The sequence below is a fragment of the Pelovirga sp. genome (assembly GCF_059864205.1).
In genome coordinates, this window is the sequence record NZ_JCBCBS010000084.1 from 1 (window position 1) to 54630 (window position 54630).

Annotated in this window: 46 protein-coding genes and 1 pseudogene; 27 read left to right on the top strand and 20 right to left on the bottom strand. The window is 53.8% G+C overall.

What is annotated here, in order from left to right:
- A partial coding sequence (locus tag AC6F7T_RS05485; protein ID WP_500716994.1) for an SAM-dependent methyltransferase occupies positions 1-338 on the top strand: 338 nt, incomplete at its 5' end.
- Between the two features lie 56 nt (positions 339-394).
- Here the strand turns inward: AC6F7T_RS05485 and cls are convergent.
- Positions 395-1840: a cardiolipin synthase gene (gene cls, locus AC6F7T_RS05490; protein WP_500716995.1), complete on the bottom strand. Its 1446-nt coding sequence runs from the start codon at positions 1838-1840 to the stop codon at positions 395-397.
- 78 nt (positions 1841-1918) lie between these two features.
- Entirely contained in the window at positions 1919-2695 is a 777-nt protein-coding gene (locus AC6F7T_RS05495) for a DUF305 domain-containing protein (RefSeq protein ID WP_500716996.1), read from the bottom strand.
- A gap of 321 nt (positions 2696-3016) precedes the next feature.
- Here AC6F7T_RS05495 and AC6F7T_RS05500 point away from each other — a divergent pair, with 321 nt between their 5' ends.
- From AC6F7T_RS05500 to ablB, 11 genes are all read left to right on the top strand, one after another.
- Positions 3017-4393, top strand: a complete 1377-nt coding sequence (locus tag AC6F7T_RS05500; RefSeq protein ID WP_500716997.1) for a sigma 54-interacting transcriptional regulator — start codon at positions 3017-3019, stop codon at positions 4391-4393.
- A 172-nt stretch (positions 4394-4565) separates the two neighbouring features.
- Positions 4566-5831: a TolC family protein gene (locus AC6F7T_RS05505; protein ID WP_500716998.1), complete on the top strand. Its 1266-nt coding sequence runs from the start codon at positions 4566-4568 to the stop codon at positions 5829-5831.
- A gap of 307 nt (positions 5832-6138) precedes the next feature.
- Positions 6139-7380, top strand: coding sequence for an efflux RND transporter periplasmic adaptor subunit (locus tag AC6F7T_RS05510; protein ID WP_500716999.1), 1242 nt, complete (start codon positions 6139-6141; stop codon positions 7378-7380).
- Between the two features lie 27 nt (positions 7381-7407).
- Positions 7408-10686 carry a CusA/CzcA family heavy metal efflux RND transporter gene (locus AC6F7T_RS05515; protein ID WP_500717000.1) on the top strand — a complete coding sequence of 1093 codons (3279 nt, stop codon included), beginning with the start codon at positions 7408-7410 and terminating at the stop codon, positions 10684-10686.
- On the top strand, positions 10683-11231 hold the full coding sequence (locus AC6F7T_RS05520) for a hypothetical protein (protein ID WP_500717001.1): 549 nt from the start codon (positions 10683-10685) through the stop codon (positions 11229-11231). The genes AC6F7T_RS05515 and AC6F7T_RS05520 overlap by 4 nt, the downstream gene beginning before the upstream one ends.
- Before the next feature lie 174 nt (positions 11232-11405).
- Positions 11406-11600 (top strand): SlyX family protein, encoded by a 195-nt coding sequence (locus AC6F7T_RS05525; RefSeq protein ID WP_500717002.1) that lies wholly within the window; start codon positions 11406-11408, stop codon positions 11598-11600.
- A gap of 156 nt (positions 11601-11756) precedes the next feature.
- Complete coding sequence (locus AC6F7T_RS05530; protein WP_500717003.1) at positions 11757-12797, top strand: KamA family radical SAM protein; 1041 nt, start codon at positions 11757-11759, stop codon at positions 12795-12797.
- A gap of 21 nt (positions 12798-12818) precedes the next feature.
- On the top strand, positions 12819-12944 hold the full coding sequence (locus tag AC6F7T_RS05535; RefSeq protein WP_500717004.1) for a hypothetical protein: 126 nt from the start codon (positions 12819-12821) through the stop codon (positions 12942-12944).
- Positions 12945-13176: 232 nt separating this feature from the next.
- Positions 13177-14490 (top strand): DEAD/DEAH box helicase, encoded by a 1314-nt coding sequence (locus AC6F7T_RS05540; protein ID WP_500717005.1) that lies wholly within the window; start codon positions 13177-13179, stop codon positions 14488-14490.
- 684 nt (positions 14491-15174) lie between these two features.
- Complete coding sequence (gene kamA, locus AC6F7T_RS05545; RefSeq protein ID WP_500717006.1) at positions 15175-16494, top strand: lysine 2,3-aminomutase; 1320 nt, start codon at positions 15175-15177, stop codon at positions 16492-16494.
- Entirely contained in the window at positions 16484-17329 is an 846-nt protein-coding gene (gene ablB / locus AC6F7T_RS05550) for a putative beta-lysine N-acetyltransferase (protein ID WP_500717007.1), read from the top strand. The genes kamA and ablB overlap by 11 nt, the downstream gene beginning before the upstream one ends.
- Positions 17330-17340: 11 nt before the next feature.
- Here ablB and AC6F7T_RS05555 read toward each other — a convergent pair whose 3' ends face one another.
- Positions 17341-18165: a DUF169 domain-containing protein gene (locus AC6F7T_RS05555; RefSeq protein WP_500717008.1), complete on the bottom strand. Its 825-nt coding sequence runs from the start codon at positions 18163-18165 to the stop codon at positions 17341-17343.
- On the bottom strand, positions 18162-18326 hold the full coding sequence (locus tag AC6F7T_RS05560; protein WP_500717009.1) for a hypothetical protein: 165 nt from the start codon (positions 18324-18326) through the stop codon (positions 18162-18164). The genes AC6F7T_RS05555 and AC6F7T_RS05560 overlap by 4 nt, the downstream gene beginning before the upstream one ends.
- A gap of 163 nt (positions 18327-18489) precedes the next feature.
- Between AC6F7T_RS05560 and AC6F7T_RS05565 the strand changes: the two genes are divergently transcribed.
- Entirely contained in the window at positions 18490-19098 is a 609-nt protein-coding gene (locus AC6F7T_RS05565) for a DUF3617 family protein (protein WP_500717010.1), read from the top strand.
- A 186-nt stretch (positions 19099-19284) separates the two neighbouring features.
- Here the strand turns inward: AC6F7T_RS05565 and ccsB (AC6F7T_RS05570) are convergent, their stop codons facing one another.
- The 4 genes from ccsB (AC6F7T_RS05570) to AC6F7T_RS05585 form a co-directional block, all read right to left on the bottom strand.
- The gene (gene ccsB / locus AC6F7T_RS05570; protein ID WP_500717011.1) at positions 19285-20154 is read right to left on the bottom strand and encodes a c-type cytochrome biogenesis protein CcsB; all 870 of its coding nucleotides are present in this window, start codon (positions 20152-20154) and stop codon (positions 19285-19287) included.
- A 3-nt stretch (positions 20155-20157) separates the two neighbouring features.
- Entirely contained in the window at positions 20158-21546 is a 1389-nt protein-coding gene (gene resB / locus AC6F7T_RS05575; RefSeq protein ID WP_500717012.1) for a cytochrome c biogenesis ResB family protein, read from the bottom strand.
- Between the two features lie 102 nt (positions 21547-21648).
- Positions 21649-22065: a hypothetical protein gene (locus AC6F7T_RS05580; RefSeq protein ID WP_500717013.1), complete on the bottom strand. Its 417-nt coding sequence runs from the start codon at positions 22063-22065 to the stop codon at positions 21649-21651.
- A 190-nt stretch (positions 22066-22255) separates the two neighbouring features.
- Positions 22256-23122, bottom strand: a complete 867-nt coding sequence (locus tag AC6F7T_RS05585) for a DnaJ C-terminal domain-containing protein (protein WP_500717014.1) — start codon at positions 23120-23122, stop codon at positions 22256-22258.
- 169 nt (positions 23123-23291) lie between these two features.
- Here AC6F7T_RS05585 and hemG point away from each other — a divergent pair, with 169 nt between their 5' ends.
- From hemG to AC6F7T_RS05605, 4 genes are all read left to right on the top strand, one after another.
- Positions 23292-24698 carry a protoporphyrinogen oxidase gene (hemG, locus tag AC6F7T_RS05590; protein ID WP_500717015.1) on the top strand — a complete coding sequence of 469 codons (1407 nt, stop codon included), beginning with the start codon at positions 23292-23294 and terminating at the stop codon, positions 24696-24698.
- 157 nt (positions 24699-24855) lie between these two features.
- The gene (locus AC6F7T_RS05595; RefSeq protein ID WP_500717016.1) at positions 24856-25143 is read left to right on the top strand and encodes a DUF2288 family protein; all 288 of its coding nucleotides are present in this window, start codon (positions 24856-24858) and stop codon (positions 25141-25143) included.
- Between the two features lie 2 nt (positions 25144-25145).
- Positions 25146-25817, top strand: coding sequence for a uracil-DNA glycosylase (locus AC6F7T_RS05600; RefSeq protein WP_500717017.1), 672 nt, complete (start codon positions 25146-25148; stop codon positions 25815-25817).
- A gap of 109 nt (positions 25818-25926) precedes the next feature.
- Positions 25927-27600, top strand: coding sequence for a P-loop NTPase fold protein (locus tag AC6F7T_RS05605; RefSeq protein ID WP_500717018.1), 1674 nt, complete (start codon positions 25927-25929; stop codon positions 27598-27600).
- A 98-nt stretch (positions 27601-27698) separates the two neighbouring features.
- Here the strand turns inward: AC6F7T_RS05605 and trxA are convergent, their stop codons facing one another.
- A complete protein-coding gene (trxA, locus tag AC6F7T_RS05610; RefSeq protein ID WP_500717019.1) occupies positions 27699-28028 on the bottom strand; it encodes a thioredoxin TrxA in 330 nt (109 codons plus the stop codon).
- Positions 28029-28146: 118 nt separating this feature from the next.
- On the opposite strand from trxA, the gene AC6F7T_RS05615 reads away from it, so the two are divergent.
- The 7 genes from AC6F7T_RS05615 (at position 28147) to AC6F7T_RS05645 (ending at position 35379) form a co-directional block, all read left to right on the top strand.
- Positions 28147-28809, top strand: coding sequence for an SIS domain-containing protein (locus AC6F7T_RS05615; protein WP_500717020.1), 663 nt, complete (start codon positions 28147-28149; stop codon positions 28807-28809).
- 70 nt (positions 28810-28879) lie between these two features.
- Positions 28880-29716: a c-type cytochrome biogenesis protein CcsB gene (ccsB, locus tag AC6F7T_RS05620; RefSeq protein WP_500717021.1), complete on the top strand. Its 837-nt coding sequence runs from the start codon at positions 28880-28882 to the stop codon at positions 29714-29716.
- A gap of 22 nt (positions 29717-29738) precedes the next feature.
- Positions 29739-31043, top strand: coding sequence for a glutamyl-tRNA reductase (gene hemA, locus AC6F7T_RS05625; protein ID WP_500717022.1), 1305 nt, complete (start codon positions 29739-29741; stop codon positions 31041-31043).
- A gap of 21 nt (positions 31044-31064) precedes the next feature.
- Entirely contained in the window at positions 31065-32021 is a 957-nt protein-coding gene (gene hemC, locus AC6F7T_RS05630; RefSeq protein ID WP_500717023.1) for a hydroxymethylbilane synthase, read from the top strand.
- 1 nt (position 32022) lies between these two features.
- Positions 32023-32808: a uroporphyrinogen-III synthase gene (locus tag AC6F7T_RS05635; protein ID WP_500717024.1), complete on the top strand. Its 786-nt coding sequence runs from the start codon at positions 32023-32025 to the stop codon at positions 32806-32808.
- 188 nt (positions 32809-32996) lie between these two features.
- Positions 32997-33971 (top strand): porphobilinogen synthase, encoded by a 975-nt coding sequence (gene hemB / locus AC6F7T_RS05640; RefSeq protein ID WP_500717025.1) that lies wholly within the window; start codon positions 32997-32999, stop codon positions 33969-33971.
- 103 nt (positions 33972-34074) lie between these two features.
- Positions 34075-35379: an insulinase family protein gene (locus AC6F7T_RS05645; protein WP_500717026.1), complete on the top strand. Its 1305-nt coding sequence runs from the start codon at positions 34075-34077 to the stop codon at positions 35377-35379.
- Here AC6F7T_RS05645 and AC6F7T_RS05650 read toward each other — a convergent pair.
- Positions 35363-38179: a GPMC system transcriptional regulator gene (locus AC6F7T_RS05650; RefSeq protein ID WP_500717027.1), complete on the bottom strand. Its 2817-nt coding sequence runs from the start codon at positions 38177-38179 to the stop codon at positions 35363-35365. The two genes, AC6F7T_RS05645 and AC6F7T_RS05650, sit on opposite strands and share 17 nt — an antisense overlap.
- Before the next feature lie 1028 nt (positions 38180-39207).
- Between AC6F7T_RS05650 and AC6F7T_RS05655 the strand changes: the two genes are divergently transcribed.
- Both AC6F7T_RS05655 and AC6F7T_RS05660 read left to right on the top strand, forming a co-directional pair.
- A complete protein-coding gene (locus AC6F7T_RS05655; RefSeq protein ID WP_500717028.1) occupies positions 39208-41316 on the top strand; it encodes an ATP-binding protein in 2109 nt (702 codons plus the stop codon).
- A gap of 9 nt (positions 41317-41325) precedes the next feature.
- Complete coding sequence (locus AC6F7T_RS05660) at positions 41326-43497, top strand: EAL domain-containing protein (protein ID WP_500717029.1); 2172 nt, start codon at positions 41326-41328, stop codon at positions 43495-43497.
- A 46-nt stretch (positions 43498-43543) separates the two neighbouring features.
- Here AC6F7T_RS05660 and AC6F7T_RS05665 read toward each other — a convergent pair whose 3' ends face one another.
- From AC6F7T_RS05665 to AC6F7T_RS05675, 3 genes are all read right to left on the bottom strand, one after another.
- On the bottom strand, positions 43544-44845 hold the full coding sequence (locus AC6F7T_RS05665; RefSeq protein ID WP_500717030.1) for a heterodisulfide reductase-related iron-sulfur binding cluster: 1302 nt from the start codon (positions 44843-44845) through the stop codon (positions 43544-43546).
- A 3-nt stretch (positions 44846-44848) separates the two neighbouring features.
- A complete protein-coding gene (locus AC6F7T_RS05670) occupies positions 44849-46240 on the bottom strand; it encodes an FAD-linked oxidase C-terminal domain-containing protein (RefSeq protein WP_500717031.1) in 1392 nt (463 codons plus the stop codon).
- Between the two features lie 266 nt (positions 46241-46506).
- Positions 46507-47016 carry a universal stress protein gene (locus AC6F7T_RS05675; protein ID WP_500717032.1) on the bottom strand — a complete coding sequence of 170 codons (510 nt, stop codon included), beginning with the start codon at positions 47014-47016 and terminating at the stop codon, positions 46507-46509.
- Positions 47017-47046: 30 nt separating this feature from the next.
- Here AC6F7T_RS05675 and AC6F7T_RS05680 point away from each other — a divergent pair, with 30 nt between their 5' ends.
- The gene (locus AC6F7T_RS05680; RefSeq protein WP_500717033.1) at positions 47047-47196 is read left to right on the top strand and encodes a hypothetical protein; all 150 of its coding nucleotides are present in this window, start codon (positions 47047-47049) and stop codon (positions 47194-47196) included.
- Between the two features lie 23 nt (positions 47197-47219).
- On the opposite strand, the gene AC6F7T_RS05685 is transcribed toward AC6F7T_RS05680, so the two are convergent.
- The 7 genes and pseudogenes from AC6F7T_RS05685 to AC6F7T_RS05715 form a co-directional block, all read right to left on the bottom strand.
- On the bottom strand, positions 47220-48560 hold the full coding sequence (locus AC6F7T_RS05685) for a TRAP transporter large permease subunit (RefSeq protein ID WP_500717034.1): 1341 nt from the start codon (positions 48558-48560) through the stop codon (positions 47220-47222).
- Between the two features lie 17 nt (positions 48561-48577).
- Entirely contained in the window at positions 48578-49081 is a 504-nt protein-coding gene (locus tag AC6F7T_RS05690; RefSeq protein WP_500717035.1) for a TRAP transporter small permease subunit, read from the bottom strand.
- A gap of 79 nt (positions 49082-49160) precedes the next feature.
- Positions 49161-50315 carry a TRAP transporter substrate-binding protein DctP gene (locus AC6F7T_RS05695; RefSeq protein ID WP_500717036.1) on the bottom strand — a complete coding sequence of 385 codons (1155 nt, stop codon included), beginning with the start codon at positions 50313-50315 and terminating at the stop codon, positions 49161-49163.
- 225 nt (positions 50316-50540) lie between these two features.
- Positions 50541-51860 carry a sigma 54-interacting transcriptional regulator gene (locus AC6F7T_RS05700; RefSeq protein WP_500717037.1) on the bottom strand — a complete coding sequence of 440 codons (1320 nt, stop codon included), beginning with the start codon at positions 51858-51860 and terminating at the stop codon, positions 50541-50543.
- Positions 51861-52049: 189 nt separating this feature from the next.
- Entirely contained in the window at positions 52050-52808 is a 759-nt protein-coding gene (locus AC6F7T_RS05705) for a 3-hydroxybutyrate dehydrogenase (RefSeq protein WP_500717038.1), read from the bottom strand.
- A 176-nt stretch (positions 52809-52984) separates the two neighbouring features.
- Positions 52985-54343 carry a 3-oxoacid CoA-transferase subunit B gene (locus AC6F7T_RS05710; protein ID WP_500717039.1) on the bottom strand — a complete coding sequence of 453 codons (1359 nt, stop codon included), beginning with the start codon at positions 54341-54343 and terminating at the stop codon, positions 52985-52987.
- A 144-nt stretch (positions 54344-54487) separates the two neighbouring features.
- A pseudogene (locus AC6F7T_RS05715) lies at positions 54488-54630 on the bottom strand (acetyl-CoA C-acetyltransferase); the annotation flags it as partial.

Sequence of the window (54630 nt, forward strand, 5' to 3'; positions counted from 1 at the left end):
CAGGTCCGGCGGCGGTGGGTATTCCCCTGACGGCCCGGGGTTATGCCACCAATCTTTCCGTTGTCTCTGCCCATCTGGCCGGCAGCTTGCTCAATATCGACTGGTTACTATTGTTACGGATTCCGCATCATACTACCGTTGTGCAGATGGGGTTGAGCTTTGCGGCGGAAATCAGGGAACAGGCTCTTAAGGAAGGTTTGCCTGGCGAGATGCCGGTGGCCATTGTGTCCAATGCCACTCGTCCCGGACAGCAGACCATCATCACCACCTCGAGGGCTTGGCTGAGGACAGTAAAGGCGCTAACCGGCCGGCACTACTGGTTTTTGGCGAGGTGGTGAAATTGCATCAACTGTTGCCGCATACGGCTGTTTGCTAGGGGGGTGGAGGTGCAGGTTTACAGCACCGGTGCTGCCAGATAGGCTGCCCTTGATGCCGCTCTGAACCACAGGGGCTTGCTTGCAACTTCTGTTACAGTCATTTCCCGCGACAGGGAGAAATCCTTGTTAAACATCCTTTCTACCTGCCCGGCAAAATCTTCATCGAGAATCCAGGCGGTAATTTCAAAATTGAGGCGGAAGGAGCGATTGTCCAGATTCACGGTACCTACGGCCGCGGCGAGGTCATCGACAAGGATGGTTTTGGCATGGAGGAAACCCGCCTGGTAGCGGTGAATCTGTACTCCGGCTTCGAGCAGGGGGGCAACAAAGGCATAGGCGGCAAAGTAGGTAAGGATGTTGTCCGGCCTCTCCGGGATCAGGATGCGCACATCGACACCCCGCATGGCGGCTAGTTTCAGGGTCGCCAGCACCCCTTCATCGGGAACGAAATAGGGGCTTGAAATCCACAGGCGCTGACGGGCGGCGCTGATGGCGTTCTGTACCATCAGACTCGCGGTTTCAAAACTGTCCGCCGGGCCACTCGGCAGGATCAATACCGGCAGATCCTCAGGCTCCGGTTCCGGAACCCAGTTGAAGCTTAAGGTTTCTTCTGTCGCCCAGTGCCAGTCCTCGACAAAGGACAGTTGCAGACACAGGGTTGCCGGACCTGCGATTTTCAGATGGGTGTCGCGCCAGGCACCGAAGCGCTGGTCACGACCAAGATATTCATCGCCGACATTGAGCCCACCGACCCATCCCTGGTGGCCATCAACAACGACGATTTTACGGTGATTGCGAAAATTGAGCTGAAAACGGTTGCCTGAGCCGCGGGTTGAGTGAAAACGGTGAACCTCAACCCCCGCTGCCGTCATCTCGGAAAGGAAACGCGCAGGCAGACGGTAGCTGCCGATCTCATCGTAGAGAAAGAAAACCCGTACCCCCTGACGGGCTTTTTCCTGCAACAACCCCTGCAGGTGGCGCCCTAGCTCATCATCACGAACGATATAGAATTGTACCAGCACATAATCCCGGGCTGCTGCGATCCCTTCCATAATGCTCGCAAAGGTGCGGTCGCCATCGATGAGCAATTCAACCCGGTTACCGCCGACCATGGGCATCTTGGCCAAGCGTTCGATGGCGGCTACATGGCGTTCACCGGGGGGGAGTTCAACCCGATGCGGGTAAATTTTGGACATTTTGTTGTCCAGTTTGTGATGCAGCAGGGAATCCCCTTGGCGCCGACCGATGACATACCCCTGAAATTTGGTCCGGCCAAAAACCCAGTAAGCCGGCACTGTCACATAGGGGACGGTATTGAGGGTAACGATCCAGGCTACGGTGCCGGGGGCGGTGCGAGTGGACATGAGGGCGTCGAGGGAGGAAACAAAGCCAACCAGATGAGCGCTGATCAGTAACGTAATGATAAAGCGTCGTCGATAACGGGCAAACAAGGATGTTGCCATGGCGGCTCCCGGCTGGTGAATGATGCGGATGAGGTGAGCGGCATCATAGCACCAGCCGGGAGCCCTGTGAACTGTGAACTAATGATGAGCTTCGTGGTCTTCTTCGCCATACCAGCGCTCTTTCCAGGACATCATCAGGTCAATTTCCACCTGTTGGGTTTGGATGATTTCGTCAGCCAATGCCTTTATCTCTGGCCGCTGTGATTTGGCCAGGGCATCATGGGCCATATCAACAGCGCCCTGGTGATGGGGGATCATGGCCTCGATGAAGCGCAAGTCAAAGGCATCATCCCCGGCACCGAGGTCACCACTCATTTTCATCGCGGCAATCTGAGCTGCTGACATGGGAACCACTGAGCCGGTGGCATGGTCGTACATCACCAATTCCTCGCCAATTTGAGGATACCATGTACTCCTCCAGCGGTTCATCAGGTCAATCTCCTCCGCCTGGGCAGCAATGATCGCATCAGCAAGAGCGAGGATTTCTCGCCGTTGCGACTTTAATCGGGCTTCTTCAGCCATCTCCACAGCACCTTGATGATGAACGATCATGCCGTCAATAAAGCGCAGGTCGTAGGTGTCATCGGCCGGGCCTGAATCCATGGTGTGATTCATTCCTTCCTGCCCCATCATGTCGTGATTCATTCCTTGCTTACCCATCATACTGTGGTCCATGCCACCCTGATCCATCGTACTGTGGTCCATACCACCCCGATCCATCATACTGTGGTCCATTGCCCCGGTTTCGTTGTGCATCTGATGCTTCTGGGTGCCGGTACAGGCAACCAGCATTCCTGATACCACTAATGTCAGTAAAATTCCGCCTATTACCAGCAACGTTCTCCAATGTTTCATTGTTGTATCTCCTTTCGGTTCAATGACTTTGCGATATAAGCCAGGTTTTTGGTGATTCCAGACTTTTGCCCCGCAGGGGCTTTGTCGGAACTTGCGATCCTTTGTGTTATTGTAATAGCATAAGTCATGCCAAATTTTTTGCGTTGCTAATATGATGAAAATACAGACAAATACGATGTCCCCAATGGGCAGGAAAGGTGTTGGTTAAATCTTGCTGTAGAATATTCAACAGTAGTTGGCAGAAAGTAGTCTTTGTTTGAGAGAATTGGAACAATCAGTTATTCTTCAGGAAATGAAGTTTTGTATCAGGAGAATTCATAAATGGCTGAAAAGATTCTGGTCGTCGATGACGATGATTCCTTGCGGCGGATGATGGAATATACCCTGCAGCAGGCGGGGTACAAAGTGAGCGTTGCCGGCGATGGTGACGAGGCCCTGGTGGCGGTACGCAAGGAACCACCGCGCTTGATCGTCACCGACCTGAAGATGGAGCGGATGGGCGGGTTTGAACTCTTGACCCATGTGCGACGGGATTACCCCGATATTCTGGTGATCATGGTAACCGCTTTCGGCAGCGTCGAGAGTGCGGTGGAAGCTATGCAGCTTGGCGCTCACGATTATCTGGTCAAGCCCTTTTCCCGTGACGCTCTGCGTCTTGCGGTGGAGCGGGCCTTGTCCTACGGCGGCTTGCAGCGGGAAAACAAAGAACTGCGAAAAAAACTTGCCCAGGGTGAAAGTTTTGACATCATCACTGCTGCCCCTGTGATGCAAAAGCTGATTGCTACCCTGGATCGGGTGGCAACATCTGAGGTTCCGGTCTTGCTGACGGGAGAAAGTGGCTCTGGCAAAGAGCTGCTGGCTCGGCGCGTTCACGACAAAAGTGCACGGGCTGGTCAGCCCTTTGTTGCTCTGAACTGTGCAGCAATTCCGCAAGGGTTGATCGAAAGTGAATTGTTCGGTCATCTGAAAGGATCTTTTACCGGAGCGCTCAAAGATCGTAAGGGGAAATTCGAACAGGCCGATGGCGGCACCCTGTTCCTTGATGAAATCGGTGAATTGCCCATCGATCAACAGCCGAAGCTGCTGAGGGCGTTGCAGCTGGGAGAAATTGAACCGGTCGGCGGGCAGACGCGCTCTGTCGATGTGCGGGTGGTGGCCGCTACCAACCTGAATCTGGAAGATGAGATTCGTCAGGGTAAGTTTCGCGAGGATCTTTACTACCGGCTGGCGGTTATTCCCCTCGAAGTTCCCCCCTTGCGTCAGCGCCGCGAGGAAATCCCGTTGTTGGCCCGTCATTTTCTGCGGCAATATGCTGAAGAACGGCAGCTGGGCATGAAGGATGATGTTATCGCCGCATTGCAACAGTATTCGTGGCCAGGTAACGTCAGAGAGCTGAAGAACTTAATGCAGCGCCTGGCGATTTTGTGCAACGGCGATGCGGTAGAGTTGGCTGACCTGGCGGCAAACCTGCGCGGCAAAGCAGATCAGGAAAAGCGCTCCGGCGATGGTTCTGCTGATGAGGCCGGCTTCGTGCTGCCGGCGACAGGTTATTCTTTGGAGGAGCTGGAAAAATCAGCCATCCGTCAGGCTTTGGAACTCAGCAGCGGCAACCAGACCCGTGCCGCTGAGTTGTTGCAGATCCCGCGTCACGTTTTGCTCTATCGGTTAGAAAAATATGAGATGAAATCCCCCGCCTAATTGCAGACTATTCAACTGCCCACTGTAGAATAGTCTGCAGCCCTCCTTCTTTGCTTCTCTTGAGAAAACTAAACAACTGAAAAATAAGCTAAAATAGTTTTGGCACACAAGTTGTAGGTGTCTTTTCGAAGATAGTTACTGTCGATCCATTCTGCTGGTGTCGGAGGTTCGTGTGAAAATTATTTTTTTTGGTTTTTTTGCCTTGGTGTGGCTGCTGGGAGGCCATGCTGTTGCGGCTGAGGAAAACCTTGAAGCATTGGTTGCCCAGGCGTTGACCAGGAATCCGGAAGTTGCGGTTTCTGATGCTCGCTGGCAGATGCTGCGGCAGCGAGCGGAAGCCGCCGGCTCCCTGGAAGACCCGATGCTGATGCTCGGGATTCAAAATGCCCTGGTAAGCGACCCCTTCAATTTTCGTGAGGATCCCATGACCCAGAAGGTCATCGGCATTTCCCAGATGATTCCTTACCGGGGTAAGCGTGGGGCTAAAACTGCTGCGGCATATAGTGAGGCGCAAGCTGCACGCTGGCTCATCGATGAGCGCAAGCTGGAACTGGCACAAATGGTTCGGGAAACCGGCTATCGTATTTATGCCGTGGATAAGAGCATCGGCCTGACCGAAGAGAATTTGCAGTTACTGGATGATCTGATCGCTCTTGCTGAAACCCGTTATGCCGTGGGGCGAGGATCGATGCAGGAGATTCTGGCGGCCCAGGTGCAGCGCTCAAAAATGCAGGAAATGCTCCTGGTGCAAAAGCAGCAGCGCCAGATCCAGCAGGCACTGCTCAACGAGTTGCTGGCCAGGCCCCAGGTGACAAGCGTCGGCACCATGCCGGAGCTGACCCTGGTTGAGCCCAGTCTCGAACCGGAAGCCCTGCGTCAGCAGGCCCTCTCCCAGCGGCCGCTGCTGCACAGCCTTGCGGCCCAGCACGAAAAGAGTCTGGCTAATCAACGACTGGCAAAGCTCGATTTTTACCCCGATGTCACTATCAGTTTTGAGTACATGCAGCGTGATCGGCTGCGGTCCGGCATGGGAGATGTGGAGGGGGAAGATATGTACGCCCTGACCCTTTCCTTCAATCTGCCGGTTCAGCGCGCTAAGCGTCGTGCCATGGTTCATGAGGCCGCAAGCGAGAGCGCTATGGTGACCAACGAACTGCGCGCTGTGCACAATGCCATCGAGGGGGGGATTACCCAGCGCCTGGCTGAGCTGGAGCTGCGCTCCGGGCAGGTGATCCTTTACCGTGAAGCGATCATCCCTCAGGCCGAACAGTCACTGGAAGCTTCAGTCTCTGCCTATCAGGTGGGAAAACTTGAGTTTCCTATGGTGCTGGATCAACAGATGGGGTTGTTCGGCTATCAAATCGACTATCACAAGATGCTGGCGGATTATCACATGTCTCTGGCGCAATTGCGGACACTGGTTGGTGGGGAGCTGTGATGGTGTGGTCTCGGGAAAATCAGGGAGTCGGAATGCTTTCTCTTGCGGGCAAAACTCGGCTGACGCCTCAAACAGTTCCCCGCTGTGTTCAAGCATCCCGACTCCCTGATAATGAGTTCTTTAACTAGCTGAAACTGTAATTATTCAGCAATATCCTTGCGCAGGGTCGGGTGTCCTGTGGCAAGGGTGTTTGTCGCCATGGACGGCGACAACAAGCGGTCATGGATGACGAAAAGCGTCCCTTGGCATAGGATTCCCGATCCGGTGCTGAACAGATACCTGAAACTTAACATTGATGGATTGGCCGATGAAAAAAATACTTTTGTTACTACTGACGATTTTATTGCTGGGCGCTGCTTATGTGGCTGCTGAAACGCCAAAATATATCAGCCCGATGCACCCCTTTATCACCTCCGATGAGCCGGGGCAGTGCCCGATCTGTGGCATGGATCTGGTGCCCTACGATCAATTCGAGAGCGGCGGTACCGGCAGCACCATCGAAATCGACCCGGTGGTGGTGCAGAACATGGGGGTGCGTCTGGCTCAAGTCACGCGCGGCAATCTGAGTCGCAACATCCGCACCGTTGGTATCGTCGGTTATGAAGAGACTGCTCGGACATCCGTCAACAGCAAGATTTCCGGCTGGGTCGAGGGGTTGCATGTCAATCAGGCCGGCCAGGAGGTCAAAAAAGGGCAGTTGCTGCTGACCATCTATAGTCCAGATCTGGTCAGCGCCCAGGAAGAGTACCTCATGGCGCTGCGAAATTATGAGCGCCTGCAACAGAGCTCCATTGCCGGCGTCGCGGACAGCGCTGAAAAATTACTGGCTGCGGCAGAAACCCGGCTGCGCTATTGGGATATCTCTGCGAAAGATATCGAGGGGTTGCGCCAGTCCAAAAAGGTGCAGCGCACCCTGCCTCTGTATGCACCGTTTAGTGGCGTCGTGACGGAAAAAATGGTCAATCAGGGGATGTTTATCGCTGCCGGGATGGAACTGTACCAGCTTGTCGATCTCTCGCGTATCTGGGTCTATGCCGATATTTACGAGTACGAATTGCCCTGGATTGCTGGAGGGATGGCGGCCGAGGTGGAGATTACCCAATTGGGCAAGACCATCCCCGGCAAGGTCGATCTGATTTATCCCTACGCCGATGGCATGACCCGTACGGTTAAGGCACGTATTGAACTGCCCAACACGGATCGCCAGCTGCGCCCCGACATGTTTGTTACGGTGCGCCTTGAGGGACGCAGCGTCACTGATGCCCTGTTGGTGCCCAGTGAAGCGGTGCTTGATTCCGGTCAGCAGCAGCGGGTGTTTGTTGCCCTCGGCGAGGGCAAGTTTGATCCCCGTCCAGTCCACGTGGGTTTGCGCGGTAGTAACGGGTTGGTTGAGGTTCACGGCCTCAATGAGGGAGAGCAGGTGGTGGTCAGCGCCCAGTTCATGTTTGATTCGGAAAGCCGTTTGCGTGAGGCCATTGACAAGATGCGCGCGGTCACCGGCCAGGATGTTTCCGTTGACGATTTGTTCAACGATCACAGTGGTCATTGACCCTTAAGGTACTGAAAGGTTATTACGATGTTATCCCACATCATTGAATGGTCGTTCCGCAATCGTTTCCTGGTGATCCTGACCACCGCTTTTCTGGTGGCGGGTGGGCTGTTTGCCTTGCGCAACACCCCCATTGATGCCATCCCTGATCTGTCCGATGTCCAGGTGATTGTCTTTACCGAGTACCCCGGGCAGGCCCCCCAGGTGGTGGAAGATCAGGTCACCTACCCCCTGACCACCCAGATGCTGGCGGTCCCGGGAGCCAAGACGGTGCGCGGTTATTCCTTCTTTGGCTATTCCTTTGTCTATGTCATTTTTGAGGATGGAACCGATCTCTACTGGGCGCGTTCGCGCGTGCTGGAATATCTCAACTCGGTTTCGGGCCGCTTGCCTGGAGGAGTCAATCCGACCCTTGGTCCCGATGCCAGCGGCGTTGGTTGGGTTTATCAGTATGCCCTGACCTCCGATCGTCACGATCTCCAAGAGCTGCGCAGTCTGCAGGACTGGTTTTTGCGCTATGAACTGTCTTCGGTGGAAGGGGTCTCAGAGGTTGCCGGCCTCGGTGGTTTCGTCAAGCAATATCAGGTGGCCGTCGATCCCAACCGGCTGCTTGCCTACAATATTCCCGTGACCGAACTGATGATGGCCATCCGCAACGCCAATCTGGATGTCGGCGGCGGCGCCATTGAGATGGGGGAAACGGAATTCATGGTACGCACTACCGGTGGCTATATTCGCTCGGTGGAAGATCTGGCCAACGTGGTGGTGATGGCGACTCCGGGAGGTGCGCCGATCAGGGTGGGGGATGTGGCTCAGGTGCGCATCGGTTCCGAGATGCGCCGCGGCATCGCTGAGCTTGACGGTGAAGGGGAGGTTGCCGGCGGTATTATTGTCATGCGCTCGGGGGAGAATGCCCTGAAAACCATCGAGCGGGTTAAACAGAAACTGGAGGAACTGAAAAAAGGCTTGCCCGAAGGGGTGGAGATTGTTCCGACCTACGATCGCAGTGAACTGATCACCGGAGCGGTCAAGAACCTGCAGCACAAGCTGATCGAAGAGAGCATTGTTGTGGCTCTGGTGATTATTCTTTTCCTGTTCCATCTGCCCAGCGCCTTTGTCGTTATCCTGGCGCTGCCGATAGCGATCCTGATGTCGTTCATCATCATGTATCTGCAGGGGATCAGTTTCAACATCATGAGTCTCGGCGGTATCGCCATTGCCCTTGGAACCATGGTCGATTCGGCCATCATCATGGTGGAAAATGCCCATAAAAAACTGGAATTTGCCCCGGCCAATGCCAATCGAAAATCGATCATTGTGGAGGCGGCCAAAGAGGTCGGCCCGACCATCTTTTTTGCCCTGCTGGTAATTACTGTTTCTTTTGCGCCGGTGTTCACTCTTCAAGAACAGGCCGGACGCATGTTCAAGCCTCTGGCCTATACCAAGACCTACGCCATGGCCGCCGCCGCCCTGCTGTCGATTACCCTGGTGCCGGTACTGATGAGTTTTTTCATTCGTGGCCGGATTCGTGGGGAGACAGCCAACCCCGTCAATCGTGGACTGATCCGCATCTATCATCCCCTGGTGGATGTCGTCCTTAAGCGCCGCAAGACCGTCCTCTTTGTCACGTTGCTGCTGCTGTTGTCGACGGCCTATCCTCTAAGCCGCCTTGGTACTGAATTCATGCCGCCGTTGTATGAGGGGGATCTGCTCTACATGCCTACCACCCTGCCCGGCATCTCGGTGACCAAGGCCAAGGAACTGTTGCAGCAGACGGATAAAATTATCGCCTCTTTCCCTGAGGTGGAGCGGGTTTTCGGCAAGATCGGCCGGGCTGAGACCGCCACCGATCCGGCACCGATGATGATGGTTGAAACCACCATCATGCTCAAACCCCGGGATGAGTGGCGCTATCTGCCGACCGACAGGTTTTACAGCCACTGGCCTGATGCTTTAGCTTTCATCAAAAAACCATTGCGCCGGGTGTTCCCCGAAGCGAAACAGATGACTATCGAGCAACTGACCGACGAGCTTAATCGGGCAGTGCGCTTTCCCGGCTTGACCAACTCCTGGACCATGCCGATCAAAACCCGCATCGATATGCTGTCCACCGGCATCAAGACCCCGGTTGGTATCAAGGTCATGGGGGATGACCTGAATATTTTAAGCCGCCTGGCAGAAGAAATCGAAGCGGTGGTGCGTGATCTGCCCGGAACCAGATCAGCCATTGCTGAACGGGCCGTCGGTGGGTTCTTTCTCGACGTTGATATTGACCGCGCGGCCGCTGCCCGTTACGGCATCAATATCGGCGATATTACCGAGGTGGTGCAGACCGCCATCGGCGGTATGAAGATTGCCGAAACGGTGGAAGGGCTGGAGCGCTATTCCATTAATGTGCGTTACGATCGTGATTTCCGGGATGATGCCGATAGTCTGAAGCGAGTCCTGGTACCCGCTCCGGGGGGGCGCCATATCCCTCTGACGCAGCTTGCCAATCTGGTGGTGCGTCAGGCTCCCGACAGTATCAAGAGCGAGAACGCCCGACGTACGGTCTGGGTTTATGTTGATCTTGCTACCAGTGATATCGGCAACTATGTCGCGGCTGCCCGCAATGCCGTCATCGAACATGTTTCCTTGCCGCCGGGCTACAACGTGGTCTGGAGCGGTCAGTATGAGTATATCGAATCGACGCGCGAGCGACTGCTGGTGATCATCCCCATGACGATTCTGGTGATTTTCGTCCTGATTTATATCAGCACCAAATCCCTGGTGCGCACCGCCATCGTTTTTTCCGCCGTGCCCTTTTCCCTGATCGGTGCCTTCTGGCTGCTCTACCTGCTTGATTACAACCTGTCCATCGGCGTCTGGGTCGGCCTCATCGCCCTGGCGGGGCTGGATGCGGAAACCGGCGTGGTGATGCTGCTCTATCTTGATCTGGCGCATAAACGCTGGAGCGAGGAGGGGCGGATGCGTACCCGCGGTGATTTGATCCAGGCGATTCACTACGGGGCGGTGCGGCGTATCCGTCCCAAGGTGATGACGGTGGTGACTATTATCGCCGGCCTGATGCCGATTATGTGGAGTAGCGGTATCGGTTCCGATGTGATGAAGCGTATCGCCGCGCCGATGATTGGTGGCACGGTGACATCCCTGCTCCTCGAACTATTGCTCTACCCGGTATTCTTTTACCTCTGGCGCTCCCGTTCCCTGGACCCCAGTCCGGTGCCGACGGTTCCGGATGAGGAATTAACAACACCTGTGAAGGTAAATTCACCAGAACCTCTCAACCAAGGAGAAACAACATGAAAAAAATGACAAAAATGACGATTGCCCTGGCTTTGCTGCTGCTGTTCCTCACCGCTGGAATCTCTCTAGCCATGCGCCACAGCGGCCACAGTGGCCACGGCAGCAGCGCTCCGGCGGCATCGGGGCATGACGCCCATCAGATGAAAAAAACATCTGAAGCTGGACACAGTGGTGGCCATATGGGGATGGAGATGACTGATGACATGATCATGCTCGGCACCCAGGCTCGGGATGGGGTCAAGGCCATGGCGCACATCAGTGATACCAGTGAGGCCATGGCTGCCGCCGGAATGAAGCAGACCCATCACCTGATGGTTGCTTTTGAAGACGCTGCTACGATGAAGGCGCTCGACTCCGGTCGGGTCGCTGTGCGCATTGTTGCGCCAGGTGGACAAACCTTGCCGGCCATCTCGCTGTCAGGGATGGATGGAGCTTTTGGTGGTGATGTTGAGTTGCGTGAAAAAGGCACCTATACCCTGCAGGTGGGAACCCAGCTGCAGGATAATAAAGCGCGACAGTTTGAATTTCAGTATGAAGTGAAGTAGCAAAAACGCTGAAAAAGACACTAGCAGCAAACAGCAGTAAACAACGCCGGTACCATTTTTTTCCAATAATTGAAATGGTACCGGCTCTTGTTGTGTGGATAAAAGTGAAGCAGGCTGTTGGCATATTTTGTTCGGAAGGCTATAACAATAACTTTCGTACTCAAGGAGCAAAAGATGCCGCACAATGTCAATGAACGTCTGGATGAACTTGAAGTCCGCTTGAGCTATCAGGATCGGCTGCTGGAAGAACTCAATGCGGTTGTCACCGATTGCAATCTGCGTATTGATCAGTTGACCCGCCAGAATCGCCAGCTGCAGGATATGGTGAAAAATCTTGGCGGGTCGCTGGAAGCATCGCCTGATGAATGATGTTTCAGGTAGGCAGAGTCGAAACTTTCATTCCAGGGGACACTATGCGCCATCCATGGCCGTTCGACTGTCGCCGTCCATGGCGACAGACGCCCTTGACATGAAAGCCCGGACTCTGCCTGAGTGTGCTCGTCATGATCCGATTGGAGCCGTCTGATGGCGCTGGAGTTGTGGCAGCAGCGCCTCAAAGAAAGTGTCACGACGGTCGATGAGCTGGCACAACGGTTCGGGATCGATCCGGAACCGTTGCGGGAGGTGGCGGCGCGCTATCCGCTGAAAATTACCCCCGGGTATTTTGATCTGATCGGTGCGGTTGGAGATCCGCTCTGGAGCCAGTGCGTTCCCGATGTGCGCGAGTTGCAAGCGGGTGGCTATGCTGACCCGCTGGCCGAAGCGCATTATTCTCCCGTGCCGGCCATCATCCACCGCTATCCTGACCGGGTGATTCTGCTGGTGTCCAACAATTGCGCCGGGTACTGCCGCTTCTGCACGCGCAAGCGCAAGGTTGGCAGCAGTGACCATGCCGTCAGTTTTCGTGAGCAGCGTGAAGGGATCGACTATGTTGCCGCTGATGAACGTATACGCGATGTGATTCTCTCCGGTGGTGATCCGCTGATTCTGCCTGACAGCGTCCTTGAAGATCTGCTGGTGCGGATACGTGCTATTTCCCATGTCGAGATCATCCGCATTGGTAGTCGGGTGCCGGTGACCCTGCCCGAGCGTATTACCCCGGCGCTGTGTCAAATCCTCAAGAAATATACCCCGCTTTATCTCAATACCCATTTTAATCACCCGCGCGAGCTGACGCCGGCTTCCGCCGCCGCCTGCGCTCTGCTTGCGGACCAGGGTATTGTTCTCGGTAATCAGACGGTGCTGTTGCACGGGGTGAACGATGACGTCGCAACCATGATCGAACTGCTGCGCGGTCTGCTGAAAATCCGCGTGCGCCCCTACTATCTGCATCAGATGGATCTGGTGGAAGGTACGGCCCATTTTCGTACACCGCTACAGACCGGTCTGGACATTATCCGTGCCCTACGCGGCCCGGTGTCGGGCATGGCGTGCCCTCATTTTGTTGTTGACCTGCCCGGCGGCAAGGGGAAGGTGCCGCTGCTCCCCGATGGACTAAGATATCGGGATGGCAAAACGGTGATTACCACCTCTCCCGGGGAGTTGGTGGAATATCCGGATCTGTAAATTGTTGCGCGGGATTAGCTTATGACAAAAAACAAGCAAGTCGTTTTTTTCCACGGCAAAGAGAGTGGTCCCTGGAATGGCAAGATTGTTGCTACGGCCGATGTTGTTCGTTTTTCTTGCAGGCTTGAAAAAGGGTTAATGGTGTAAATATACCGACAGCAGGTGTGATTGTTGTGGACAGGCGTCGGAGTATCTGCTATTTTAAATGATCCTTGACGCCTTCGGTCCGCGTCATTTTGTGTCCATCGGATAGTTTTTTGCGTTTTACCCTCGCATATCTCCCCCTTAGACCCTCATTTTAGAGATTCCTGCCTGTTGACCGTTCCTTATGCCATAGCGCTTAGGGATGGGCCGGTTCCATTTTTGGAGAAAAATATTTATGTCGTTTGAACAACTCGGTCTGCGGGCCGAACTCCTCCGTGCTGTATCTGAAGCAGGCTACAGCCAACCCTCACCGATTCAGGCCAAGGCGATCCCGGTGGTCCTGCAAGGCGGCGATCTGCTTGCCGGCGCCCAGACCGGAACCGGTAAAACCGCTGGTTTTGCCCTGCCGGTGCTGCACCGCTTGAGTGAAAAAACATCCCAGAGCAGTAGCGCGATTCGTGCTCTGATTCTCACCCCGACCCGCGAACTGGCGGCCCAGGTTGAAGCGAGCTTTCGCTTGTACGGCAAGTATCTGCCGCTGCGCTCGACGGTGGTTTTTGGTGGCGTCAATATTCGTCCGCAGATCAATGCCTTGCGTAAAGGGGTTGATATTGTCGTGGCTACTCCGGGACGTCTGCTTGACCATGTTGGTCAGAAAACCATCGATCTGTCACAGGTTGAAATGTTGGTGCTGGATGAAGCCGATCGCATGCTCGACATGGGCTTTATTCATGATATCCGTAAAATTCTCGGCCTGCTGCCGCGCAATCGCCAGAATATGCTGTTTTCGGCGACCTTTTCCAATGATATCAAGCGCCTGGCTGACGGTTTTTTGAAGGCTCCGGAGATGATTGAGGTGGCGCGGCGGAACACCGCTGCCGAGCAGGTCGATCAGGTGATGTACCGGATTGATAAGGGGTTCAAGCGCGCTCTGCTTTCCCATCTGATTTCCGGCAGTAACTGGCAGCAGGTGTTGGTCTTTACCCGCACCAAGCATGGCGCCAATCGCCTGGCTAGTCAGCTTGACAAGGACGGTATCACGACGACGGCGATCCACGGCAACAAGAGCCAGGGTGCCAGAACCAAAGCGCTGGCCGATTTCAAGCAGGGCAGGGTGCGGGTGCTGGTGGCTACCGACATTGCTGCGCGAGGTCTCGATATTGAGCAACTGCCCTTTGTCGTCAACTATGAAATGCCCAACGTTCCTGAAGATTATGTCCACCGCATCGGTCGCACCGGCCGTGCCGGCAATACCGGCAATGCTATTTCCTTTGTCTGCAGTGAAGAACGCAAGCAGCTGCACGATATTGAAACCCTGTTACAGCGCCGGATTCCCTTGCAGGAGCAGGAGGCCGGTTTGAAGCTGGTCGCTTCGGCCGTTGACTCACCAGCGCGGCGTCCTGTGCGCGGTGGCGGGGCAGCGCCCTCCAGTCGCCAGCCTGCCAAGAGCCAGCGTCGCAGTGGCCGTCCGCTAGCGGGAAAATCGTACACTCCCCAAACCGGTTCTGGTCATGCAACAAAAGCCCACGCCAGTGGTGCTCCGCGTTAACAGGCTTTCCGCAGCGGTAATGCAATACCCCCCCCTCCCCCGAGGGCTGTTATGACAGCTTTCGGGGTTTTTTTATTGCCCTTGTCACCATGGGAGGTAGCCCCAAGCGACTTAAAAGTAAACCGAAGGCAAAGGCAAAACTGATCAGAATAACAGGCATAAAAAACCTCTAAGGATTGGCTGCGGCCAATAAATCAGCTTGGGATTGATCAGGTTGGGTGGGCGCAGATGGGATGTCGCCGTCCATGGCGACAAGCGTCCCTTGACATAGGAGCCCCGATCCGGTGCTGAACAGTTACAATAAAACAATCAGCGCTGACCAGGGTGAGTGCAGGGTGATTTTGCATAAAAATGCCACAGATTGTTCCTTGCCTCGTGAAAGATTCTTTGTTATGGTTTGTTGGTGACTTTAAGAATAGTAAATTCCTTCGATAATAAATCGATGCTTCTAACAAGATCATCGGAAATTATAATAAATGGTTAGTATTTATTTTTTTACATTCGAAACTTTTGAGCAGAACTCAAAAACTCCTGTTTACCCCACTTTATTAGTTTATCTCTGACATCTTAAATAATTATACTTTAATGGTATGACACAGGATCTCACCTTCAGGTGGTGATTCTTTATCCCATTTTTACCAACGTTAGATTCGAACGGAAAAAAAGGAGAAAAAGGCTTTTATTATGGGCATTTACTCGAGTAATCAACAAAAAATCGCAGCAGACTTAAGCGACTATCATGTCAACCAATCCAAATGGACTGACTGGCACTGGCAACTGCGCAATTCCATCAACCGCGTCGACACCTTTGAGAAACTTCTCGGGATTGAGCTTGAAGATGTGGAGCGGCGCAAAATTGGCCTAACTCTGCGAAAATTCCCCCTGTCGATCACGCCTTACTACCTGTCCTTGATTGATGCTGATGATTTTCGCAATGATCCGATTTTTCGCCAGGCGTTCCCTGATCCTAAAGAGTTGGAAATTGAGAAATGCGACATGAGTGATCCGCTGGCGGAAGATCGTGACAGTCCGGCACCGGGCATCACCCATCGTTATCCCGACCGGGTGTTATTCCATGTCAGCAATGTCTGCTCCATGTACTGTCGCCACTGTACGCGCAAACGTAAGGTCGGCGACACTGATTCTATCCCCGATCGGAATCAGGTCCGTGCCGGCCTTGATTATATCCGCGGTGCTACCGAGGTGCGTGATGTGCTGCTCTCCGGCGGCGATCCCCTGATGCTTTCTGATCAGTATCTCGATTGGATTTTGACCGAACTGCGCCAGATCAAGCACGTTCAAGTGATCCGTATTGGTTCACGTATGCCGGTAGTTCTCCCCTATCGGATTACTGACGATCTGGTCGACATGCTAAAAAAACATCACCCCCTGTGGCTCAATACCCACTTTAATCACCCACGAGAGCTTACCAGTTCATCGAAGCAGGCGCTAAGAAGACTGGCTGATGCCGGTATCCCTTTGGGTAATCAGACGGTGCTGCTGGCCGGGGTAAATGACTGCGTGCGGATTGTTAAGTCGCTGGTGCACAAATTGGTGGAGAACCGCGTCCGTCCCTATTATCTCTATCAGTGCGATCTGTCTGAAGGACTGTCCCATTTCCGTACCCCGGTGGGTAAGGGGATCGAGATTATGGAAGGCTTGATTGGCCATACCAGTGGTTTTTCCGTGCCGACCTATGTGGTTGATGCTCCAGGCGGTGGCGGTAAAATTCCCTTGACGCCGAACTACCTGATTTCTTTGTCAACCAATAAGGTCGTGCTGCGCAACTACGAAGGGGTGATCACCACCTATGCCGAACCTGAAAGCTATAAAGCCAAGTTCTGCGATCGTCAGTGCAGGATCTGCGATCTGCAACTGAATCTGGAGGGTGCCGACGATAACTACAATGCCACCGGGATTGAACAGCTGCTGTGTGATTATGATGAAACCATCAGCTTGACTCCGGCCGGTAACGAACGTATGGAGCGACGTGATGACAGTTGATCGTGTTGAATCCTTTAGATCCTCCATATTGCAGCATGGTCCGGAAAATGATCGGGTTTATCTGATGAAACTGCAGCAGGACGATGTGGTTGGAGTGCTTGAGTACATTAATGAGCTGGTCGATCAGCACAACTATTCCAAGGTATTCGCTAAAATTCCTGCAACCAGTAAAGATCCTTTTCTTGAAGCTGGTTATTGTGTTGAAGCACAGGTGCCGGGTTTCTATCAGGGCGAAATTGATGGGTTGTTTCTGGCCAGTTATCCTCAGGCTGAACGTCAACAGGATCCAGACTCCGAACGCGTAGTTAAGGTGTTGAATGCTGCCCGGAGAAAGTCTGGTTCTCTTGCTCCCGTCCATTTGCCGGAAGGCGCAGCCAATCAATGCCGGTTGGCAGACCCTGATGATTGTACCGCCATGGCCGACCTCTATCAGCGGGTTTTTTCCAGCTACCCGTTTCCGATTCATGACCCGGTTTATCTGGCCGAGACAATGGCTGACAATGTGACCTACGCCGGTATCTGGAAGGGAGAGGAACTGATTGCTCTGGCATCAGCCGAGGTTGACAAAGCCGCCTCCCATGCCGAAATGACCGATTTTGCCACCGCTCCCGCCTGCCGGGGAGAGGGACTGGCGCATCTGCTGTTAGCCAAACTGGAAACCCTGATGGCGCAGGCAAGGGTTCAAACCTGTTACACTATTGCCCGTGCCACCTCCTTCGGCATGAATATCGCCTTTGCCAAAAGCGGTTATCGGTACGGCGGCACCCTGGTGCAGAATACCCAGATTTCCGGCGGGCTGGAGAGTATGAACGTCTGGTACAAGCCGGTTGAGTAAGATTCGAGTGTTCAGGCTGTTTTGCTCTGCAGCAGCTTGTTCCAGGTGTGGCGCTCAAGAAAAGACCCGATGACATTCTCCTCCATGGTTTGAAACATGGACCAGGGGATCGACATGCTCATGACATTTTCGCCGAAGTGATTGCGCAGGTAGAGGCGCGCCGACAAGTCCATCAGGCCGGCTACCGCTTTGGGGCGGTCTTTTTCCTCTTCATCATAAGCATAGAGGCCGACCGCCTGACAACCGGCAGCAAAGGGGAAGATGACATTGTCATTGCCTTCAAAGCTGTAGTTGGCCAGCACACCAAGGGCAGAAAACCGGTCGGGATCACAGAAGAACACCACAACAATCGGTTCCTCCTGCTGCGGATCAATCTCACTTAGGGGTTTGAATACGACATATTGGGTGGGAATATCACGCATCGGCAGATCATCGATAAAATCACGCACTGCCTCCGGGTTTTTCAGATAACGTTCCCCCTGCAGGTACTCCTCGATAAAATGTTCATCAGTAAAAGCCTTGAGCGCCCTGGCGACCTCTTCCCCGTCGGGGTGGCCGGCGTTGCCGGAGGAAAGGAAGCGGCAGAATCCTTCTGTCCCGCCGGGGAAATTACGATACTGGTCGCCGAAGCCAAAGCCGGTGCCGCCGCCGAAACAGCCGAAAGCATCGCGACTGCAGGCGGTAACCTTTCCCTTGGCCGCTGCCGCCGTCAGCCACAGGCTGCAGCTCCAGGATTTATCCTTGAACATTTGCGCTCCTTCGGGTTTTTCATCGCTCCAGAGGATGGCAACCGGCTGGTGGGGAAGGGAGATCGCTGTGGCAATCTGACTGTTCATGATAGACTCCTGTCGGCAAAGGGATTACAAAAAAAGCGTATCTGTTCAGCTATGCCCTTGCGCAGGGTCGGGGCGCCTGTGACAAGAGTGTTTGTCGCCATGGATGGCGACAACAAGCGGTCATGGATGACCCAACGGGAAACAATCGCGTCCCTTGACATAGGACCCCCGATCCGGTGCTGAACAGATACAAAAAGCATACATGAATTGGCCATTATATTGATGTTGCAGGTATCTGTCGAGTCTGTTAAAGATGCTCAAGCCTTAGGCTGTCATTAAAGATATTTTGCATGAATCTGTGTCCAATAACTGCCGGAGTCGCTCATGAATCGATCCTTTCCCCATTTTTTCCTGATGCTGCTGTTCGCTATCCTGACGCCGTTCATGGTTCTGGCGCAAAGAGACATTCCATCTCCACAACCGGGTCTGTGGATGATTGAGTCAACAACGACAATAAATGATGTAAACATGCAGGATGCCTTGCGTGCTGCGCAGCAGCAGATGCTGGAAGAGTTGCCGCCGGAATACCGGGCAGCGGTGGAGGCGGCATGGGGGACGATGGCGGACATTCATCGGGATTATCAGTGCATCAGTGCCGACGATATAGCGATTATTACCGATCCGCACGCCTATTTGCAGCGTGTCAATGAGGAAATGCCGGAGTGCCGTTTTGAAATAGTGCGCACGGATGGTTCTATGGTGCGTCTTAACGGGCGTTGTGATGACGCAGAGGGATTCAGTGGTGATTTTGATGGGGAGTTGCGGATCCTCAGTGCAGAGCACATGCGTTCGGTGTTTGTCGGCAAAGGTCGCTATCTTGAAAATGTTGACCTGCCAGGGATTGAATTGCCGGAAGATGGCCGGGTTGAAATGCGCATGGCAGAAACATCGCATTGGATTTCTGCCGATTGTGATGCGCTACCGGTACCTTAGTATATCGCCGAAAACTGTTGCAGATGAGTTTCGATGACAAGGCCACCCACTGGGATGCCGACCCGAAAAAGGTAGATCGGTCCAACATTGTAGCTGCCGCTATCCTTCAGGATGGCAGATAGATAAAAAGGGCGCCCCATGTCGAGGCGCCCTTTCTTGTTGGTCAGTGTATATTCTGCCGGCCGATCAGCCACCGCCGTAGGAATGCAGACCGGACAGTACCAGGTTGACTCCCAGATAGCAGAATACGGTGGCGCCAAAGCCGAAGATCGACAACCAGGCCGCTTTGCGGCCGGCCCAGCCGCGGGTAAAACGGGCATGGAGAAAGGCTGCATAGATAAACCAGACGATCAGGCTCCAGGTCTCCTTCGGGTCCCAGCTCCAGTAGGTTCCCCAGGCATAATAAGCCCAGGCGGCGCCGGTGATGATGCCGAGGGTCAGCATTGGAAAGCCAATCATAATGGCTTTGTAGTTAATGTCGTCCAGCACCCTGGTGGGTGGGAACATGCCAAGAACACCACCCATGGGATCAGGCCCCTGATGTTTCTCTTCCTTGCCGATTTTCAGCAGGTACATGATCGAGATACCAAAAGCGATGGCAAAACCGGCATAACCGATAAAGCAGGTGATAACGTGATAGGTCAGCCAATTGCTCTGCAGTGCCGGTACCAGCGGATCAATCGATTTGTTCAGGCTCATCTGTCCCCAGAGCATGGAAAACAGGGCGATGGGCAGAACAAAGGCGCCAACGGCGCGGTGTTTTTTAAAATACTTCAATTCCATGATCAGATAGACGCCTACGATCGACCAGGCAAAAAAGACCACTGACTCATAGAGGTTGGTTAAGGGTGCACGTCCATGCTCGCTGCCAAGAATCGCGTAGGATTCGTACCAGCGCATTCCCAGCGCAGCGGTCTGGATGATAAAGCCGGCCAGCGCCGCCAGGGTTGCTGTGGTTGCGACCTTGTTGCTTTTGGTGGCAATAAAAGCGATATACAGAACCATTGAGGAAAAATACGCGATGGTCGTCAAATTAAAGAGCAGTCCACTATTCATAGGTTATCCCTCCTTCGTAGGGGATTCGTTTTTAACGGCAATTTCAACTTTTTGCATCAGATCATCAAAAGCCAGGGCAAATCCCGGCTGATTACGATGGGCGTTGCCGGCCAATTGAACCTTGGTGGTGTTGCCGTCCTGTTCAATGCAGGCCCAGATTCGCTTGTGGGACATAAAGAAGGCAATAAAAGGACCAATGATCATCAAAATACAGCCGGCCCAGACAATATTAACACCGGGGTCTTTAGCCACCTGCAGGCCGGTGAAGTAGGGTTGATTGAAGCCGAGCATGGCAAAGCTGAAATTATCACCGCGCCGGACATCAAATTCTGGAAAGTTTTGCCAGACGACGATTGGATTCTGGCGCGCTCCATCCGGGTTGATGACATGCAGACGCATAGCCGGGCCGAAATTACGGTCATCGTCAGTATAGTCAGTGACAATAGCACTAAAGCCGTCAGGTAGTTGAACGCGATTATTCAGAGGAGCGCTAAATTCACGAATTTCACCGCTTCGGTTGTCGGTTACGTTAAATGTGATGATCGCGTCTCCGGCCGGGCCGTAGCTTGACTGATAGAAGATAATGCCATCGAAAAACAGCGGATCGTTGACGACAATTCTTTTTTCGTAGACCTCGATACCATCTCGTAGCACAACCAGATCACTGGCATATTCCATTGGACGTCTGGTGTTGGGGTAGAATTTGACATCAAAATTGTCGCAACGTACCTCAAAGCCGAGATCAATGTTTCGGCTGCCGTCACGGGTGGTGACGTGGGTAATTGAGCCCCCTTCAGGGATGGTGACGTAGGCTTTAAAACCAAACAGATTGCCGATGATGGCACCGACCATCACGATAATGATGGAAATGTGGGTCATGTAGGAACCCAGGCGGGAGTAGATTCCTTTTTGGGCAAACAGGTAGATTTTGCCGTCAGCATCAGTACGGAACGCTTTGGCAAAATTTTTGTCGAGGGTATTTTTGACGCGATCAAGGACAACTTCCGGGCTTTCTTTAATACTGATTTCCAGCTTGTTGCTGGAATTTTTCAACAGTCCGGGGGTGGCAATACGGGCCGGCTCCTTAAAGAACTTCCAGGTGCGGGGAAAATGTTTGATCGAGCAGCAGATAAGGTTAACGCAGAACAGCGCCAGCAAAGCAATAAACCAGGTGGAACTGTACATCTCCGTGAATTGAAGTCTGGTGAAGAGTTCATAGTTTGATTGGCCATAAAGGCGGATGTATTCCGCCGCAGAGGAATTCTGCGGAATAATCGTGCCAATAATTGAGGTTACCGACAGCAGTAGCAGCAGGATAATGGTCAGCTTCAGGGAGCAGAAAAAATCCCATATGCGATCGGTGAAGTCCTGTTTTTTTTCTGTTTCAGTCAAGGTAAATATCTCCCGTTGCAGATTGTCTGCACAATGCAGACAGATTGGGTCATTAGTAATCAACAAGTGAAGTTGTTTATCGTGGTGCGTGCCGGGATAATCTCAATGCAGCAGGACAGTTGTGCGTAAAAACGCTAAAGCATGGCGTGGGGCAAACGAACTGATGGGTTCTTGCCGTGCAATGAGGGAGGGGGCAGCATGCTCCTGTAGATCAGGTGCAGCTTTGGGTTGCGGAACTTGCTGGCGTGATTCAAGGATCAGTGGAAGCAGATCTTTGATCTGATTGGCGTATTCCGGGCTGCCGAAGTGGCGTAGCGGCGATGAGTTGCGATGGCAGGCAGCACTGTCGCAGCAGGGGGCAGCGACAGTGAGGTCGATTTGAAAGTGGCAGGCGTTGACCTGGATTTTCGTTGTGGAGTGTTCCGTTCCCAGCGCAGAGGAGCACCCCATGGCTGATTGTAGACCAAACAGCAGCAGGAGCAACAGGGCTGGTAACAGGGAACGCAGAAGTTTTGTCATTATCGAGTGAGCCACCTTGGTAATGTGTGACGCTTGTGTTCTGTTGGCTCTGAAGATTGACTTGAGCCGCGGTACTATAGCCTGTGAACTGATTGTAAGGCAAGAAAAATAGCCTGAAAGTCAGGCGCTCGCCGGTGACAGTGTCGGTGAATGGCGTCGCTGGTAACGGAAAATCCTCTTTTACAGTTTTTTACAGTCCGACTTCCTTCAATTTTTTCAACAGATCTTTCTGTTCCGTGCTGAGGCTTTTAGGAACAGCGACTTCGATGATGGCGTAAAGATCGCCGGCTTCCCGTTTGCCGGAAGCGGCGACACCAAAGCCGCGTAACCGGATCTTCTGGCCAGGTTGCATGCCGGCTGGGACCTTAACGCGCTTCGGGGTGACCAGCGTCGGCACTTCGATCGTCGTACCGAGGCAGATGCCACTGAAGGGGATTTCCGCCCTGACCAGCAGATCGCTTCCTTCGCGGCTGAAAACCGGATCGGGTTCGATGTCTATATGTAGATACAGGTCACCAGCCGTTCCCCCAGCCGGGTTGATGCCGCCCTTGCCGGCAACCCGGAGCTTTGCTCCTTGCTCGATGCCGGGAGGAATCTTGACCTTGATCTGTTCCACTTTGCCGTCACTGCGGTAATCGATCCGTCGTTCGCCGCCTTGAACCGCCAGACGAAAAGGGATGCTGAGCTGCATGGAGTAATCCTGACCGCGTGGGGGTGGTCGGCGGGTCTGCGTGCGTCCACCAAAGAGTTGGCTGAACAGATCGTCGCCACCAAAGTTGCCGAAGATGTCCCCCATGTTGACATTGCGGAAGATATCTTCCTGGGAGAAACGCTGGTGAAAACCGGCAGCACCGAATTGATCGTACTGGCGTTTTTTTTCCGGGTCTGAGAGCACCGCATATGCCTCTGTCAGCTGTTTGAACTGATCCTCAGCGTCCTTGTCGCCGGGGTTTTTGTCAGGATGATACTTCTGCGCGAGTTTACGATAGGCTTTTTTTAGCGTGGCGGCATCGGCGCTGCGTTCGACGCCGAGTACAGAGTAATAATCTTTAGCCATGGTGCTGAACTCCTCTTTCATCCAGGTTGGCAATGCTCCATAGTAGGAGCAGTTTTTCAGCAGGTCAAGCGCCTTGCAGGTGTTGTGTCGCAGGTTGCTTGACCTGCCCGGTGTGAACCGCTAGGATACCGAAAAAATTTCATTAATCCGAACTTTTAGAGGGGCTGTCATGACTCGAATCGCAATCATAGGTGCAGGAATTTCCGGATTGGCGGCAGCCAGTGCTATTGAAGACCATGCCCGCCAGGCCGGGCTTGATCTGGCCACCCTGATCATTGAAAAACAGGAACGCGTCGGCGGCAAAATCTGGTCGATCAAGGAAGAAGGCTATCTGTGTGAATGGGGGCCCAACGGCTTTCTCGACAACAAACCCATGACCCTTGACTTTTGTCAGCGGCTGCAGATTGATGAACGTTTGCTGCGTTCCGATGACAACGCCCGCAAACGTTATATCTATGCTGATAAGGTGCTGCACCGCCTGCCCGAGAATGGCCCATCCTTTCTGTCTTCCAAGTTGATTTCCTGGCCGGGAAAACTGCGGCTGGCTGGTGAATTGCTGGTTCCCAGGCGGACTGACCCCAGTGATGAAACCCTCGCCGAGTTCGGTCGCCGGCGGTTGGGCAGGGAAGCTCTGGATAAACTGATTTCACCTATGGTGTCCGGTATTTTTGCCGGTGATCCGGAAACCATGAGTTTGAAAAGTTGTTTTCCTCGGATTTATGAGTTGGAACAGGAATACGGCGGGCTGCTCAAGGCAATGGTGCGTCTGGCACGAAAAAAACGTGCCGACGTCAAGGCCGGCAAAGCGGTTGCCAGTGCTGCTGGGCCCGGCGGGATTCTGACCTCCTTTGTTGACGGCATTCAGGAGTTGACGACGGCCGCTGCAGCTGCTCTCCAGGGGGAGCTGATCAGCGGTCAGGAAGTGGTCCGCATCGCTGCAATTTCTGGTGGCTATAGTGTGCATCTGGCCGATGGACGTCAGCTGGACGCTGATCTGGTAGTCACTGCCTCTCCTTCCTATGCCGTAGCGACGATGATCGATGGGCTGAATCCGCAAGCGGCAAAGCTGCTGCGTGAGATTCCCTACGCGCCCATGAATGTGATCTGTTTTGGCTATGAACGTGAACGGATCGCGCGCAATCTGGATGGTTTTGGCTATCTGATCCCCCGTGCGGAAGGCTGCAATACATTAGGCACCCTCTGGGATTCGAGCATCTTTCCCAATCGGGCTCCGGAAGGCAAAGTGCTGTTGCGTTCAATGATGGGGGGAGCGACCAATGTCGCAGCGATTGATCTTGCCGATGAAGAGGTGATCGCGCGGACCAGGGCCGATTTGCGCCAGATTATGGGAATTACCGATGCGCCCGACTTTGCCCGGGTGTTTCGTCATTCGCGTGCCATTCCTCAATACACCCGCGGCCATGGCGCCAGATTGCAGGCCCTCGATGATGCCCTGGCAACAACACCGGGATTGTTGCTGACCGGAAATGCTTTTTACGGGGTGGGGCTGAATGATTGCGTCAATGCCGCCAATCGGGTGGCCGAACGGGTGGTCAAGCAGTTGGTCAGGCAGTAGTGTCGCAGAGTGTAGAGAAGATGGCAACCTGTTCAAGGTTAACCGTGCTGCTGATGTTGTTGCGCCGCAGAATCGAGATGATGACCCTGCGCCCAGAAATGCAGCTGAATAGTTACAAATTCACAAATCTATTGGCGATCTGCGGAGCACAACGAACATGACGACTGTCAAAGAGGGGTTTGAACGCGATCTTGCCCGGGTCAGCTGGCGTGAGTTGCGCATCCATCTGCGTCGTGATGCGCTGGTGACCGTCGCCGGCGCGCTTGATCTGGTAACGGTAGCCACTGCTGTCGCTGTTGATGATAGGGCACAGGTGGAGGCGTGGATAGCCGCCGGCCAGTTGACCAAGCCGACCGCCACCGAGCTGGAAGAGTGGGAAAGATCCCTGGAGAAGCCCTTTTTGATGTTAATTGTCCAGCCTTATATTCTGATTCAGGCAGGATGATCATGCTTACTGATTTTTTTGCCGGCCTGCGCGCCTATCGTGCCGCCGGGGTATTTAACCCCTGGGGGCAGAGGGATCAATATCACGATGCTGACGATCAGGGGGCGTTGATCCGCTGCGAACAACTGACCTGCTATCTGCAGGAACGTATCGGCCGTGCAGATACGTTGTTGTGTGCTGAAGCCATCGGTTATCAGGGAGGACATTTCAGCGGTATCCCGATGACATCGGAACGCTTGTTGCTTGGGGGTCTGGTTCATAAAGGGCTGAAGCCCGAGATGGTCTTCAAGGGCCTGCTGCCGCGGCGCACCAGTTCGCTGGCGGTACGGCCTCACGGATTTACCGAGCCAACCGCAACCATTGTCTGGGGATTTTTTGTACAGCAGGGGATTGATCCCTATCGGGTGGTTTTATGGAACGCTTTTCCCTGGCACCCATACCGTTCTGATAGAGGGTTGCTCAGCAACCGTACCCCGGATCCGCCGGAACTTAAGGAGGGCCACCGGGTTTTGTTGCAACTGCTGGAGCTCGGGCAGTTCCGCCGAGTTATCGCAGTTGGCGAAAAATCTGCCTTACAGTTGTCCCAGCTAAATATTACGGCAATCAAGGTGCGCCATCCGGCCAATGGTGGGGCGGGAAGGTTCAGAGAACAGTTGCATCGGGCCTTAGGCTGACCCTTCCTCTTTTACCCAAAAGCAGCTGGATTCTGTCTTCTGAATTCCACTATCCCGCTACTTGCGGCGGGATAGTTATTCTGCGGTCGATCAGTAAAGGAACTGCCCCATGTCCATTGCAATTATTGAGCAACAGATCGGTCGTTTTCTTGCCAACGAAGCACCGGAGGTTCTTGCCATTAAAGGGGGATGGGGAGTGGGTAAAACCTACGCCTGGAATGCCTACCTGCATGCTGCCAAGAATCGACGACGCATCGCGTTGAACGACTATTCGTACGTTTCGCTTTTCGGTATCAATTCCCTGCAGGAACTTAAAAACAGCATCTTTGAAAATATGATGTCGCGTCAGTACATCGGCCGCCGTCCTTCGGTGGAGAGCTTTCGTACCAATATGAACCGCTTGCTGCGGACCACCGGCAAAAAACAATTTGCCTTTTTTTCGGTTGAAAAGGCGGCAGAATTTAGCGATGCCCCGTTTGAGTCCCTGGCTTTTCTGTCCCTGGAAAAAACCCTGATCTGCCTTGACGATTTTGAACGTAAAGGTAAAGGAGTAGAGGCCCAGGATATTCTTGGCTTGATAACCATCCTGAAAGAGCAGAAAAAATGCAAAGTGGTGCTGATTCTCAATGACGAAAGCCTTGGCGGCGATTCCCACATTGACTACAACCGCCTGCGTGAGAAGGTGATCGACAGTGAGCTGCGTTTTGCTCCGAGCGCCAGGGATTGTGTCGCCATTTCGTTACGTAACGATACTCTGGGAAAGATTCTCGGCGCGGCGGCCATCCAGCTGCAGATCAACAATATCCGTATCATCAAAAAAACCGAAGCTCTGGCTGCCTTGCTGGTACCGCTACTCAAAAACTATGACCCGCAGGTATTAGAACGAGCGATTCGGACTCTCACTCTGCTCGCCTGGTGCTATTACAGCCGCTCGGCGGAGGCCCCTGAGTACGCCTTTGTCATGAATCGTATCGCCTCCTTTGGTAATCTTGACAGCGAGGAAAAGCTGACGACCCAGCAGCAGCAGTGGTGTGCCATTCTGCGCGGCTACGACAATTTCTGCCTGGATGACTTTGGCCGTCAGATTGGTCGTCTGGTAGAAAATGGCTACCTCGATGAAGAGCGCATGGGTGAGGTGGCTGAAGACTATGACGAGCAGATACGTGCAGCGCGCTCGGAAAAGTCGTTCCAGGAGGCCTGGCGCAAGTTTTACAACTCGTTTGATGATAACGCCGCTGATGTCATTAATTGCCTGTCGGAGAGTTTTCGCGACAACGCCCGCCACATCAGCCCTGTCAACCTTGATAGTAGCGTGTGTTTGTTGCGCTATCTGGGTAAAGACAAGTTAGCCACGCGGATCATCGATCTATACATAGAAAAGCGCAAAGGTGAAAAAAGCCTTTTTGCCGTTGAGCCCGCTGTCGAGGCGGAAGAAATTCGCGATAGCGAGGTGATTGAAAAGTTCCGCCAAATTCATCATGCGCTGCGCGAAGAACTGACCTTGCGACAGATTTGCGAGCGTCTGCATGAAGAAGGGGATCACAGCGATGAGGAATATCAGCTCGCCCAGGCGTCGGTAAGCGATTTTATCATCTTGTTCAAGGGATTATGTGGCGATGATTTATCGCGCCATATTGACCTGTGTCTGAGTTACGGTCGTTTAGGCGGGATCAGTGATCAGCAGCGTCTGATTGCTGAAAAGGCTACCGCCGCCTTGCAGCAGATCGGCAGCGAGAGCCGCTTAAATGCCAGTCGGGTGCGACGCTTTGGGGTGTCGCTCTGATTTTAATGGTTTTTGGCAATATGGCTCATCACTGCAGCAAAAAAGCTCCCGCCATCAAGGCAGGAGCTTTTTTGTAGACTAGCCGCAGAGAGGATCAATTACAGGGCTTTTTTGATCAGACTTTCAATTTGATTTTTGGGAACGGCGCCAACCAGTTGGTCGACGACCTTGCCCTGATGAAAGAGGATCATTGTCGGGATGCCGCGGACACCATACTGGCCGGGTGTTGCCGGATTGTCGTCGACGTTGACCTTGCCGATCGTGACTTTGCCGTCATATTCATCTGCCAGTTGATCCAGCACCGGGGCAATCGCTTTGCAGGGGGCGCACCAGCTTGCCCAGAAATCGACAAGAATCGGGCTGTCTGATTTCAGTACGGTGGTATCGAACTGGTCGTCGGTTATTTCGAGAATCTTATCGCTTGCCATCAGTTTCTCCTTATTCTTGATTCGAATGCTCAAAAAAGGGGTGGTCAATTCATTCAAAAGTAAATATATAGTAACTCCGTTAAAAAATCAAAGATGTAAAAGGAACTGAGGAACTGATGTGAGGCTTGACACTCATCAGGTGCCTGCCTATGATGCCGGGTTGACCCGTTGTGCCGGTCATATCTTTACTGGCAGAGGTTTTATGAATTCTCATATGGTACAATCCGCTGGTCTGCACCGGGAGCTCATCCAGCGCTTTTGTGACACCCAGCAGATGGAGATTGAGCGCCTGGCAAGGCGGATGGCGAACCTTTTTACCGATGGTGGGCAGCTGTTGACGGTCGGTGTTGGTGTCCTCCATCCGGTAGCCCAGCTGGTGACTACGGTCTTTACCTACCGCCTCGATTTTGACCGGCCGGCGTTGCCGGCTATCTGCCTGGGAAGTGATAGTGCCCTGGCGGCGGCAATGGCTTCCGCCGGTAACTACGAGCAGTTGTTTCTGCGTCATTATCGCGCACTGAACGGCGACAAGCAGCTGCTGTTGCTCTTCAACAACGGTTCCGCGAATTCATCCCTGGAACGCTTGCGTGATGAAATGCTGGAGAATGATCAGAGTATTGCTTTATTCTCTGGTGCCGGCACGAAGGATCCACTCTATTGTGATGAACTCGAATGGTGTCTGGATCTGGCAACAGGCTTGCTTGCGCGGCAGATAGAATTGATGCAGTTTGCTGGTCATGTGCTGTGCGGACTGGTGGAAGCGGAGCTATTTCAATGTTGAATTGTTTGCCCGGCTTTGCTACCTCAATGTCCTTTTGTCGATTGTCATTGTCTGTGCAGAAAGGGAAACCATGGAACCAGTGACTCTGCTTTTTGCCTTAACGACAACACTCTATCTGGTGGCCAGTTTGCTCTACCTGACAGCTATGATCGGCAAACGCGAGAATGCCGGTCGCCTGGGGCGCTGGGTGTTGCTGGTAGGGGTTGTTGCTCATGCTGCCGTTTTTGCTGTGCGTCATTCCATGGTTTCCGGCACGCCGGTGACCAGCCTGCACGAATCCCTGTCATTTTTTGCCTGGTGTCTGGTGTTGTTGTTTTTGTTGCTGGACCTGCGTTTCCGTCTGTCGGTTATGGGCGCCTTCGCCGCCCCGTCTGCCCTGTGTCTGATGATTTTCAGCGCCCTGAGCCCTGATGTGGTAGTTCCCCTCAATCCGGTGTTGCGTAGTTGGCTGTTCCCGTTACATATCAGCTTTGCTTTTTTGGGGAATGCCGCCTTCGCCCTTTCCTTTGGTGCCGGGGTAATGTATCTGATCCAGGATCGGATGCTTAAAAGTAAGCGGTTTAATCGTTTATACCGCATGTTGCCGTCTATCAATGTGCTGGATCAGGTCAACTACACTTGTCTGAGTGTCGGTTTTCCGTTTATGACCCTGGGAATTATTACCGGTGCCGTCTGGGCCAATCTGGCCTGGGGGGGGTACTGGAGTTGGGATCCGAAAGAAACCTGGGCGCTGATCACCTGGTTTTTGTATGCCGGTTTGCTGCACGGCCGCTTGACGGTTGGTTGGCGCGGACGGCGCGCTGCGTTTTTCTCGATTGTTGCCTTTATGTTTCTGCTCTTTACTTTCCTTGGGGTGAGTTTGCTGTTTAATGGCTATCACACCTTTGAAGTCTTTAGCATGCCATGACAGATTGCCTTGGATTGTTATTATGAATATTGTTGTCGTCGGACTCAGTCATAAAACAGCTCCAGTCGAGATTCGCGAGAAGGTGGCGTTTGAAGCGGATGCCCTCGAAGACCGGCTCGCTCAGCTTCTTGCTCTGCCGTACGTGTCGGAAGCAATGATTGTTTCGACGTGTAACCGGGTGGAGCTCTATGCCGCGACCATGCGCCCGGAGCAGGTCTGTGTCGAACTCCAGCGCTTTATGGCCGAGAGTCATGGCTTAACGCCAGCGGTGCTCAATCCACATCTCTATTCCTACGCCTGTCAGGACGCAGTGCGCCATGTTTTTCGGGTAACCGCCAGTCTCGACTCCATGGTGGTTGGTGAACCGCAGATTTTAGGTCAGATAAAAACCGCTTATGGTCATGCCTGTGACTGCAAGAGCGCCGGCCTGGTGCTTAATCGTTTCATGCACAAGGCATTTTCGGCGGCCAAGCGCGTGCGTACCGAAACTGCCATTGCCAGCAGCGCTGTGTCCGTGTCCTATGCTGCGGTGGAATTGGCGCGCAAAATTTTTGAATCCCTTGAAAACAAGACGGTCATGTTGGTTGGTGCCGGTGAGATGTGTGAACTGGCCGCCAAACATTTTGTGCGTTACGGCGTATCAAAGGTGCTGGTGACCAATCGTACCTACAGCCGCGCTGAAACTCTGGCTGAGAGCTTTGGCGGGGTCGCCGTCAATTTTGCCAACTTCCGTGAACAGCTTCATCGGGTTGATATCCTCTTGTCATCAACGGGATCCCCCGATTATGTCATCCATGCTGCGGACATTAAGGCTGCCTGTAAACTGCGCCGCTATGAGCCGATGTTCCTGATTGATATTGCCGTGCCGCGTGACATCGACCCGGCCGTCGGCAAGATTGACAGCGTCTATCTTTATGATGTTGACGATCTGCAGGGGGTGGTCCAGGCGAACCTCAAGGAGCGTGAAAAGGAAGCGATCAAGGCCGAGGAGATTATTGATCAGGAGGTCCTTCGCTTCCACGAATGGCTGGCTAATCTGACCATCAGGCCCACCATTGTCGCCTTGCGTAAACAACTCGAAGGGGTGCGCCAAAAAGAGTTGCAGCGCACCCTGTCCAGTCTCGGTAATCTTGACGACCATGAGCGCAAGATGCTTGACGCCATGACCAGTGCTATCGTCAACAAAATTCTTCATCATCCAACCCGCCTGCTCAAGCAACTCAACTGCGACGATGACAAGCTACGTTATCTTGACGCGGTGCAGATGTTATTTGACCTTTCCATTCAACCCCCGTCTGACGACATGGCAGAATTGCCTGAAGATTAGTCCTTTAGAGAAGGAGACATCATGTCCAACCGCACACTACGCATCGGTACCCGCGCCAGCGCCCTGGCTTTGTGGCAGGCTAATTGGGTCAAGGCCGAACTTGAGCAACGCTATCCGGATATGGAAGTGACCCTGACCAAGATCAAGACGCAAGGTGACAAAATTCTCGATGTTCCCCTTGCCCAGGTTGGCGGCAAAGGATTGTTCGTTAAAGAAATCCAGGAGGCGATGCTGCGTAACGAGATCGATATCGCCGTGCATTCCATGAAGGATGTTCCCACCGTGTTTCCACCAGGAACCGGGTTGCGGTGTATCACTGCACGTGAGGATCCGCGTGACATTCTGGTGTTACCCGCCGGGCGGCTCTCGCTTGAAGATATCCCGCAGCATGGGCGCATTGGTACCTCCTCATTACGGCGTAAGGCACAATTGCTGCACCTGCGCCCCGATCTGCAGATGATCGACGTGCGTGGCAATGTCGAAACACGCATTCGTAAACTTGTTGACGAAAATCTTGATGCGGTTGTGCTGGCCGCCGCCGGCATGAAGCGTCTCGGTTTTGCCGAGCAGATCGGTTGTTATCTTGAGCCCGATATCTGCTTGCCGGCCATCGGCCAGGGCGCCCTGGGGCTTGAAAGCCGGCTTGATGATGAGCGCACCAACGCGCTGATCGATTTTTTCAACCATGCTGAAACCGCTTGTGCCGTCAGCGCTGAACGTGCGGTGCTGGCGACCCTCGAAGGTGGCTGTCAGGTGCCGATTGCCGCTTTTGGCGAGGTGAAGAATGGGCAACTCATGTTGACCGCCCTGGTGGCCGATGTGGAAGGGAAGACCCTGCTCAAACGTTCCACCAGCGTAACCACGGACCAGGCCCATGCTGCTGGTGTAGCGCTGGCAAAAGAGCTGCTGGAAGATGGAGCTGCGGCGATCCTTAACGAAGTGTATGGCTGTCGTACTTTCCCGGAAGCGGATCACTGACATGATCCAACCGCTCCAACCACCCTTGAGCGGCCGGTGTTTTCTGGTAACGCGACCGGCGGCGCAGGCCGCACCCTTTGTTGCTCAGGTCAATGCTCTGGGCGGTGAAGCGATCTGCATCCCGACGATCGAGATTGTGCCACCCGCCAGCTACAAGGACCTGGATGTGGCGGTGATTGATCTGGACACGTACCAGATCGTCATTTTAACCTCGGTCAATGCGGTGCAGGCACTGTTTGCGCGTATGCTTGAAAATAATCAGTATTTCGGCCTGCTGCGCCGGTTGGAGCTGGTTGTTGTCGGACCAAAAACCGCTGAAGCCCTGGAGCAATACAAACTGCGGCCGACCCTGATGGCGGCCGATCATCGTGCTGAAGGGATTCTGGCGGAGCTGCTGGCGCGCGGCGTCGCGGGGAAGAGGATATTTTATCCGCGCGCTGCTGCGGCACGCCCGCTGCTGGCCAGAGAGTTGCGCGCGGCCGGGGCGACGGTGATTGATCCGGTCGCCTACGAGACGGTCATCCCTCAGGAGAATGCCGAGAAAATTCGTACCCTGCTTGAAGAAGGTGGTCTTGACGCCATCTGCTTCAGCTCATCATCAACCTTCCGCCATCTGCAGCAGATGCTCGGCGCAGATCTGGCGCGGCTCAAAGGCACAACGGCTTTTTTTTCCATCGGCCCACAAACATCGAAAACCATTCGTGAAGCGGGTTTTGAGGTTGATCTGGAACCCGAGACCTGGACGATGACGGCGTTGTTGCAGGGGATGGTGAATTATTATCGTTAGGACGTATATTGGTTACAACCGGATCGGGGATGCTATGCCAAGGGACGCTTTCCGTCATCCCTGACCGCTTGACTGTCGCCGTCCATGGCGACAGACACCCTTGTCACAGGATCCCCGATCCGGTTGTACGGATGGGGCTGAATGGGAATGTTAAAGTTTGACTTTTACGACATCTACAGGAGTGACCTATGAATTTCCCTGATTATCGTCCTCGTCGTCTGCGCCGCAACGCCACGTTACGGCGCATGGTACGTGAAACCCACCTGCGTGTTGATGATCTGATCTACCCCATGTTTAGTGCCTTTGGCAGCAACATCAAAAAAGAGATCAGTTCGATGCCGGGAATCTATCAGCAGTCCATCGAGCATATTGTTGCTGAAGCCAAAGAAGTTCGTGATCTGGGGATTCCGGCGGTCATCCTCTTCGGCATACCGGAAACCAAGGATGCCGTTGGCAGCGATGCCTACAACGATACCGGTATTATTCAGAATACCATCCGTGCCATCAAGGCTGAAGTGCCGGGACTGCTGGTGATTACCGATGTCTGCCTGTGCGAATATACCGATCACGGCCACTGTGGGGTGATCAAGGACGGCGATGTTGATAATGACGCCACCCTGGAGTTGCTGGCCAAGGAGGCGCTGTCCCACGCCGAGGCCGGTGCCGACATCGTTGCTCCCTCTGACATGATGGATGGGCGCATCGCAGCAATCAGGATGATCCTCGATGACCACGGCTACGATCATATCCCGATCATGAGCTACGCGGTCAAATATGCCAGCAGCTACTACGGGCCGTTTCGCGAAGCGGCGGAAAGCACCCCAGGCTTTGGTGACCGACGCAGCTACCAGATGGATCCCGCCAATCGTCTGGAAGCCCTACGTGAAGCTGCCCAGGACATTGCTGAGGCGGCGGACTTTCTTATGGTCAAGCCGGCCCTGGCCTATCTGGATATGCTGCGCGAACTGAAAAACAACTTTGATCTGCCCCTGGTCGCTTACAACGTGTCCGGTGAATACAGCATGGTCAAAGCAGCCGCCGCAAAGGGCTGGATTGACGGCGATGGGGTGATGATGGAAACCCTGCTGGGGATGAAACGCGCCGGTGCCGACCTGATTATCACCTACCATGCGAAAGAAGCGGCACGATTGCTGGCAAGGTAGCAAGCCCCGCTAAAGAATAATTTGTCAACGGGCTATCGTCGAACGGTGGCCCGTTGTTCTTTTTGCAAAACCGCCGATCAACTTCGGCATGAAAAGAACCTCTATGGAAGAATATCTTGTCGACCGTCTCGCTAATGGCATCCGTCTGGTCACGGTCCCCATGCCCCATCAGCACGCGGTGGAGCTGGTTTGTTATCTGGCCGTCGGCGGGCGCTGTGAGCTGTTGACCCATGCGGGGATTTCCCATTTTCTTGAACACATGCTGTTTCGCGGAACGGCCGAATTTGCCAACAGTACCGAGTTGGAACGTGCCTTTGAGGAAATTGGCGGGGCAGTGAATGCCTCAACCGATGTTGAAACCACCTGTTTTCACTCACGGGTTCATCCTGATTACCTTGATCGCGGCGTTGCCCTGTTTGCCTCCATGCTACGGCGCCCCTGTTTTAAAGAGATTGACACCGAGCGGAAGATTATTCTTGAGGAAGCGCGGGAAGATTTTAACGAACGCGGCGAGCAGGTCAACCTCGATAATCTGATGGTGGAACTGTTGTGGCCCGGGCATCCACTGGGGGCATCGTTGATCGGTTCTCCTGAAACCTTGAATGCCATCGGCCGGCAGCAGCTCGAAGCCTATTATCGCGATTGGTATCACCCGGCCAACCTGGTAATCTGTGCTTGTGGTGCGGTCGACCCTGCGGTGTTGCGGCTGGCTGCTGAACGTGAATTTGGCGATTGGCAGGAGCGCCCACTTCTTGGCGTGCTCCCGGTAAAGGACTCGCAGCAGTGGGTGCCACGCAGTCACTGGGTGCAGGATTCCGATTCCCAGGTCAGTTTTCAGCTGGCTTTTCGTCTGCCCGGACGTGGTGATGAGCGCACCATGGGGATCCGTCTGCTGCGCCGGATTCTCGGGTGGGGAGCGGGTGCGCGTCTGCCGTTGCGCCTGCGCGAAGAGTTGGGATTGACCTATTCGGTGGATGTCAGTTGTTTGTTGCTGGACGATACCGGTTATCTGGCCATCGATACGGCGGTTGCTCCTGACAACCTGTCTGCGGCCGTCGCAGAGGTGCTGGACATATTGCAGCGCCTGCGCGATGAGCCCCTCAGCAGTACCGAGCTTGCGGCGGCAGTTAAAACCTATCTGTTTGACCTCGACTTTTCCCGCGATCAGAGTGAGTCGCTGACGGTACGTTACGGCTGGGGGCTGCAGGCCGGCTATCTGCGCACCCTGGAGCAGGATCGCGAGGAATTGTTGAGCATGAGCCCGGAGTATTTGCAGCAGGTGGTGCAACAGCTTCTGACTCCAACGACCATGAATCTGGCCGTAGTTGGACCTTGGGCCGAGAAGGATCGCCGCCAGGTTGAGCGCCTGCTCCATGCCGGTTGTTTGCGGTTTACCAGCGCAGTTTGACGGTTTTGTAAAAAAAATTTTTAAAGCGGTAGAAACGTTTCTTTTCGCTTTCATCCGCTGCTGAAGGGTCGCAGGCCTGAAGCACCCGCGCCAGTTTTGGCATGTTGGTACCCCCCTCACTCCGTGCCTTTTCTACCACCCTCATGACCAGTTCGCGCGTGATCTCCTGTCGTGCATAGGGTTCATAGAGGACCGCCCAGAAGTCCCCTTCACGCCGTAGTATTTTCTGCAGGGTTTCTTCCGCCAGCTGTTCGGTCAACGCCTTGCTCTGATCCGCACTGTCGGCGCGACTGAAGGCCTGGGGTTGCAGGGCGTTGCTGATTTCTTCAGCGTCGATAACCTCTCCGCGGCGCAACAGCATGCCGCGCAACAGGATACTGCGCAGCTCACGGATGTTGCCGCTATAGTGGTGGCGACTCAGCAGGTTCTTGGCCTTCTGGCTGAGCACCGGTTGGGCGCTTTTATCGTCCTGTTTGTGATAGGCCTGATACAGGCGACCAAGCAGGTGGATGGCCAGGTCGGGGATGTCTTCGCGGCGTTGGTTGAGTGAGGGAACCTCGATAATCAACTCGGAGAGGCGGTGATAGAGGTCTTCACGGAAAACGCCATTGGCAATCAGCTGGCGCAGGTCACGATTGGTACCGGCGACCAGCAGCACCTGCGAGTGGCGGGTGATATTTTCGCCGAGACGGATAAATTCGCCACTGTCAAGAAAACGCAACAGCTGGACCTGGGTTTTTGGGTCAGCGTCACCGATCTCATCAAGAAAAACCACTCCGCCATGGGCTTCCTCAAGGATACCGCGCCGGTCATTATGGGCGCCGGTAAAAGCCCCACGTTTGTGACCAAACAACTCCGAGTAGGTGAGTTCACCACTGTAAGCGGCGATATTTGTCTTCTTCAAGGGGAGACTGCTGCGGGTGGGCAGCAACTGACGAAAGATGCGGTTGAGTTCGGTGTAGAAGTTGTTGAACAGAAACTCCTTGCCGGCACCGGTTTCGCCGGTGATCAGGATAGAGGGCAGGCCGAGAAATTCGCCTTGATCGGGCACTCCCTGCTTGTGCCACTGGACGATGCGCTCGCACAGGGGGGGGCTGATGCGCTGGATGGTGGTGATGATCTCCTGGGTTTTGCTGGAATTACCAATGATGTTACCAAGGCGATAAGAGGTGATTTTCGGGTCTTTGTAGCCGACATCCTGACGCAGACGGTCTATTTCGCTGGTGAGTTGATCGATTTTTTGCAGGATCGACAGATGGTGACCGATCATGCGCGCAATAATCTGCAGGATGCGCTGATGTTCGTCGGTGAAGTAGTGAGGGCGCAAACTGTCAAGACAGATAACCGCCAGAACCTCGTCATTATAAACCACCGGTACCGCGATTTCACTGCGAATAGCCTCGGTAACCGGGCGGTAGAACTTTTCTTCATCACTGCCTTCATGACAATCATCAAGAATCTGCGGGAGACGCAAGGCAGCGGCGAGGCCGGTCAGGCTGCGCTGTTCGGGGGGGAGTTCCTTGCCGCCGATGCGAATGGGAGGAATGTATTTTTTCAACCATTCCTTGTTTTTTGCACCGATCAGATTCCCCTGTTCGTCTTCCACCAATAGCCGGCGTTCCCCTTGAAATTCGCGCACCAGGGCGAGGCTACCGGTGTCAGCACCAATCAATTGGGTCGCCTTGGAAAGCACCCGATGTAGAAAGGGCCGCAGGCCATCGCTCGACTGTTGCAGCAGATCGCCGATTTCCGAGAGGATCTGAATCTCCAGGTGCTCATCGCCAATTTCCTGTACCACCCGCTGTGCCATTTCGGCGTGGGCATCAAGCAGATCACGCTCAAAAGAGCTGAACTGGTAGCGATCCTTGGTGTAGTAGTTGACCAGACAGACAACCCGGCGGTTGTGTTTGTCGTAGCGCGGAACAATGTAGAGAGATTTCAGACCCAGGTTTTCGGTCAGGTAGCGCTTCTGCAGCGTTTCAGCAGCCAGATCTTCGATATATAGCGGTGCCAGCAGGCTATCGTCGACAATGACTCCGGCGCGATCGATAAAACGCGAAATAAGGGATTCTCCCGGAGCCAGGTTGATCAGTTTTTCCTCTTCATAAAGACGCCGCGCTTCGCGCTCCTTGGAGTAGGAGGCGAGGATTTCCATGGTGCGTTCACCGTCAATGCCCGATGCAATCGGGATAAGTACCGAGGCCAGTGCCACCCGGTCGATCAGCTGTGCTGCCGATTTTACCATAAACAGTGCCGCTTCTCGTTTTTTGGCTTCGTCCACGCGCCGCGCAAGGAGCAGTTGCTGGTGATACTTGCGCGCGCGGTTCAGGCTTGGTGCTGCATCACTCAGCAGTTTGCGTAGTTGGCGCAACAGCGACTCCGGCGGAGGTTGTGGAGTGCCGCTGCGATCAAGGCTGACTACACCGATCGCACGGCCAAGATGCAGGATCGGTAGCAGGCAATAGGACTGCTGATAGGGTTCTTCCTCTGCTGTTGCTGCGGCCTTTGCGTGGCGTGTCAGGCTGGCGACAGACATTTCCCGTTTTTGCTGATATGCCTGGGGAATCGGGAAAAAACTGTCATTGATCGGGAAAGTGGCTGCGTTGATCCCATGCAGATCATCACTCTCGGCGGCGACACAGCTTAAGGAGCCCATGGTCAGGTCTTCAAGATAGATGCGGCACTGCCCGCCGCCGGACAGTAGCTGCACTCCCTGACTGATGCGGCGTAAAATCTCGACCAGATTCTCTTTGCCGAATTCATCAAGGCTGCTGATGATCTGATCTATCTGTATTTGCACTGATGTGTTCATTGAGTTCCCCGAGGGAGTTGATTGTTACTTACGTGCAGGGTAATGGGATTGCTGGCGCCTGTCAAAAAAATGTAACTGTTCAGCACCGGATCTTCGGCTCCTATGTCAAGGGACGCGATTGTTTCCCGTTGGGTCATCCCTGACCGCTTGTTGTCGCCGTCCATGGCGACAAACACCCTTGCCACAGGGGCCAAAGGCCCTGCGCAAGGATAGTGGTAAATAGTTACAAAAAAATATTACCGGCAGCAAAGTAACACCACTGGTATTGATTGCTTCATTATATTAGTTAATTAAAATTAGTTTTACATGAAAAAAATATAAAATAAGCTTTGGTTTCGACACCTTGCCAAGCACAGATGAGAGACAGATAAAGTTATGAGGTTTTTATTATGAGACTTTATCCCCGTGTCTCTGTGCCTAAATAGCTGAATGTTAAGAGTATTCCTTTTTTTTGTTCTTGCTAATCTTCAATAACTGATGAATAATGATCGAGTAAATACTGATGGCGTCGCAAAAAGTCCGCCCTACGGCGTTACGGCGTTTTTTCAGGACCTTGACATACTCTATGTATGCCTTCGCCCCTGAAAAACCACCAGGCCTTGTAGGACGAAATTTTTGCTTAGCCATCCTATGACTTTTTGCGAGTGCATCAATACTGATGTTTTCAAAAACCTATCTGTTCAGCACCGGGTTGGAAATCCTATGTCAAGGGATGCGATTGTTTCCCGTTGGGTCATCCCTGACCGCTTGTTGTCGCCGTCCATGGCGACAAACACCCTTGCCCCAGGATCCAAAGGCCCTGCGCAAGGATAGTGCTGAATAGTTACTCAAAAACAATATCAGGTTAGATGGCTAAGCAAAAAGCGCCACATGCAAGGCCGCCATGGTTGAACAATGAGGCGTACTAACCTGCGTCGCAGCAGTGAGACGATGGCGACGCTTTTCTGACCGGCGCAACAGTTGGTGAGTTTTTGCGACGCCATCAAATGTTCGGCTAATGTGCCAGGGATCTATATATGGGGCTCATTTCAATCAGCACAAAGGAACCGTTGCCGGAGCCACCGGTCAAGCTGTACGGCGTGCAAGGTTCGTCTTTGCTTTCCATGCCCGATGTCCTTGCCGACCTGCTCTCCGCCTGTTTACAAGGTGCCGGCTCCCAGGCTGTTGTTGAAATCATATTGCAGGATGCCCCTTTTGCTGCTCATTTGATTGATGTTGCAGCGAAGGGAAACAATAAGCTCGATGCCACTGAACCGGTCACTGCTGCGGTGTCTTCGTTGGGATACCCGATGATTGTCAGTCTGGTGCTTCAGTCAGCCCGGCAGGTGCTGGAGCACACACTGTCGGTAGCTGAAATCGCCTATTTACAGAAACTGTGGCGCACGTCACGTTTTGCCGGTCAGGCCGCCCGTTGTATGGCTCCCTCGGTTAACTACCCCTACATCGAAGAAGCGCAGCTCTGTGGACTCTTGCAGAATCTTGGTCTTTATCAGCTGTTAAATCAGCACGGCGATCTCTTCCTGGATAAGACGCCGGTTCCCTGGAGTTGCGAAAAACAGGCGGCACTGGAGCAGCAATATTTTCTGACCGACCATCTCCGGCTGGCGGCGGACAAGATTGAAAGCTGGGGGCTTGATTCCTTCCTGGCTGACGCGATCCGTTATCTGACGGTGGATAGTGGTCAACTGCAAACAGCCAATCCGCTCTTTCGGATCGCCAGACTGGCCCAGCTTTTTGCCGGCAGCGGCAGCGAGTTAAATCCTGAAGCCGGGCACCTTGGCGAGTTATTTTTTAATCTGCGTCCGTCAGAAACAGCCTATCTGTTCGACTGGGTAACCAGTCTGTCGGCTCCGGCTGCCAAGGTCAAGGATGAGGATGCCTCATCCGTGGAGGCCTTCAATAAAGCCTGTCGGCGTTTAACCAGGCAGATTTTTCTGGTTGCCAGCCAGGAGGCAGCCCGTGCCCGGCTGACAGCCGGGACAACGCCGGAAGAAATTGCCGAGATTGCCAGAAGTCTTTATCTGGAAAACAGTCAGGTGCGAAAGGTGCATTTTTTTCTGCTTGATCAGCGGCGTCAGGAACTGATCGGTATTTCCGCAAAAGACGGCTCCCGCCTGTCGCGCGAGCTGAAGCTGCCGTTGGTCAGTGAAGCGAGTCTGGCGGCCCGCGCTCTAGCCGGAGGGGGCGCTGTCAGCAGCTTTGCAACGGATCAGGCGTTGACAGTGACCGACCACCTGCTCATGCGTCTGTGTGGTGGAAAGGGCTTCGTTTGTTATCCCCTGAGTGCCAATAATCACCCGCTGGCGGTGGTGACCTTTGGCTTCGATAGCGAAGATGAGGCCGCCGGACTGCAAAGCCCGGCAGTAACAATTTTGCATCCCATTGTCAGCGCAGCCCTGGCACAAGTGTCGATGGGGGAACTTAATCGAATTGCTGATGGTGCTCTGCTGCTGCGTCGGGTCAATCACGAAATCAGCAGCCCTTTGACAATTATCGGCAATTACGCCGAAGTACTGAAGCATAATTTGCAAGGTAGAGCCGGCCGGGAACTGGCTGAAGCTATCACAAAAGAGTCACAACGGGTCGACGAAATTGTCCATTATTATCTCAATCAGCAGGATACGTATGAATTTCCTGACCAGGAGATTGATATCAACCAACTGGTGCAGGAGACAGTAGATACCTTGCGGGATGCCGAATTGACACCGCGCAATATTGAGGTGATCCACCAATTCCAGCAGAATCTCCCGCGGTTGTCGAGTATGGCAATTCTGATCCGGCAGATCCTGGTCAATTTGATCAAAAATGCAGCAGAGGCCCTCGATAAGGGTGGGTATATCACCCTGGCGACCCGTGAGGGTTTTTGTTCTGACCGAGGGCGCTATGTGGAGATTCATATCGCAGATAATGGGCCCGGAATACCGCCTGCCATCAGGGATCGGTTGTTCCGTCCGGTTGTGAGTACCAAGGGGGGTGGACATGCCGGATCGGGTTTAAGTATCGTCAAGGGGATGGTGGAAGATCTCGGGGGGCGGATCAGCTGCCACAGTGGTCCGGAACAGGGCACCAGTTTTTATCTGCAGCTGCCGGTCGTGGATGATTTCAGCCTGTTTACTGATAAATAAGGGGTGAACATGCAGCAGAAATATGCCACTAAACTGGAAAATCCGTCAGCAGGAATTCTGATTGTCGGAGAGCAGTTGCCTTTGCTTTACAGTCTCCAGGCGCTGTTGCGTATCAACGGGCATCGTACCGACCTGTCAACCTCTTGTGATGAAGCAGTGAAAAAACTCGCACAGGGGCGCTATGCTCTGCTGGTGCTTGATTTGCAGATTTCCGGCCGGGATAGTTGCCACCTGATCGAATCTGTTCGACATTCCTGCCTCGATGTTGAAATTATTGTATTGATTTCAGATAACTCCGTTGTTTCCATTAAAGAAGCCTTGCGGCTGGGTGCCTATGATTTTATCCGCAAGCCGTACCGTCCGGAAGATCTTCTGCTGAGCGTCAACCGTGGCCTTGAACGCCAGCAATACCGACTAAAGTTGCGCCGTACCGAATTGGCCCTGGAGGAATCGGATCGGATGCACCGTTTTATTGTCAATAATTCTCCGGACTTCATCTATATGCTTGATGCCGGCGGGGTGTTCACTTTTGCCAATGATATGGTCGAGGGATTGTTGGGTTATAAACGCCACGAGATCCTCGGACGGCATTTTTCCTGCCTGATCCACCCTAATAATGCTGACATTGCGCACCGCTTTTTCAGTGAACAGCGTACCGGAGAACGGGCGGCCCGCAGTACCGAAATTCGTCTGCAGGTGAATCGGAACAGCCCGCGGGCGAAAGGTGGCGGGGAACTCCTGGTGGAACTCAATGCCATGGGTGTATACGCACAGAACAATGCCGGTCAAAAGGAATTTGTCGGAACCCTGGGCAGTGCCAGGGATATCACCGAACGAAAGCGTTCAGAAGAACAGATCAGCTATCAGGCTTATCATGACCTGTTGACCCGGTTGCCTAACCGCCTCCTGTTTGCTGATCGCATGACCCAGGCCCTGGCCCATGCGACTCGCAGCAAAACCAGAATTGCGGTGATTTTTATCGACCTGGATTCTTTCAAAGAAATTAATGACACCTATGGCCATACAGTCGGTGACCGGATTTTGCAACAGGTGGCAGGAAGTATTCTTAAGTGTATACGTGCTGAAGATACGGTCAGTCGCTTTGGTGGAGATGAATTTTCACTGCTTCTGGTCAACATGACATCGCTGGAAGATGCGACCGTTGTGGCAGAAAAAATCCTCGCGGCGGTGCGCATGCCCTGGACTGTTGATGGTCACGACATACGTTTAAGCGCCAGCATGGGAATTGCCCTTTATCCCGAGGGGGGCGAGACGATAGACGCATTGCTCCACAGTGCCGATATCGCCATGTATCATGCCAAGGGTGCAGGCAAGGATGGCTATTGTGTGTACGAGCCCCAGATGGGAAAATTTCTGGGCGGCGTGAACATTGAAAAAGAATTAAGAAGTGCTTTGGAATGCAACCAGCTGCAGGTATTTTTCCAACCCAAGGTGGATCCGGTCAGCAGTCATATCGTCGGCATGGAAGCACTGCTGCGTTGGCAGCATCCGCTCCGTGGTTTGCTCTGCCCGGGGGATTTTATCCATGTTGCCGAGAAAACTCGGCAGATTATCCCGATTGGAGACTGGGTGCTGCAACAGGTCTGTGAGGAGATGTTGCGCTGGCGGCGGCAGGGATTGCCGCGGATCAGGGTGTCACTGAATCTGTCCGTGGTGCAACTGCAGCAGGAGGACTACGCTGATAAATTTACCGCTACCATCAAGGGGGCGGGGCTCGAAGCGGAGCTGTTCGAAGTCCATATTACTGAACAGGGGATGCTGGACGGTTCCAGCGCGGTAGCCAAGGTCTTGCGAGCATTAAGCCGCATGGGCGTCTCTGTTGCCATTGACGATTTTGGTTGCGGCCATTCCTCGCTCAACTATCTGCGTGATTTTCCGGTCAATACCTTGATGATAGATCACTCCTTTGTGCGCGACATTACGCAGGATGCGGGACGGGCAGGAATTGTCGATGGTATCGCGATGATGGCGCGCGGCCTTAATTTAAACCTGACGGCCAAGGGCGTCGAAAACCTAGTTCAGCTGGAGCACTTGCGACAGCTGGGTTGCCATGAAGTCCAGGGCTATCTGTATGGTGAAGCCGTCTCTGCTGACGCAGCCTTTGCCCTGCTGTGTACTCATCCGAGCCTGATTCCGTGGGACAGCCTGGTCAGGCACTGACCGGGCCTGAAAAGGGCGGCCAACCTTATAACCCCCCTGCTCTTGGCTAATCCGGTGTCGCCAGCCCCAGCAATTCGGTGATGTGAAGCACCGGTTGCGGCATCTGCGCCTGCTGTAATCCCCAGGCTAACTGCAGATGACAGCCGGGATTACCGGTTACCAGGATCTCGGCCCCGGTTTTTTTGACGTTTTCCAGTTTGCGATCGAGAATCTGCTGACTTTCCTCAGTAAACTTGAGGCTGAAGGTTGCCGCTGAACCACAGCACCAGGATGCTTCCTTCATTTCCCTGAATTCAACGCCGGGAATGGCCTTGATCAGCTCCCGTGGTTGCTTGCTGATCCCCTGCGCGTGGCACAGGTGACAGGGTTCATGATAGGTGACGCTTTTGTCGACCGGTTTTAAGCCTTCCGTGCGAATCCCCTGTTCGCATAAAAACTCACTGATATCCTTGATCTTCTGCTGGAAGCGGTGGAGGCGCTCATGGTCTTCACGCTCAGCCAGGATTTCCTCGTATTCCTTCAGAGCAGCCCCGCAGCCGGCGCAATCAGTAACAATAGCGTCGACCTCCAGGTCAAGAAACAGATCCAGATTGAGGGCGGCAATCTCTCGGGTTGTTTCCCGATCCCCTTCGGTCAGATGCGGGGCGCCGCAGCACTTCTGCTCTTTGGGGGTAATAACATCAAACCCCTGATGGTTCAGCACCTTGACCGTCTGGCGTGAAACTTCCGGGTAGAGCAGGGTCATAACGCAGCCGAGAAAGAAGGCGACGGTACCGCGCTTTTCCCCTTTGGCCGGGCTGAGATCAGGTAATTGCGGCCTTAACGGGCGGTGCAGCTGCGGTAGCATGCCTTCGGCTTTGTCGATCCAGGTTGGCCCCAGCTTGAGAATTTTACTGTTGCGCACCAGCCACTGAATGCCGAGTTTCTGGTAAAGGCGGGCCGGCAACATAGAGGTTTCCATCAGATCAGGATTCGGCACCATCTTTTTCAATACCAGATTGCGTAAGGATCCCTGCCATTTTGGTGCCGGCAGTTGCTGATGGGCCTGGGCCCGGCAGACTTCCATCACTTCCCCGGCTTTGACCCCGGATGGACAGGCAGTGGTGCAGGCGCGGCAGTCAAGGCAGAAAAAAGCCTCATCCTTCATCGCCTGATTGAAGTCGAGCTTGCCTTCAGCAACGGCTCGAGCCAGAGCCACCCGGCCACGCGGGCTGGAACGTTCCCGCCCGGTCAAAGCAAAGGTCGGACAGGTCGGCAGGCAGAAGCCGCAACGCATACATTGCAGGACGTCCTCGTAGGCGGGGGCATCCTGGTGAGTAAAGTTGCCCAGCGGTTGCTGATTGCTCATGATTTACTCCTGTTCACTGACGAAAATCTTGCCGGGATTCATGATTCCCTGGGGATCAAAGGCGGACTTGATGCGGCGCATCACTGCCACCCCGCCGGGGCCGATCTGCCTGGCAAGGTACCCCTTCTTGGCGATACCGATACCGTGTTCACCTGATACGGTACCACCCCAGGCCAGCACCTGTTCGTAGAGTTCATCATAGAAGGCATGGGCGCGCTTCATTTCATCCTCATTGCGTTCGTCACAAAGAACCGTCGGATGCAGGTTACCATCGCCGGCATGACCGAAGGTGCCGACGGTGAGCTGATATTTTTCCGTCAGTTGCTCAATCAGGGTAAAGGTGTCCGCCAGTTTCGAGCGGGGGACGGTAGCGTCCTCGAGCAGGGTGGTGGGCGATACCCTGGCCAGGGCCGACAGGGCGGTACGGCGGGCCTCTGCCAGCTTCATGGCATCCTGGGCGTCTTTGGCCTGCTGCACTTGAGCTGCTCCCACTTGCTGCAGAATTGTTTTTAAGGCTTCGGCTTCTTCTGCAACCACTGCCGGATGGCCATCAACTTCGATCAACAGCAGGGCCGCCATCTGCCGTGGCAGGCCGATACCGACATAATCTTCAACACAATTGATGGTGGCTTTGTCCATGATCTCCATGGTCGAGGGGATGATTTTGGCGGCGATGATTTTCGAAACGGCTTCTCCGGCGGTGCGGATATTGTCAAAGAAAGCCAGAAAAGTCTGTTTGGTCTGCGGTGGTGGGATGAGCTTGACGGTGATCTCGGTAATGATGCCCAGGGTGCCTTCCGACCCAACCAGCAGGTCCTTGAAGGCGTAACCGGCGACATCCTTGACGCTTTTGCCGCCGGTTGCAATGACGCTGCCATCCGGCAGAACGCAGGTCAGTGCCATGACATAATCGCGGGTAACACCGTATTTAAGTCCACGTAAACCGCCGGCGTCTTCCATGACATTGCCCGCCAGGGTCGATATTTTCTGAGAGCCGGGATCGGGCGGATAGAATAGCCCCTTTTCAGCAACCGCGTTGAACAGGTCGAGGGTGACGACGCCCGGTTCACAGGTTGCTGTGAGGTTTTCTTCGTCAATCTCCAGGATCCGGTTCATCCTGTTCAGGCAGATGACGATGCCGCCATGGATCGGGATGCTGCCGCCGGAGAGCCCGGTTGCGCTACCGCGAGGTGTTAGCGGAATACGGTAATCGCGGGCTACTTCAACGACCTTGACAACATCTTCGGTGCTGGTCGGATAAACCACCAGGTCGGGCGTGGCATGAAGCCCCGGCGTTGAGTCGTAGCCAAGGACGAGCAGATCCTCCTTGGCGCTCACCAGTTTTTCTTTTCCAAGAGCCTGTTCAAGTTGTTGCATGGCGCTTTGTGCAATCATGGGGAGCCTCGTGGATTCCTGTAGGGCGCCCTGCTGCCAGATTCAACAGGATAAATGACAGCATTGAGCGAGTTGTCTTTCTGGTAAATTGGTAAATTGGTAATACCAAAAGATAATCTACGTATTGCTGTTGTGTCAAGCAAATATAACGTTGTTTTTAATGGTAAGGATGTGAAAGGTGTGTTTGATCAGTTGTGGCGGGAAAAAATTCTGATTTATCCGCCTGCAGTCTTGTTTTTCAAAGGCTGCAGGCGGTTTGTTGATGATTAATAACCTTCTTCGTGATAGCCGTCCGGGATCCGCACGACTAACACCGGTATCGTGGCACTGTGCAGCACCTTGCTGGTAGTGCTTCCCAGCACGGCATCCTGGAGAGCGGAATGCCGATGGGAACCCATGATGATCAAGTCGACCTTCTGCTCTTTGGCGACTGACAGGATAACCTGAGCGGCTGGCCCCTCTTTAACAATGATGTGGTCAAGCCGCTCGGGGGAGTGTGGATCAGTTCCACACTCCGCGGTGCAGAGCCTTTGTATCCGTTCTTGCAGTCGTTCTTTCGCTTGGGCCTGTGCTTTTTCGTGGATCTCTTTTGACTGTGATTGAGAAATGTGTAATTCCACCAGGCTGCTGGCAAAGGGCGATAGTTTTTCCAATGCTGCGACGGCAACGATCTGGGCGTCGTAGTGTTTGGCCGACATCAGGGCGTAACGAAAGACATAGGGCGCACTTGCTCCCATGGCGGTGGCGTACAGAATTTTTTTGATTTTTGGTAACATGATTTACCATTTCAGCTTGGAGTAAAATTCATGTATCTGTTCAGCATCGGATCTTCGGATCCTATCTCAAGGGACGCGATTGTTTCCCATTGGGTCATCCCTGACCGCTTGTTGTCGCCGTCCATGGCGACAAACACCCTTGCCACAGGATCCAAAGGCCCTGCGCAAGGACAGTGCTGAATAGTTACAAATTCATATAAGAACTAGCGTCCAAAGAAAAGATCAGGCAACCAGGTGATCATCTCTGGGAAGGCGACCATGACTACAAGGCCGATTATCTGAATCGCGACAAAGGGCAGGATACCTTTATAGACATCACCCATGGTGTATTCCGGCGGTGCAACCCCTTTGAAGTAGAACAGGGCATAGCCAAAGGGTGGCGTCAGGAACGAGGTTTGCAGATTGATACAGATCAACATGGCAAACCACAGCGGATTAAAGCCGAGATCCATGGCAATCGGAGTGAAGATCGGCACCACAATCAGCAGAATGGCCGCCCAGTCGATAAACATGCCGAGAAAGAAGACCACCGCCATCATAATGACGAGGATGACGTACTCATTGACTTCCATGCCGAGCAAGACATCGGCAACAACATCTCCGCCGCCCATACCGAGAAAGACGACGCTGAACATCTTGCCGCCGACAAACAACGCCATGATCATGGCGGTTGTTTTGATCGTAGACAGGGATGCGGATTTGATGACTTCCCAGTTGAATTTGCGGTAAACGACCGCCAGAATCAAGGCGCCGACACAACCCAGGGCTGCTGCTTCAGTAGGAGTCGCAACCCCTGCCAGAATGGCGCCCATGACCAGCAGAATCAGGCCAAAAGGGGGGACGAAGTTTTTCGACACCATGACGAATTTCTGCATCAGGCTGTGGGTGCGATCCTCAAGGGGGATGGGTGGTCCGAGCTTGGGATTGATCCAACAGCGTACCAGGACGTAAAGCAGGTAGAGACCCGACAGAAAAAGTCCGGGAACAATGGCGGCTGCAAACAGATTGCCGACTGAGGTTTCACGCATCCCGGTCAAGCTGCCGTAGATGACCAGCATGATGCTGGGTGGAATCAGAATCCCCAGGGTTCCGGAGGAGCAGATAATCCCGGCAGACATCTGACGATTGTAGCCGCGCCGCAACAATGCCGGTCCGGCCATCAGCCCCATGGCAACAACCGACGCGCCGATGATACCGGTGGTGGCGGCAAATACGGTTGAAACAATAATAACCGCCATGCCGAGGCCGCCGCGCAATCCACCCAGGGCCACGTAGAGAGCATCGAACAGCCCCTCCGAGACTTTCGATCGGTCGAGAATCTGCGCCATGAAGATAAACAGCGGAATAGCCACCAGGGTGTAATTGAGAAACAGCCCCCAGATATTGTTGACGAACAGATCGATCAGGATGGGCAGGTTCCAGTTGAACTCAATCAGACCGAATACTGTCGCTACCGCCGCCAGGGTCACCGCTAAAGGGTGTCCCAGGGTGATGGCGACAATCAAGGAGCCGAACATTAAAATAGTAAGCATTTCTGGGGACATAAAAAACTCCGGAAGTCTTAGGTCTGGTCATTGCTGCGCAGGGAACGGATATCATCAATCAGTTTGGCGATACCCTGCAGAAAGAACAGAATAAAACCGAGCGCCATCAGGGCCTTATAGGGGTAGATTTTAGGTTGCCATGAAGACCAGGAGAGCTCCCTGTAGCCCCAGGATGTGGCGGCGTAGACAATGGTTCCGTAGGCAAGGATACCAATAATCGGCAGAAAAAACGCCAGATTGGTCGCAATGCGCAGCACTGTGCGAGGTTTATTTGGTAGCTTTACTTCAAATACATCGATGGCGACATGACTGTTGTGTTTGTGTGCGTAGGCGAGACCCAGAATAAAATGGACCCCGTAAACAAAGGTACTCAATTCAAAAGCCCAGGTTGTCGGGGCATTGAAGACGTAACGCGCTAAAACCTCGTAGCCGATCATGCCGATCAATGGCAGAATCAGGTAGGAGGATGTCTGACCGACAAACTCGACCAGTGCATCGATAAAACGAGAAATCAATTGCATGATTGCCCCTTGATTGATTTGTAGGCAGTTAGACGAAACTCAGGCGGGACACAAGGGCCCGCCTGAGTCTTAATGGCGGTTATTGGAGACGTTTGCCATCGATGAAATCTTGCAGGGGCCATGGTGCCAAGCCACCGCGGATTTCACGCCAATCGGCGAAATCGATCTTGAACTGCTCCTGGGAGTCGAGGGTTTTCTTGACGTCAGGGTTTTTCGATTTCAGATCGTCCAGAAACTTTTTTGTTTCTTTGGCAAAGTCAGTGATTGCTTCATCACTCATCTGGACAAATTCGACTCTTTCCTGGAACTGTCGAACGGCCTCGATGTTCAGGTTTTCCTGCCAGGCGTTGGCCCAGAGCTGGGTTTCCTTGGCAGCGATGTCAATAATCCACTTCAAGTCGGGAGCCAGCTTGTTATAGGCGTCCTTGTTGATGAAGATTGAAGTCTGAACCGAGGGTTGATGAACGCCGGGGGAAATAACGTACTTGGTGACATCATCAAAGCCCATGGGCAGGTTGATGGCAGGGGTACTGAACTCGGCACCATCAATAACGCCACGCTCCAGTGCCAGGTAGACTTCACCGCCGGGCAACGGGGTAACGGATGCGCCGAGGTTGTTCATGATGTCCTGATACCAGCCGACGGTACGGATACGCATGCCTTTGAAGTCTTCCATGGTGCTGGCTTTTTTGTTGGAGAACAGCCCCATTTCCTGGCCACCGTTGCCGGCCGGGAAGACAACAAGATTGTAGCGTCCGTAGAGTTCCTGCATCTGCTCCAGACCACCACGCTCGTAGAGCCAGATGTTGTAGCCTTCATTGTCCAGTCCAAAAGGCACCGAAGCAAAGGAGTTGAAGTTCTGGTTCTTGCCTGCCCAGTAGCCGGGCCAGTCGTGACCAACTTCGGCAGCTCCGCGGCTGACGGCGTCAAAGGACTCCATCGCACCAACCAGTTCGCCGGCCGAATGGACGCGGATGTTCAAACGACCACCGGAAGCCAGCTTGACGCTCTCGGCAAAGTGAACAGCCATGTCATAGAACAGCAGGCCCTTGCTCCAGGGCATAACCATCCGCCAGTTGTGAACTTCGGTACTGGGCTTGATGGTACGCAGCTCGCGTGCAACTTCTGCGGAGCGTTTGTCGGCACCGAACTTTTCCCGTTTGGCAAAGGCATTAGGCGCCAGGGCCAGGGTCAGGATCAGAATCAGACCGATCAAGATTCGAACTTGTCTCATTGTGTGACCTCCTTGGTTTTTCAGCTGATGATATTCTGACGGAGAATCCGCCAGGGAAAAACTTGGTAATTGTAAAAGATTATACCGGACAAAAGGTAAAATGGCATTACCAATTTATGAAAAAATAATTTCTTTTGTTTTTGAAGTCAAGCAAATAAAACATTGTTTTTTCTGAGTGCTGTTTTTCCAGGGGCCTTATTTTTGTTTTATTGTTTTAATAATGGGTCAGGAATGCTTCCTCTTGTTTAATTGTTTAAGTTTGCGCGCGGCGCTTGCCTGGCTAATTCCTAGTGCCGCAGCGACACGCCGGCTGGTCTGGTACTGTTCCCGGGCCTGCAACAGGATGTCCCGTTCCCGTTCCGCCAGCATATCCTTCAGTCCCAATCCGCTCGGAAGTGCCGGGCTGATCCCCGGTATCCGCGCTTTGTCCGGGGTAATCAGGTCGCCGACACAGGTGACGATACAGCGTTCCACCAGGTTTTCCAGTTCACGGATGTTGCCTTTCCAGGCCATGCCGACAAGCTGATTGATCAGGCTTTGGGAAAACCGTTTATAACTGTTGTATTTGCGGTTGTACTTTTCAGCGAAGTGGTGGATCAGTGTGGGGATGTCTTCGCGCCTCTCGCGCAGAGCCGGAATCGTGATCGGCACGACGTTGAGCCGATAGTAGAGATCTTCCCGGAACAGCCCATGGCTGACCAGTTCGACCAGATCCTTGTTGGTTGCCGCTATCAAGCGAATATCAGCATGCTGGATGGTGCGGCCACCAACCCGGAAAAAGGTTTTGTCCTGGATAACTCCGAGCAATTTTGCTTGCAGATGGAGCGGTAGCTCAGAGATTTCATCGAGAAAAACTGTTCCACCTTCCGCCATTTCCAGCAGGCCCGCCTTGCCCTTGTGATCAGCCCCGGTAAAGGCCCCGGCTTCGTAGCCGAACAGTTCCGATTCGAGCAGGTTTTCCGGAATAGCGGCACAGTTGATCTGCACCAGGGGCTTGGCTTTGCGTTCACTGGAGCGATGGATGGTTCTCGCCAGCAGACTTTTGCCGACGCCCGATTCCCCGTTCAGCAGGATGGTAGAATCAGTTATCGCGACCCGCAATGCCAGGTCGATGATCTCCATCATTTTGTTGCTGCAGGTGATGATGTCATCTTCGCTGAGCAGTTGATTCCTGGCCGTGTCGGCATCGATCTCTCTGCTGTATTGCACGACAGTCAGATCCCAGATGGTATTAATGACGTAGTCGATATCTCCCTTGCTGTTGAAGATCGGTCGTCCCTTAACCAGCAGTTTACGCTTGGTGCTGGTTGAGTAGGTTGCTGTGACCGGGGCTTTGCGTTCAAGTACCAGCAGGCTGGCTGAGCCGGAAAAGTAGTTGTCCTTGCCAACCAGATCATAGAGACTTCGGCCGACCAGTTCTTCGTTGGTAAAGCCCGACATCTCCTCAAAGGTTTTGTTGACACCGATGGTGACACCCTTTCCGTCAACGACATAAATGCCGTTGTAGAGGTTATCAAAAATGATTTCGAGAAGCTTCTTATCCATGGTGCCCTTTAATAATGTCCATCCGAAAATCCTGAAGGCTAACTGGCAAGTTTCTGATCCAGAAACGAGCAATTTTTCGCAAGGTCAAGGAAATCAAGGATTTGCGCGGAGGCGGAGTACTTTACGCCGCACAAGCAAAGCCGCAGATTGACGCAGAGGTTGCGGAAAAGGGCCGTTTCCGGACAGAAACTAGTTGGCGGTCCAACCGCAATCAACCGTCATGGTACTGCCGGTGATGCAACGCGCCGCATCGGAGCAGAGAAACATCACAACCTCGCCCAGCTCGTCAGGTTCAACCATCCGTTTGATGGCATGTTTTTTCAGTAATATCTTTTCCAGCACTTCTTCGCGGCTGATTCCGTGGGTTCTGGCCTGATCATCGATTTGACCGTCGACCAGCGGGGTGCGGACATAGCCGGGGCAGATGCTGTTGACCGTGATGCCGTAAGGCGCACCTTCAAGGGCGGCGGTTTTTGTCAGCCCGGTCATGCCGTGCTTGGCCGAGACATAGGCAGATTTGAATTCCGATGCCCGCAGGCCATGGACGGAATTGAGGTTGATGATGCGCCCCCAGCCATTCTCGCGCATCGACGGCCAGAAATATTTGGTCAGTAAAAAAGGAGCGGTCAGCATCAGGTTGATGATGAATGACCATTTTTCCTCGGGGAATTCTTCAATCGGAGCCACATGCTGGATGCCGGCGTTGTTGACCAGGATGTCGCAGCGACCGCATGCTTTTAGCACCTCATCGGCGAGGGCGCGACAGCCTGCCGTTGTGCTGAGATCGGCCTTGATGAAGATAGCGCCGAGGCTGTTTGCTTCTCTGGTTCCGGCCTCTTCATTAATATCTGCCAGGACCACCATGGCGCCGTTGCCTGCCAGCGCTTTGGCGATGGCCAGGCCGATGCCGCTGGCAGCGCCTGTTACTACCGCAATACGTTGGGTCATCTCTTGTTTCTCCTTGCTGTATCAATTGTTCAGCACAGGGTCGGGAATCCTGTGCCAAGGGACGCTTTTCGCCGTCCATGGCCGCTTGACTGTCGCCATCCATGGCGACAGACACCCTTGTCACAGGATCCCCAACCCTGTGCAAGGATGGAGCTGAATAATTCTACATACAATTGTTACTTCAAATTGTCTGCAATATGGAACGGACAGGCGGTTTTCTCCTTGATCAACTCAAGGGTCGCGCCCGGTGCAAGCTCAATCAGCGTCAACCCCTTTTCAGCATCGACCTCAAAGACCGCCAGGTCGGTGACCACCATATCGACAACATTTTTACCGGTCAGGGGGAGAGTACATTCGGTCATCAGCTTGGAGCTGCCGTCCTTGGCGCAGTGATCCATCATGATGACGATCTTCTTGACCCCGGACACCAGGTCCATGGCACCGCCCGGTCCTTTAACCATGCTGCCGGGGATCATCCAGTTGGCCAGATCGCCGTATTGGGACACCTGCATGGCGCCTAAGACCGACATATCAATATGGCCGCCGCGCACCATAGCAAAGGATTCGGCGCTGTCAAAAAAAGCGGCACCTGGCAGCCAGGTGATGGTCTGCTTGCCGGCGTTGATCAGATCGGCATCTTCCTTGCCTTCTTCTGGAAAGGGGCCGACACCGAGCAGGCCGTTCTCGGCATGCAGGGTGATGGTGATATTGTCGGGGATATAGTTGGCCACCAGGGTCGGCATGCCGATACCGAGGTTGGCATACATACCGTCGGTGAATTCCTTGCTGATCCGTTTAGCCTGCCACTCGCGCGCCGGGGTGAACCCCTTGATCGTCATCTTGCCGGCGAGGGTGCGCTGCTCAATCGGCTTTTCGAGGTTGGTGCTGAGCAGAATCCGGTCGATGTAGTTGCCGGGCACATGGATCTGATGGGGATCCAGTGCGCCGATCTCAACCACTTCTTCAACTTCGGCAACAGTGATGCGACCGGCCTTGGCGCAGGCGGCGTTAAAGTTGTTGGCGGTATAGCGAAAAATCAGGTTGCCGGCCTTGTCGGCTTTCCAGGCCCTGACGATAGCCAGGTCAGCGACAATGCTCTCTTCAAGCACGTATTCCTTGCCGTTAAAGGTCTGAACCGGTTTGTTCTCCGCCAGCACGGTACCAAAGCCGGTACGGGTGAAAAATGCCGGGATACCGGCGCCGCCGGCCCGTAACTTTTCCGCCAGGGTGCCCTGGGGGGTCAGTTCCAGTTCCAGTTCACCACGTAAGAACTGTTGTTCAAACAGAGCATTTTCGCCAACGTAAGAGGAGATCATTTTTTTGATCTGACGGGTCTGCAATAGCCAACCCAGACCAAAATCATCAACCCCGGCATTGTTGCTGACCACGGTCAGTCCGGTTGCGCCACTGTCGCGCAGCGCCTTGATCAGATTCTCGGGAATGCCACACAGGCCGAAGCCGCCGGCGGCAATCGTCATATTGTCGCCAACCAGTCCATCGAGGGCTTTGGCTGCTTCGGTATAGATCGGTTTCATCGTTATCTCCTGAGGTTGTGTGGTTGTTTTTTAACGCAGAGGCGCAGAGCCGGAGAGCCCGCAGAGAAGTTCTTGTTATTGGTTAAAAAAACTGCTTCTCTCCGTGCTCTGCTTCTCTCCGGCTCTTTCGTTAAGCGATTTCATTCAAATCAGCTCAAAGATCGCTGCTACCGCTTCACCGCCACCAATACACAGGGTCGCCAGGCCGTATTTCTCGCCCCGGACCTTCATCTCGCGGAGCAGGGTGGCGGTCAGGCGCGCGCCGCTGGCGCCGATGGGGTGACCGA

Excerpts from the sequence above, each read along its gene's own strand:
- AC6F7T_RS05675 (WP_500717032.1), bottom strand. The coding sequence starts at position 47,016 with ATGTTACCAAAAATCAAAAAAATTCTGTACGCCACCGCCATGGGAGCA.
- AC6F7T_RS05500 (WP_500716997.1), top strand. The coding sequence starts at position 3,017 with ATGGCTGAAAAGATTCTGGTCGTCGATGACGATGATTCCTTGCGGCGG.
- AC6F7T_RS05680 (WP_500717033.1), top strand. The coding sequence starts at position 47,047 with ATGTATCTGTTCAGCATCGGATCTTCGGATCCTATCTCAAGGGACGCG.
- AC6F7T_RS05525 (WP_500717002.1), top strand. The coding sequence starts at position 11,406 with ATGCCGCACAATGTCAATGAACGTCTGGATGAACTTGAAGTCCGCTTG.
- AC6F7T_RS05600 (WP_500717017.1), top strand. The coding sequence starts at position 25,146 with ATGCTTACTGATTTTTTTGCCGGCCTGCGCGCCTATCGTGCCGCCGGG.
- cls (WP_500716995.1), bottom strand. The coding sequence starts at position 1,840 with ATGGCAACATCCTTGTTTGCCCGTTATCGACGACGCTTTATCATTACG.
- AC6F7T_RS05585 (WP_500717014.1), bottom strand. The coding sequence starts at position 23,122 with ATGGCTAAAGATTATTACTCTGTACTCGGCGTCGAACGCAGCGCCGAT.
- AC6F7T_RS05670 (WP_500717031.1), bottom strand. The coding sequence starts at position 46,240 with ATGATTGCACAAAGCGCCATGCAACAACTTGAACAGGCTCTTGGAAAA.
- AC6F7T_RS05555 (WP_500717008.1), bottom strand. The coding sequence starts at position 18,165 with ATGAACAGTCAGATTGCCACAGCGATCTCCCTTCCCCACCAGCCGGTT.
- AC6F7T_RS05580 (WP_500717013.1), bottom strand. The coding sequence starts at position 22,065 with ATGACAAAACTTCTGCGTTCCCTGTTACCAGCCCTGTTGCTCCTGCTG.
- trxA (WP_500717019.1), bottom strand. The coding sequence starts at position 28,028 with ATGGCAAGCGATAAGATTCTCGAAATAACCGACGACCAGTTCGATACC.
- AC6F7T_RS05665 (WP_500717030.1), bottom strand. The coding sequence starts at position 44,845 with ATGAGCAATCAGCAACCGCTGGGCAACTTTACTCACCAGGATGCCCCC.
- AC6F7T_RS05520 (WP_500717001.1), top strand. The coding sequence starts at position 10,683 with ATGAAAAAAATGACAAAAATGACGATTGCCCTGGCTTTGCTGCTGCTG.
- AC6F7T_RS05515 (WP_500717000.1), top strand. The coding sequence starts at position 7,408 with ATGTTATCCCACATCATTGAATGGTCGTTCCGCAATCGTTTCCTGGTG.
- AC6F7T_RS05535 (WP_500717004.1), top strand. The coding sequence starts at position 12,819 with ATGACAAAAAACAAGCAAGTCGTTTTTTTCCACGGCAAAGAGAGTGGT.
- AC6F7T_RS05695 (WP_500717036.1), bottom strand. The coding sequence starts at position 50,315 with ATGAGACAAGTTCGAATCTTGATCGGTCTGATTCTGATCCTGACCCTG.
- hemG (WP_500717015.1), top strand. The coding sequence starts at position 23,292 with ATGACTCGAATCGCAATCATAGGTGCAGGAATTTCCGGATTGGCGGCA.
- ccsB (WP_500717011.1), bottom strand. The coding sequence starts at position 20,154 with ATGAATAGTGGACTGCTCTTTAATTTGACGACCATCGCGTATTTTTCC.
- AC6F7T_RS05705 (WP_500717038.1), bottom strand. The coding sequence starts at position 52,808 with ATGACCCAACGTATTGCGGTAGTAACAGGCGCTGCCAGCGGCATCGGC.
- hemA (WP_500717022.1), top strand. The coding sequence starts at position 29,739 with ATGAATATTGTTGTCGTCGGACTCAGTCATAAAACAGCTCCAGTCGAG.
- AC6F7T_RS05595 (WP_500717016.1), top strand. The coding sequence starts at position 24,856 with ATGACGACTGTCAAAGAGGGGTTTGAACGCGATCTTGCCCGGGTCAGC.
- AC6F7T_RS05540 (WP_500717005.1), top strand. The coding sequence starts at position 13,177 with ATGTCGTTTGAACAACTCGGTCTGCGGGCCGAACTCCTCCGTGCTGTA.
- AC6F7T_RS05495 (WP_500716996.1), bottom strand. The coding sequence starts at position 2,695 with ATGAAACATTGGAGAACGTTGCTGGTAATAGGCGGAATTTTACTGACA.
- hemC (WP_500717023.1), top strand. The coding sequence starts at position 31,065 with ATGTCCAACCGCACACTACGCATCGGTACCCGCGCCAGCGCCCTGGCT.
- AC6F7T_RS05710 (WP_500717039.1), bottom strand. The coding sequence starts at position 54,343 with ATGAAACCGATCTATACCGAAGCAGCCAAAGCCCTCGATGGACTGGTT.
- AC6F7T_RS05655 (WP_500717028.1), top strand. The coding sequence starts at position 39,208 with ATGGGGCTCATTTCAATCAGCACAAAGGAACCGTTGCCGGAGCCACCG.
- AC6F7T_RS05690 (WP_500717035.1), bottom strand. The coding sequence starts at position 49,081 with ATGCAATTGATTTCTCGTTTTATCGATGCACTGGTCGAGTTTGTCGGT.
- AC6F7T_RS05660 (WP_500717029.1), top strand. The coding sequence starts at position 41,326 with ATGCAGCAGAAATATGCCACTAAACTGGAAAATCCGTCAGCAGGAATT.
- AC6F7T_RS05700 (WP_500717037.1), bottom strand. The coding sequence starts at position 51,860 with ATGGATAAGAAGCTTCTCGAAATCATTTTTGATAACCTCTACAACGGC.
- AC6F7T_RS05635 (WP_500717024.1), top strand. The coding sequence starts at position 32,023 with ATGATCCAACCGCTCCAACCACCCTTGAGCGGCCGGTGTTTTCTGGTA.
- AC6F7T_RS05560 (WP_500717009.1), bottom strand. The coding sequence starts at position 18,326 with ATGTCAAGGGACGCGATTGTTTCCCGTTGGGTCATCCATGACCGCTTG.
- AC6F7T_RS05605 (WP_500717018.1), top strand. The coding sequence starts at position 25,927 with ATGTCCATTGCAATTATTGAGCAACAGATCGGTCGTTTTCTTGCCAAC.
- ccsB (WP_500717021.1), top strand. The coding sequence starts at position 28,880 with ATGGAACCAGTGACTCTGCTTTTTGCCTTAACGACAACACTCTATCTG.
- AC6F7T_RS05565 (WP_500717010.1), top strand. The coding sequence starts at position 18,490 with ATGAATCGATCCTTTCCCCATTTTTTCCTGATGCTGCTGTTCGCTATC.
- kamA (WP_500717006.1), top strand. The coding sequence starts at position 15,175 with ATGGGCATTTACTCGAGTAATCAACAAAAAATCGCAGCAGACTTAAGC.
- hemB (WP_500717025.1), top strand. The coding sequence starts at position 32,997 with ATGAATTTCCCTGATTATCGTCCTCGTCGTCTGCGCCGCAACGCCACG.
- AC6F7T_RS05645 (WP_500717026.1), top strand. The coding sequence starts at position 34,075 with ATGGAAGAATATCTTGTCGACCGTCTCGCTAATGGCATCCGTCTGGTC.
- AC6F7T_RS05510 (WP_500716999.1), top strand. The coding sequence starts at position 6,139 with ATGAAAAAAATACTTTTGTTACTACTGACGATTTTATTGCTGGGCGCT.
- ablB (WP_500717007.1), top strand. The coding sequence starts at position 16,484 with ATGACAGTTGATCGTGTTGAATCCTTTAGATCCTCCATATTGCAGCAT.
- AC6F7T_RS05530 (WP_500717003.1), top strand. The coding sequence starts at position 11,757 with ATGGCGCTGGAGTTGTGGCAGCAGCGCCTCAAAGAAAGTGTCACGACG.
- AC6F7T_RS05685 (WP_500717034.1), bottom strand. The coding sequence starts at position 48,560 with ATGTCCCCAGAAATGCTTACTATTTTAATGTTCGGCTCCTTGATTGTC.